This is a genomic window from Weizmannia acidilactici (genome assembly GCF_008974185.1).
In the GTDB taxonomy this organism is placed as follows: Bacteria; Bacillota; Bacilli; order Bacillales; family Bacillaceae_C; genus Weizmannia; species Weizmannia acidilactici.
On record NZ_BKZP01000013.1, the window covers coordinates 1 to 57,671 of the forward strand.

Consider the following 57,671-nt stretch of genomic DNA (forward strand, 5'->3'; position numbering starts at 1 on the left):
AGCATATTGGCGAATTTCTAAAAGTCCAATATTACACAAAACCCTTGGTAACTCCTATATGAAAAGTATTGTGACAAGCGTCATTTATTTGGTTGAACCGCCGTATACGGAACCGTACGTACGGTGGTGTGAGAGGACGGGGGCTAGTCACCTCCTCCTACTCGATTCTAGCGCAAGCCAGAATATGAACAAAATAAAGGGCAAGTGTATCTTATTTTTTTAATATCAGGTATAATAATGAGGTACTAAAACTCTTGGGAGGCGATTTGATTGCGTCGTGAAGACCTGATTGCGCCACAAATTTACAATATAGCGGAAGAAGTTGAAAAATACGCCCAAGGCCCCCGCAAGGTTGCGCTCATTTGGGAAGATAAAGAAGGAAAGCATAGAGAAGTCACTTACCAGGAATTAATGAAAAACGCAAATAGAACCGGGAACGTTTTTCTGAAAAGCGGGTTGAAGAAAGGCGATATCATTCTCGTCATGGTGCCGAGAATTGTGGAGGCGTACGAAGTGTATCTCGCCGCGTTAAAATGCGGGATTGTTATTTTGCCAAGTTCGGAAATGCTCAGGACAAAGGATCTTGATTACCGCGTTCAGGCGGGCGATGTGAAAGGCGTTGTATCCCATTATTCCTGCGCCGGGCAGTTCAAAAACGTCCGCGGGATTGAAGCATTGAAAAAATTTGTGATTGGAAAGCCTGAACCGGGATGGACATTTTTGGATGAAGCGAAAGAAACCGCGTCCGATCAACTGGAAACGGCTAAAACGTCCAAAGATGATATGGCATTTTTGTCCTATACATCCGGAACGACCGGCAATCCAAAGGGTGTCGTCCATTCCCACGGCTGGGGTTATTCGCATTTGCGTACAGCCGCACCGAATTGGCTCGGAATCAGGGAAGATGACAGAGTTTGGGCAACAGCCGCACCGGGATGGCAGAAATGGGTCTGGAGCCCGTTCCTTTCCGTGCTCGGTTCAGGGGCGGCAGGCTTTGTATATAACGGCCGTTTTGACCCCGAAAAATATTTGTCGCTCCTCGATGAATACAAAATTAATGTGCTTTGCTGCACACCGACGGAATACCGCTTGATGGCAAAAGTGGATGATTTGTCGCATTACCATCTGGAACATTTGCGGAGCGCCGTATCCGCAGGGGAACCGTTAAACCGTGAAGTGATCGAAGTATTTAAAAAACATTTTGGGATAAAAATCCGGGATGGCTACGGGCAGACAGAGAATACGCTGCTCATCGGAATTTCCATTGATATGGATTTGCGCCCGGGCTCGATGGGAAAACCTTTTCCGGGAAACCAGGTAGAGATCATTAACGAGGACGGCGAGCCGTGCAAGCCGGGGGAAGTCGGGGATATTGCCGTACATAAAGATACCCCTGCGCTTTTTAAATATTATTACAAAGAACCGGAACGCACGGCCCAGCAGTACCGCGGCGACTACTATATTACGGGCGACAGGGCGAGAAAGGACGAAGACGGCTATTATTGGTTCGAAGGCAGGCGGGATGACATCATCATCTCTTCCGGTTATACAATCGGGCCGTTTGAAGTCGAAGATGCGCTCGTAAAACATCCTTATGTCAAAGAGTGTGCGGTTGTTGCAAGCCCGCATGAAATCCGCGGAAATATCGTAAAAGCTTTTGTGGTGCTGAAAGAAGGGATCAGCGAGGACATGCCGGGTCTTGTAAAAGAATTGCAAAACCATGTGAAGCAGCTCACCGCGCCTTACAAATATCCGCGCGCCATTGAGTTTATTAAAGAACTGCCGAAAACGGCATCAGGGAAGATCCGCCGCGTCGAACTCAGGCGGCAGGAACTGGATAGGATGTAAACGAAAACCTCCGGGCATTTTTTCGAAAATCGGGAAAAATGCCCGAATTTTTGTTTAAAAGTACCCGCCCTTCAAGTAAAATAAAATTAAACCTATACAGGGCCGTTAAAACAAATGTGGAAGGATGAAGCCGTAACATGAATAAAAAAAGATGGGGAGCACTTGCGGTTGCAGGCGGGCTGTTTGTTGTTTCAGTTATCGTGAACTTTGCAAGCATGGCGGTCACAACCGATTTTTCAAATCTTTTTAAAGATGCCTTTACATCCAGTGACGTTTCGGAAAACGTGCTGCAGGATGGCGATGGGGCAAAGAAAATTGCCGTGTTAGATGTGAACGGCACGATCCAGGATACCGGCGCTTCGCCATCCCTGCTTGACAACGGAGAATACAACCACCAAGGCTTTCTTGAAGAACTAGACAAGGCGAAAAATGACAGCCAGATCAAAGGCATTATTTTACATATTAACTCGCCCGGCGGAGGGGTTGCCGAATCGGCAGAAATCCACCACCGCTTAATGCAAATTAAAAATGAAACGAAAAAGCCGATTTACGTTTCAATGGGCCCGACTTGCGCATCAGGGGCTTATTATATTTCGACACCCGCCGATAAAATTTTTGCCAGCCCGGAAACACTGACCGGGTCCCTCGGGGTGATTATGGAGAGCGTGAACTACGGGAATCTTGCCAAAAAGCTCGGCATTGATTTCCCGGTCATTAAGAGCGGGCAGTATAAAGACATCATGAGCCCTTACCGGGATATGACAAAAAACGAAAAAGAAATGCTCCAGAAGATGGTCAATAATTCTTATGAAGGCTTTGTGGATGTGATTTCAAAAGGCCGCGGCATTCCGAAGAGTGAGGTACGCAAAATTGCGGACGGGCGCGTCTATGACGGAAGGCAGGCGATGAAGCTGCATTTAATCGACCAATACGGATACTTGGATGACACGATTTCTGCCATGAAAAAAACTCTTCATATCAGCAATGCACAGGTGGTCGAATACGAAACGAGCGCCGGGCTGGATTCCTTGCTTTCAGCTTCCGCGCAAAAAATCCTCGGAAAAGAGGCCGAGGCAACAGGTCTTTTGCATCTGTTGTCCCAGTCGGACGCACCGCGGTTGATGTACTTATATTCTAGGGCTGAATAGGGGGAAGCATTGTGAATCCGAATGATCAAAATATAAATGGTTCCTTATTGCCAAATCCGGAAATTTCAACTCCCGTGCAGGGATGCCGTTACGCCGGGTTTTGGATGCGGATGTGGGCTTATTCTCTTGATCTCATCGTTATCCAAAGTATGAAATGGCTGATCATCCATCCCGTTTTCCGTATGTTAAAACTGGATCTAGGTGATTCCGGCATTTTTTCGCCGATATCGGTCACATCCGCAATCGTGTTTTACGGGTATTTCGTGTTGATGACGAAATGTTTCGGCCAGACTTTGGGAAAAATGGTATTCGGGCTGAAAGTCGTGACGTTGCCTCCATCCGGGAAGCTTTCCTGGGGCACCGTTTTGTTCCGGGAATGGATCGGCCGCTATATATGCGGGGTTGTTGCGGTTTTATACCTCATCGTGGCCTTTACGCCGAAAAAACAAGGGCTGCATGATATTTTTGCGGATACCGCCGTCATCCACGAACGGCAGCAAGAACCGCTGTACACGTACGCTGAACCTGCTTCTTGAAGCAGGTTTATTTTTTTTGCGCGTTGGCGATAATGGTTGGCTGAAAGGCTGATGATTGAAATGATATGGTTTTTATCCTTTTTGCCGGTCATTTTTTTATTGGTATTGGTTCTTTGTCTTTCATCCGTTGTCGTTATTGTCGATTACGGGCATAACCGGGATGACGACCATTTTTTCATCCAGTTCCGTTTATGGTATATCATCCGGCATACGATAAAAATTCCGGTGGTGAAAGTGGACCGCGAAAAGCCCGGTGTGGTGTACGAAAAAGAGACAAAGGAAAAAAAGAGCGGCGGGAAAATCACCCCCGATATCATTGAACAGCGCGTTGAAGAAATTAAAGCAATCACAGAGCGTGTCATCGGCTTAAAGACGATAGCCGGAAAATTTATACAGAGCATCCGGTTAAGCCGGTTTGAATGGTATACGGTGATCGGCCTTCACGATGCTGCATGGACGGGCATTGCAGCCGGAAGCATCTGGGCGGCAAAAGGGGGGATTTTAAGCTTGTTGACGAACCACCTGCTTGTGAAAACAGACCCCGTGATTTCCGTTACCCCCTCTTTCCAAAATCCGGATTCCGAGACGCATTTGAAGTGTATGTTTAAAATCCAAATCGGGAAAGCTATATTAGCCGGATATAAAGTTCTCAAATATTGGCGGGGAGGAAGAGCGGAAATCGGTGCCAAGCCGATTTCAAATCCAGAAAAAGACAAGCAAGCTTGAAATCCCCGCTAAAAAGAAGACAGGAGGAAACAACAATGGGTTCACATCCGATCGAAGGCCTTATGACGGCAGCAATGGAAAATTTAAAGGAAATGATTGATGTTAACACGATCATTGGGGATCCGGTGGAAACTCCGGATGGGAGCGTGATTTTGACCGTTTCGAGAGTCGGCTTTGGTTTTGCAGCCGGCGGCAGCCAATTTAACACGAAAGCGAGATCGGGCGGAAGCGGCGATTCACACTCGCCGGAACTTCCTTTCGGCGGGGGCAGCGGCGGCGGCGTATCGATTACCCCGATCGCATTTCTCGTTGTGAACGCACAAGGCGTTAAGATGCTGCATTTGGATCAAAACACGCATCTGATCGAGAAAATTATGGATGTTGCACCGGGTGTCGTCGAAAAAGTCCAGGGGATGCTGAAGCAAAACGGGCAAAAATCAAGCGGCCAAAACTCCCGGCAGCAGCCGCCGGCCAATCAGCAAAAACAGAATCTTGATTTTTAAAAACCCGCTGTTTTGGCGGGTTTTTAATTGGATATTTTTTCTTTCCTCCAGTATGATAAATATTGAACACTTTATTTCATAAAACGGGATCGGCACCGGCCGCTTCGGTAAAAGAAAAACAAAGGAGGGTTTTTCATGGCTTCAGTTACATTTAAAGGAAATCCGGTAACGTTGGAAGGAAATGGAGTCAAAGTCGGCGATAAAGCACCAAATTTTACCGTTTTGGAGAATGACCTTTCGGAGGTTACTCTGGAGGATACAAAGGGCGGCGTACGCATCTTCAGCGTTGTCCCGTCAATAGATACCGGCGTATGCGATGCGCAAACGCGCCGTTTTAACGAGGAAGCGGGGAAACTTGGAAAAGATGTAAAAGTTTACACGTTTTCCTGTGACCTGCCTTTCGCGCAAAAAAGATGGTGTGCGGCTTCCGGCTTAGAACATGTAAAAATATTGTCAGACCACCGCGACTTATCATTTGGGAAAGCTTACGGCGTCGTGATGAAAGAACTCCGCCTGCTTGCCCGCGCCGTTTTCGTCGTTGATTCCAATGATACGGTTACATATGTGGAATATGTAAGCGAAGGAACCAACCACCCGGATTACGAAAAAGCATTGCAGGCAGCCAAAGAAGCAAAGTAAATAGAAAAGCGGAGGCGCTCGCCCATCGGCCCCCTTTTTTAAAGGGGCTGTCCCAAAGTCGGTAAATTGACCAGAGGCGCCCCTTTTTTTATGTAAGGTATTATCTGAGAATGTTGATGATCGCAAAATTCACTCGCTTTCCGCACGTGTCGCGAGCCTCCTCGCTCGTCCCTCAAGCACACTGGGTCTCTTCTTGCTCGCTTTTCCCGCAGGAGTCCCGTGAATTTCGCGATCATCAACAAGTAATATACAGAGAAAATACATAAAAACCGCCTTATCCATTATAATGTGAGTGTCTGGCAAACATTGAATGTCCCCGATGAAAAATCGGGGATTTTACTTGGATAAATCAAATAAAAAGGAAGAGAATGAATGACAAAATCTCCAGTAGAAACATTATTCACAGCATTCAACGAATCTGCGCTCATTTTGCAGAATAGCCTTTCCGTTACATACTTGGAAGCTATTGCTATGACCGGCGAAAACTTATTCCGCGGTCGCATCACCCAAAACGGCCTCAGTGAACTTGATGAAAAACGCCTCAATAAAATATACAGGAATATCAATCTCGATGCTTTTTCGCGCGAACAAATCCGGAAATCCTACCAGCTCGCCATTTTAAAAGGCATGAAAGAAAATGTACAGACTAACCACCAAATGACGCCAGATACAATCGGCCTGCTCATGAGCTACTTCATCGCCAAGTTTACAGAGGGCAGGGATGCTTTTTCCATCCTGGATCCTGCTGTCGGCACCGGCAACCTGCTGACAACGATTTTAAACCAGCTGGAGCAGAAAAAAATTACCGCCTACGGCGTGGATATTGACGATGTCCTGATCAGGCTGGCCTATACAGGGGCGAACTTGCTGCATCACGAAATCGAACTGTTTACGCAAGATGCGCTTTCCCATTTGTTCATCGATCCGGTCGATGTTGTTGTGTGTGATTTGCCGGTCGGGTACTATCCGAATGATGCCGGCGCGGCGCAGTATAAGCTGGAGGCCGATGAAGGGCATTCTTACGCACATCATCTGTTTATCGAGCAGAGCCTGAGGACGGCACGCCCGGGCGGATATTTATTTTTCCTGATTCCGAACCATTTGTTTGAATCAAAAGAAGCGCCGAAACTCCATCAATTTTTAAAGGAAGAAGCAGATATTCAGGCGGTATTGCAGTTGCCGCTGTCCGCTTTTAAGCATGAACAGGCTGCCAAAAGCATCTTTGTCATCCGGAAAAAAGCCGATGGTGTAAAAGCGCCAGAGCAGGTGCTGCTCGCCTCGTTGCCGTCTTTTTCCAACCAGCAGGCCCTCCGGCAGGTAATGGCAAAAATCGACGCCTGGTGCAAAGAAAATATCCAAATCAACGAAAAGTAACATTACTGACAGAAAATTGGGGATGGAAGGCAAAATCTGGCTTCCTTGGGCTCCAATTTTTCTGTTTTTATGGTGTGATATGATTTGTTATGTAGATTTGCAACATGAAAATAGTAAAATTTTCAATAGTATAAAATTTCAGTAAAAACAATCTGAAAAGTGGAACATTATAATGGGAACGCTTTCATTTTAAAATTAGGTTGAAAAAAGTCAAATTGAATGGCAAAATGGGAAATTGAAAAGGTATTTTAGTAAATTAATAGTGATTTCATCTGATGTTTGATTGAAGGGATGACAAGCTATGGCAAAAATTATGGCAATTAATGCGGGGAGTTCCTCTTTAAAATTCCAATTATTTGATATGCCAAATGAAAGCGTTATAACAAAAGGTTTGATTGAAAGAATCGGATTAAAAGATGCCCTCTTTTCGATTACGGTGGAGGGAGAGAGGCTAAAAGAAATTACGGATATTCCGAACCACGAAGTTGCGGTGCAGTTTTTGTTGAAAAAACTAACGGAAACCGGGATCATTCATTCCTTGGATGAAATAGAAGGGGTCGGCCACCGCGTTGTCCACGGCGGCGAAATATTCAGCGACTCTGCAGTTATTGATGAGCATGTGCTCCAACAGATAGAAGATTTGGCCGAACTGGCCCCGCTCCATAACCGGGCCAATGCGACGGGGATTCGGGCGTTCCGCGCAGTGCTGCCGGATGTCGTTCAAGTTGCTGTCTTTGATACCGCTTTCCACCAAACCATGCCAGAAAGTTCCTTTTTATACAGCCTGCCATATGAATATTACGAAAAATACCGTATCCGCAAATACGGCTTCCACGGCACTTCCCATAAATATGTTTCAATGCGTGCGTCCGAGCTGCTCGGAAGACCGATTGAACAGCTGCGCTTGATCTCCTGCCATTTAGGCAACGGGGCGAGCATCGCAGCCATTCAGGGCGGAAAATCGATCGACACATCAATGGGCTTTACCCCTTTGGCTGGTGTGACGATGGGGACGCGTTCCGGAAATATCGACCCTGCACTGATCCCCTTTATTATGGAAAAGACAGGAAAAAATGCTGAAGAAGTGCTGGAAGTCTTAAATAAAGAATCCGGGCTGCTCGGGATTTCTGGCGTTTCAAGCGATTTGCGCGATATCCAGGTGGCGGCGGAACTTGAAAGGAACCAAAGGGCGGAATTGGCGCTCGATATTTTTGCGAACCGGATCCATAAATATATTGGTTCTTATGCCGCAAAAATGGCCGGTGTTGACGCGATTATTTTCACGGCCGGCATTGGGGAAAACAGTGATTCGATCCGCGCGAGAATCTTGACCGGGCTGGAATTTATGGGCATTTATTGGGATCCGACCCTGAATCAGATCCGCGGAACGGAGGCCTTTATCAATTATCCGCACTCACCTGTAAAAGTGCTTGTCATCCCGACGAATGAAGAATTGATGATTGCGCGCGATGTTGTCCGCCTGTCTTCATGATCCGAAGCATGCTACGATCGGTCGGGGGTTAACAAACCAATGGTGCAGCTTATCTTGCCGGGTGAGCTGCTTTTTTGCTTGTATTTCTTTTTGCTCTACTCATGTTTTTCATTTTGTGATCGGCCTGCCGCAAATTCCGTTTTTTCTGCGTTGTGGTATAATTGGATTATATGGAAATTGGAAGCGGGTGCATCATATGGCGTCAGAATGGTCGGAAAGGGAAAAAACGGTATACCGGGAAATTGAAGCGTGGGCAGAAAACTTGGCTGCTGCGGAGGAACGTGGCCGGAAACGGAAAGAGAAATTCGATACGGCTTACGAAAAACTGCCGGATGAAATGCTGGAAAAAGTGCACGGAATGTTGGATGCTGTTTTGTTTCAAATATCCTCGTTTGCCGACGGGAACTTGCCGTACGGGCAGGAAATCGAAAAGATGTTGTCCGCGGCACGCTTGTTTGACAATTCTGTCTCATGCGTGGCGGATATGCAAAAACTGTCGATTGACCAGCTCGACTATATTGCGGAGCGCCAGCAATCAAGATACCACCTGTTATCCTTTGTGCAGGGAGGCTTAAGCGGCACGGGAAAACCGTTGTTAGCAGCAGGGGATGTACTTTTTTTGCTTGTGGCGAACTTGCGGGCAGTCCAGCTCACTGCTGCAACTTACGGTTATGAGGCAAAAACGCCTTTTGAGCTGCTTGCGGCGCTTAAAATTATTTTCATGGCAGCTGCCCCGGAAATGGTGAGATACGCCGTCTGGAAAGAACTGATGGACGAATTGGATGGACGGGAGCAGGATTTCTTTACGGAAAGCGGAAAAATTTTCCACCGTTATTTATGGCCGGGGACAATCGGGCATGCCGGCAAACTCGCATTGTTTACGCTCTTGCGCCCAAAAAAGCGGGGCAAAATAAACTGGGCCGGTGCCACTATCGGTGCGGTATCAAACTATTATTTTTCCAAAAAAGTTGGCGAGTGTGCCAGGAAATATTACCAGTACCGGTTTTTAAAAGATAAACATGAAAAAACCAGCCCCGCATAGAGGCTGGTTTTTGACTTTAATTTTCTTCTGCTTCTTTGGAAGTCCTGACAACAAGCACATCGCAAGGGGAAGTGCGGACGATATGTTCGGAAACGCTTCCGATTAAAAGCCTTTCTACCGCGTTCAAACCAGTTGCGCCGCACACGATCAAATCTGCGTGAATCCTCGGTGCGACATTTTTCGTAATGGCAATTTTTGGAGAACCCAGCTGGATGATGGTCTGTACTTTCACGCCTTTTTCCTGGGCACGGTCTTTGTAGTTGTTCAGCAGCTCGTCCCCAAATTTTTCATTTTGTTCATAAAGGGTTGAATCAATCGGTGTCAGGGTAGCCAGCGCCCGATTATCGACAATATGGACGACAGACAATTCCGCATTGTTCCGTTTGGCAATTTCAATCGCTTTCATAAATGCCCAGTCGGCTTCTTTGGAACCATCCACTGCTACTAAAATATTACGGTACACCATGGTCATCTTCATTCATCTCCTTTATATTACTGCCTAATCTCTCTATCTTTATTTTACTAGAAATTGCTGGATTTGTGTGTGGAAAAATTTCAAACAATAACAGCTTGTAAACAAATTTTTTTGACAAAGCGAAAGGGGGAAAAATGGCGAACCGTGGCAGATCAGTTCAAAAGCGGGATGAAGTGGAGGGTGTTGTACGGAAAATCATGGAAGCGTACAAAAGCGGGCCAGCAGAAGAAAGAAAGAACAGAGCAGTTCCAAAAACAGTTTTGAAATATAATGAATATTGAATGTTTACCGCCCGGCCTGAGCCGTGGCGGCGGGATACAGAAAAATTGCAAAAAAATATGGGAAAAACGGAGAAATTTTGTTACACTATAGATGTTTAAGAAAATTTCTAGTAGTTCGATATATTTTCTTACAATAACAAAAGGAGGGAAAGTTACTGCTGTTTTTATTTATAACACACGAATAAAAGGAGGATTTTTTTCATGCGGATTGGTGTGCCAAAAGAAATTAAAAACAATGAAAGCCGTGTAGCGATGACCCCTGCCGGTGTGGTAACTTTAACAAAAGCGGGGCATGAAGTGTTTATCGAAAAAAATGCAGGCCTCGCTTCGGGATTCAGCGACGAAGAATATGTGAAAGCCGGCGCGCATATTGTGGAGACCGCAGAAGATGCCTGGTCGTTTGATATGGTCATGAAGGTGAAAGAACCGGTGGAAAGCGAGTACCGGTATTTCCGTGAAGGCCTGATCCTATTTACATATCTGCATCTTGCCGCAGCGCCGGGGCTGACGGAAGAACTAACGAAAAACAAAGTGATTGGCATTGCTTATGAGACTGTGCAGCTTCCAAACGGTTCGCTTCCTTTGCTGACGCCGATGAGCGAAGTCGCAGGCAGAATGGCACCGCAGATTGGTGCGCAATTCCTTGAAAAAAATAATGGCGGGAAAGGGATTTTGCTTTCCGGCGTCCCTGGTGTGAGAAGGGGAAAGATTGCCATTATCGGCGGCGGGGTTGCCGGGACAAATGCGGCAAAAGTGGCGGTCGGCCTAGGTGCGGGTGTAACGGTTGTGGAATTAAATCCGGACCGCCTGCGCCAGCTTGACGATATTTTCGGCAGTGAAATTACGACGCTGATGTCCAATCCGTACAATATTGCGGAAGCGGTAAAAGAAGCTGACCTCGTCATCGGTTCTGTCCTTATTCCGGGCGCGAAAACGCCTAAACTGGTGACGGAAGAGATGGTCAAATCGATGCAGCCCGGTTCGGTTATTGTGGATATTGCCGTCGACCAGGGCGGCAGCTTTGAAACAACCGATCATGCGACAACACATGACGACCCTGTTTATATCAAACATGATGTTGTCCATTATGCGGTGGCCAACATCCCGGGCGCGGTTGCCCGTACATCTACCATCGCACTCACCAATGTGACTGTTCCGTATGCGGTCGAAATTGCAAATAAAGGGTATAAGGCTGCGGTTTTGGAAAATGAAGCGCTGTTAAAAGGCGTCAATACGCTGGAAGGGCAGGTCACTTATAAAGCGGTGGCCTACTCGCTCAACTTGCCGTATGTGGAAGTGAAATCCATCTTAAAATAAGGTATCATGCCCGGCTTCCGTTGATGTATGCCAATTGCTGCATTCAGCTGGCGGAGCTTGAACCATTGAAAAAAGCACAAGCGGCGAGGTGCCCGCTTGTGCTTTTTCCCTTTATACATATTGCAGCATTTTCGGATATTTTGTCAGTACTTCGGCGCCGTTTTCCGTGATGCAAACATCATCTTCAATACGCACGCCGGCAACACCCGGTACATAAATCCCCGGTTCGATCGTGAATACCATGCCTTCCTGCAGCACGAGTTCATTTGTAATGGTTACGGACGGGTATTCGTGGATGCTGATGCCGAGCCCGTGCCCGAGCCGGTGTGTAAAATATTCGCCGTAGCCGGCATCATGAATAATGCTGCGCGCAATCTGGTCGAGTTCTTTTGCTTTCACGCCCGGTTTTGCCGCTTTTACTGCCGCTTCTTCTGCTTTTAACACCGTTTCGTAAATACGGATTTGCTCTTCGTTAAGTTCCCCGAAAGCAACGGTCCGCGTAATATCGGAGCAATAGCCTTTATGGACAACACCGAGGTCAAAAAGGATCAAGTTTCCTTTTTCAATTTTGTTCAAACCGGGCACGCCATGCGGGGAGGCTGCCTTAGCGCCCGCCAATACGGTGGTGGCAAAGCTCATTTCGGAAATGCCTTTTTGCTTCATCGCATATTCAATGGCCGCCACGATTTCAAGTTCGGTTTTTCCTTCTTTGATCTCATGGATACCTGTTTCTACGGCCAAATCGGCAAAAGCGGCTGCTTCCCTCAAAATCTGCCGCTCTTTTTTATCTTTGATGAGGCGCATTGTCCGCAGCTTTTCTTCTGCTGCAACAAATGTTGCACCGCTGAACCTCTGCTTGAGCGCTTCGTACCGTTCCACATTCAAATGCTCTTTTTCAATTGCAAACGTATGTACATCCTTGATCCGCCCGTGCACTTTTTTGGCAAACAAATCCCACGGGTTATCTGTATCCCGGATGTCAAGAATGTCATATTCCCAGCCGGCGTTTTTGGCATCATTTTTTTCCATCGCAGGACAGACAAGAAACGGTTCTTTTTCCCGGAAAACGGCAACGCCGAGCAGCCGTTCATGCGGATCGCTGCGGAAGCCGCTTAAGTAAAAGACATTATCGGTTGAAGTAATGAAGGCGGCATCGATATTTTCCACATTCAGCCATTCCATCAGTTGTGTTAAACGCTGATTCATTTTGTTCATCTCCTCCGTAAGACTATTACCAGCATAGCAAAAAACTGGATAGGATGCTATACACGGATGCTTCAGGCAGGATTTACGGCTTCAAAAAAGAATATAATGGAAGTGGACAAACTTTAAAAGGAGTGGAGACACATGAAAGTTTCTTTTCACGGCCATTCTATTGTAAAAGTGGAAGCGGGCGGGAAAACGATTTTGTTTGACCCGTTTATTACCGGCAACAGCCAAACCGATTTGAAAGTGGAAGAAGAGAGTCCGGATGTCATCATTTTGACCCACGGGCACGGCGACCATATCGGCGACACCGAGGCACTTGCCAAGAAAAAGAATGCGCTCGTCATCGCCAATAATGAAATTGCCCGTTATTTAGGATGGAAAGGGTTGAACACGCATCCGCTCCATATCGGCGGATCGTACCAATTTGATTTTGGAAGGGTGAAACTGACGCAGGCTTTCCACGGCTCGGCGGTTGAGGATGACGACAAGAAGGAAATGATATATCTCGGGATGCCGACAGGGGTGCTTTTGATGGCGGAAGGCAAAACGATTTACCATGCCGGGGATACCGGCCTGTTCTCCGATATGAAGTTAATCGGTGAAAGGCACCCGATCGACATTGCTTTTCTTCCGATTGGCGACAATTTCACGATGGGGCCAGAAGATGCGGCGGTTGCGGCTAAATTTTTGCAGGCGAAAACAGTCGTGCCGATCCATTACAACACGTTCCCGCTCATTCAGCAGGATCCGCAGAAATTCATTGATTTGCTCGACGGCCAAAACGGTAAAATTATGAAAGCCGGGGATGCGATCGAGTTATAATTTTCAAAAAGCTTTCCATTGCACAATCATCCTGTGCAGGGAGAGCTTTTTTGTTGCGGTGCATATTGCTTGCTGAAAATTTATTTCATTTATATAATGTCTTTGTGTTTTTCGCCGATCATACTTATCATCCGTTCGGCTTAAATATTTGGACATCAGGAGGAAATATAAATGGCGGATGTTTTATTCATCAAAGCAAATGACCGCAGCGCGGACCAATCTGTAACAGTAAAAATGTATGAAACATTTTTAAAGACATATAAAGAAGCCAATCCAAATGATCAAATCACGGAACTAGACTTATTTAAGGAAGAACTCCCGTATTACGGAAATACTGCAATTATGGGCCTTTTTAAACAGGGCCAGGGACTTGCACAGACTCCGGAAGAAAAGAAAATGGCGGAACTTGTCGGCCGTTATTTGGATCAGTTTTTAGCGGCCGATAAGGTCGTTATGGCTTTTCCAATGTGGAACTTCACCGTGCCGGCGCCGATGATTACTTATATTTCTTATTTGGCGCAAGCAGGCAAAACATTTAAGTATACAGCTGAAGGCCCGGTTGGTTTAGTAGGGGATAAAAAGATCGCGCTTCTTAGTGCGCGCGGCGGCATCTATTCTGTTGCACCGGCCAGCAGCGCTGAAATGGCAATGAATTATGTTAAAAATATACTGAATTGGTGGGGAATCCAAAATCCGGTAGAAATCATTATCGAAGGGCATAATCAATTTCCTGAGAAATCCGCCCAAATTATCGCGGACGGTTTAGAGGCGACAACAAAAGCAGCTGCACAGTTTTAACTGGCAGCCGGGCATTTTTTCGGCGGTTTGCGGGCGCTGAAGCTGCGGCGGTTAACCGTTGAAGGCAATGCCCGGCTTTTTTGTTGTGAAGGAAAAGTACTGCATTGCGATTCAACCCTTTTTCCATCTATAATAGAAATATATACGTATAATCTGCCTAAAAAGATACATAAGGATTTACGATAAAGCGGGACAAATACGAAAAGAAAGAGGGTGAAGCGTTTGGCAACGAAGCATGAACAGATCCTGCAGTACATCAATCAGCTTCCGATCGGGGAAAAAATATCGGTCCGCCAGATTGCCAAAGCTTTAAATGTGAGCGAAGGGACCGCATACCGCGCGATTAAAGATGCCGAAATCAAAGGGTATGTCAGCACGATTGAACGGGTCGGCACCATCCGGATTGAACAGAAGAAAAAAGAAAACATAGAAAAACTCACATTCTCGGAAGTGGTGAATATCATTGACGGACAAGTGCTGGGCGGAAGATCCGGGCTGCATAAAACCCTCACAAAATTCGTGATCGGTGCAATGGAGCTTGAAGCGATGTCAAAGTACACGGAAGCAGGCAGTTTATTAATTGTCGGGAACCGTGTGGACGCGCATGAACTGGCTTTAAGAACGGGAGCCGCCGTCCTGATTACCGGCGGATTCGATACGGAAGAATATGTGAAGAAAATTGCAGACGAAAAAGCCCTGCCGATTATTTCGACAAGTTATGATACGTTTACGGTTGCGACGATGATCAACCGGGCTGTGTATGATCAGCTGATTAAAAAGGAAATTATTTTAGTCGAAGATATTTTAACGCCCATTGAAAGAACGGCTTATTTATATACGACAGACACCGTCCAGGACTGGTACCGGAAAAAGAGGGAAACGGAGCATTCGCGGTTTCCCGTGGTCGACCGCAATTTAAAAGTTGTCGGCATCATCACAGCGAAGGATATTATGGAAACCGACAACAGCTTAAGCATTGAAAAAGTCATGACGAAAAACCCGATTACGGTCGGCGAAAAAACGAGCGTTACATCGGTTGCACATATGATGATTTGGGAAGGAATTGAAATTTTGCCGGTTGTGGATGATTTTAACCGGCTGAAAGGGATCGTCAGCCGTCAGGATGTGTTAAAAGAACTGCAAATGACACAAAGGCAGCCGCAGGTCGGGGAAACCATCGACAATATTGTGACAACGCAGCTGGATGCCTCTTCCTCCAAAACGGAAGATCCGGACAATTACCAGTTTGAAGTGACGCCGCAAATGACGAACCCGTTGGGGACGATTTCATACGGCGTTTTCACCACGCTCGTCTACGAAGTGGCCAATCGGTTTTTACGCTCGCGAAAAAAAGGCGATATCATCATTGAAAGTTTGACCATCTATTTTATCAAACCGGTCCAACTGGAAAGCACCATCCAGGTTGTCCCGAAAATTTTGGACTCCGGCCGGAAATTTGCCAAAATCGATGTTGAAGTCTTCAGCCGCGGCAGCCTTGTCGGCAAAGCTCTGCTCATGTGCCAGCTCATTGAAAGGTAATAAGAAAGCGTAGGGCGCTCGCTTATTGGAGTAAGAACTTCCGAGCCCCCGAACTGAGATAAAGGAAACACGGCGAGGGAGCGGGAAATTCACTAGCCGATAGCGCCATGAGCTGGGCTAAAGAAAAGCGTAGGGCGGCCTTCATCCGGCCTCCGCTCATTGCGCGGAACGGATCCCATTTTTTTCTTTTTCCATATACGGCCCGTAAAAGCGCAATCTTTTATAGCCGCCGGAAACATTAAAGAGCCCGAGCGCCATAAAAACAGAAGCAATGACGTATGTGATGCCGGTATGATACAAAAAGAGCTCGTTTAAGCCGAACAGGAAGATAAAGGATCCGAGCGCCATATTGGCTTTTGCGGAAACATACTTTTTTTCAATTGTCAAAGGGGTGCGCACATATTTTATTTTAAAATAAATGTAGAAACAAAGGGACGCAAAAATCAGGGCAGCAAGCAGCGGCATGAATCCACCTCCGAAAAAATACTGTCAGTATTTTTCTTCTATTTTATAAAATTGAAAAAGAGAATTCCATACAAAACTGTCAGGAAATGAGGAAGAAGATGAAATCAGAAATTTTATACACCATCCAGCAGTATGAAACGATCATTGTTCACCGCCATGTGCGCCCGGATCCGGATGCTTACGGATCCCAGGGGGGCCTTGCGGAAATATTGAAAGCATCTTTTCCAGATAAAAAGATTTATCTGGCCGGGGACAATGAACCAGGCCTTGCCTATTTAAACAGGATGGACAATATCCCTGACGAAACATACCGGGGGGCGCTCGTGATTGTCTGCGATACTGCAAACCGGGAGCGGATCAGCGATCAACGTTACAATCTCGGGGAAAAATTGATCAAAATCGACCATCACCCGAACCATGATGCATATGGCGACCTCCAGTGGGTGGATGAAGAAGCATCGTCGGTCAGCGAAATGATTTACGAGTTTTATTTGTCCGGAAAAGAGAAGGGGCTACGCATGACGGATGCAGCGGCAAGGCTCATTTTTGCCGGTATTGTGGGCGATACCGGAAGATTTTTATACCCGAGCGCGACCGAAAAAACATTTGATTACGCTGGGGAGCTGATCCGTTATAATTTTGACCGGACGGCGCTTTTCAACCAGATGTATGAGGTCGAGCCGGATGTCATCAAGCTTCAGGGGTATATCTACCAAAATCTTGAGATCCTCGAACATGGCGCGGCAGTCGTGGTGCTGAAAAAAGATTTGATCCAAAAATTCGGGGTGCCGCCGCGGGATGCTTCTCAGCTGGTCAGCACACTTGGGGACATAAAAGGACTGAAGGCGTGGTGCTTCTTTATTGAAGAAGACGACCAAATCCGGCTCCGGTTCCGTTCCAAGGGCCCTGTGATCAATGAGCTAGCCCGCAAGTATAACGGCGGCGGCCATCCGCTTGCGGCGGGTGCAACCGTATATTCGTGGGATGTGGTCGAAGCCGTGAAGCAGGATTTGATCCAACTGTGCAAAGAAGGCTAGAAAAGAAGGCAGATACGGTGGAATGCTGTTCTGCCTTTCCTTTTAATCCGCCAGCTCTAAATGAAGATGGACCCGGATCGTGGAGTAAAAAAGGATGTCCTGCACTTTGAACGTATAGCGGCGGTGGTTGATCTTAATCGTTTTATTTTCAAGCATCCGAATGATTAATTCTTTGTTCAAATAGGCGGTTTTTAAATTCTTGGCAATCAGCGGGCTCAAATCATGCTTAATATCTTCTTCCGCTTCAAAAATGCTTTGCGAATCTTGGATGTCGTATTTTTCATAGTTGCTGATTTTCACATCGATGCTTTGGATGGTCAGGAGCTTTTCATTTTTTTGGTTAAGCTTTTTATAATCTTCCTGCCAGATCGCTTTTTCCTGCTGCAGATCCCGGATCGTTTTTTCCTGCCGCTCAATGATCTGTGCCTGCCTTTCCTGCATTACACCGAACATATAAAGAAAAATCAGCCAGCTGATGCAGCCGCCGACAATAAACCCGGCCATAAAACGCTGCCAGCTCGGTTTCCGGTACAAAGGCGGAATTCTCATAGCACATTCTCCTGGGTAATCCATGATATAATGAGGGCTGCCGTTTTGGCGCCGCCCATGGCCGACAGGATCAGTAATAACTGCTTGAACAGCACCATTGTTTCGCTTTCCAAAAATCCTTTTTCAAAACTGTAGACGGTATCGAACGTCCCGCCGATTGCGGCAATGATCGCCCAAATCCGCAGGCCCCTTGCGATTTTCGAGATTTCCGTCAAAAGCGGCTCGCCCGTAATGAATGAAGCCAGTCCCCCGATCAACGTCCCGCCGAGCATGACCCCGAATGCGATAAAATAACTGTTAAAAAATGCGGGAAAAAATCCTTCGCTCAACCGAACCATCCCCATTTGTTCTTCATTACTAACATATATATGGGACAACATGCGCACTTATGTAAGCGAACATACCTTCTTTTTTGTCTGCCGTAAAACATGTATAATAAAAAACATACATAGGTGCGGAAAAATGATTTGAAAAGGCGGTGGAAAAATGGGTTTTGTCCATTTGCAGGTTTCAACGGCATTCAGCCTGCTGGAAAGCACTGTCTCCATCCCGAAATGGGCTGCATATGCCAAACAGCTTCAGTATGATACGCTGGCCATTACAGACCGGAACACGATGTACGGGGTTTTTTCTTTTTACAAGATGTGCCGGGAAAACGACATAAAGCCCATTATCGGCTTAACGGCAGATGTGATGGGCAGCTTTGAGCAGGATAAAGCGTACCCGCTTGTTTTGCTTGCGAAAAATAATATAGGCTACCAAAATCTATTAAAAATATCAAGCGTGATCCAAACCAGGCCCGAGCCCGGCATTTTAACGAAATGGCTCCGTTCTTACAGTGAAGGTTTATTTGCCCTCACGCCCGGTTTGGAAGGGGAGATTGAGCAGGCATTCCTGCGCGGCGATGCGGATCGGGCGGAAGAAATCGCCCTCCGATACCGGGAACTTTTTGGGCCGGATTTCTATCTTTCTCTGCAAAATCACGGGACAGAGCAAGAGCAAATGGTGCTCCGCGAAATGCACAAGCTTTCCAAAAAGCTGAACGTGCCGGAAGTTGTCACTTCAAACGTCAAGTATTTGAAAAAAGAAGATGCATTCGGACATGAATGCCTGCTCGCAATCAAAGCGGGGATGAAGCTGTCCGATGAGAACCGGCCGCGGCTTTCAAGCCATGAATACGACTTTAAGCCGCGGGACGAAATGGAGAGGCTTTTTTCGGGCTATCCGGAGGCGCTGGAAAATACTGAAAAAATCGCGCACGCATGTCATGTTGAAATCAAAACGGGGCAGCGGCTGCTGCCGAAATTCCCCGTTGAAAACGGGAAGACGGCAGATGAATTTTTGGAAGCCATGTGCCGGAAAGGGCTTTTGGAGCGTGTGCCGGATCCGTCAAGCGAATATTTTGGGCGCCTCGAATATGAATTAAAAATCATTAAAGAAATGCAGTTCAGCGATTATTTCCTTATTGTCTGGGATTTTATGAAATACGCAAGGGAGCACCATATTTTGACAGGCCCGGGGCGGGGTTCCGCAGCCGGCTCTTTGGTCGCATACGTCCTCAAAATTACCGATGTCGACCCGATCCGCTACGGGCTTTTGTTTGAGCGGTTTTTAAATCCGGAACGGGTTTCGATGCCGGATATCGATTCCGATTTTCCGGATCACCGGCGTGATGAGATGATCCGTTATGTGGCGGGAAAATACGGCAGGCAACATGTCGCACAGATCATCACCTTCGGCACATTTGCCGCGAAAGCAGCAGCCCGCGATGTTGCCCGGATTTTCGGTTTGGAAGCAAAAGAGCTGGAACAGTTGTCACGCCTTATCCCGTCCCAGCCCGGCATGACGCTGCAAAAGGCGTATGAAGTGTCCACCCCGCTCCGGGAATGGATCGGGCAGTCGGAACGGAACCGGAAGCTTTTCCAAACGGCGCTGCTGATCGAGGGACTCCCGCGCCACGTTTCGACCCACGCGGCAGGCGTCATTATCAGCAGGGAGCCGCTTGCCAACGTGATCCCGGTCCAAGAAGGACATGACGGCATTTTTTTAACACAGTATCCGATGAATCACCTCGAAGAAATTGGGCTGTTGAAAATGGATTTTCTCGGTTTAAGGAATTTGACCATCCTGGAACATATCCTTTCAGGCATTGAAAAAGGGACAGGCAAAAAAATCCATCTGCAGGATCTGCAGCTTGATGATGCGGAAACGTTCCGGCTTTTAAGCTCCGGGAATACTACGGGCGTTTTCCAGCTCGAGTCGGACGGCATGCGGAAAGTATTGCAAAAACTGAAGCCAACCGAATTTGAAGATATCGTCGCCGTCAATGCCCTCTACAGGCCGGGTCCGATGGAAAACATCACGGTTTATATTGAACGGAAGCACGGTTTAAAGCCGGTTGAATACCCGCATGATGATCTGAAGCCGATTTTGGAAAAAACGTACGGCGTCATTGTTTACCAGGAACAAATCATGCAGATTGCCTCCAGGATGGCTGGATTCACGCTCGGAGAAGCAGATTTGCTGCGGCGGGCGGTCAGCAAGAAGAAAAAAGATGTTTTGGATGAAGAAAGGCTGCATTTTATAAATGGAGCCCGGAAAAAAGGATATGAGGAAAAAACGGCGAATACTATTTATGATTTTATCGTCCGCTTCGCCAATTACGGTTTTAACCGCAGCCATGCCGTTGCCTACAGCATGATCGCTTACCAGCTCGCTTACTTAAAAGCGCATTATCCGCTTTATTTTATGGCGAGTTTGCTTTCAAGCGTGATCGGAAACGAGGACAAAATCGCCCAGTATATCCGGGAAGCGCAGCTGATGGGCATCCGGATTTTGCCGCCGTCCATCCAGCACAGCCGTTATCCGTTTTCGGTTGAAAAAGGCGCCATCCGTTACAGTTTAGCCGCGATTAAAGGGATCGGATATGCATCGATCAAAGAACTGATTCGGGAACGGAAACACCGCCCGTTTAAAAGTTTATTTGACCTCGTCCTGCGTGTAAGAGGATTGAACAGGAAAATTTTAGAGGCTTTTACGTTATCGGGAGCCCTGGATGAATTTGGAAAAGACAGGGCCGTGCTGCTCGCCAGCATTGACATCGCCCTTGAACACGCGGAAATCATGAAGCCGCAGGAAGAGCAGGAGGATTTGTTCCTTGATGATGAAATGTTCCGGATTGAACCGAACTATGTGGAGACAGAGCCGATTTCCTTGATGGATAAACTTGCATTTGAAAAACAGTATTTGGGTTTGTATTTGTCCGGGCATCCGGCTAAACAGTACCGCCCGGAATGGGAAAAAGCAAATGTCCTCCCTGTCGGGGATCTCCGGGTCGGCATGCGGAAAATCCTGGCCGGCGCGTATATTGCTGATATCAGGACGATCCGTACGAAAACCGGCGGCCTCATGGCTTTTCTTCACATGAATGATGAAACGGGTGATATCGAGTGCGTCGTATTTCCGGATGTATTTAAAAAATACAGCCCGTTATGCCAAAAAGACGTGATTGTCGTTGTTGAAGGCAATGTTGAAACCAGAAAAGGAAAAATTCAAGTCATTGCCCAAAAGCTTTATGAGGCCGGAAAATTCCATGGGGAAAATACGCAAACCTTATACATGAAAATCCCCGCACTTCCGAATAAAAATACAATGCTCATGCAGGTAAAACGGGTGCTTGGCGCTTTTCCGGGGCATTCCCCTGTCATCCTTTATTACGAGGGCGAACACAGGACCATCCGGCTGCCGGAAAAAAACTGGGTCCGGCCTGATCAAGCATGCCTGGCAAAACTGGAACAGCTGCTCGGCGAAGGGAATGTCATTTTGAAATAAGTTTTTCTCAAAAGAATAAATATGTTATATTGTTTAATAGGCTTGTTAAAAAGAAAAGCACATAATGTTCCATTGTGCAGTTTAGAATGGGGAGTGAGGTTCATGTCATTGCGCGAAGAAGCATTACATATGCACCGCGAACATAAAGGGAAACTCGAATCCAAATCGAAGGTCACTGTCAAAAATGCAAAAGACTTAAGTTTAGCCTATTCGCCCGGTGTAGCTGAGCCTTGTAAGATGATATACGACAAGCCGGAAACAGTGTATGAATATACGATGAAAGGCAATATGGTCGCGGTCGTCACGGACGGCACCGCTGTCCTCGGGCTTGGCAATATCGGGCCGGAAGCCGCACTCCCGGTAATGGAAGGAAAATCAATTTTGTTTAAAAGCTTTGCCGGCGTGGATGCCTTCCCGATTTGCTTGAACACGACGGAGATTGACGAAATTGTCGGGACCGTTAAACGGTTGGAACCGGTTTTCGGCGGCGTCAATTTGGAAGATATTGCCGCTCCGAACTGCTTTGTCATTGAAGAAAAACTAAAGAAAGAAATGAATATACCTGTATTCCACGATGATCAGCATGGTACGGCGATCGTAACGGCTGCCGGGCTTGTGAACGCTTTGAAGCTTGTCGGTAAGCAAATGTCTGAAATTAAAGTTGTGGCGAGCGGCGCGGGCGCTGCAGGCATTGCCATTATTAAGCTGCTTTACCACTTCGGCGTCCGGGATATCATTATGTGCGATTCAAAAGGCGCGATTTACGAAGGGCGGCCGTACGGCATGAATAAGGTAAAATCCGAGGTGGCCAAATATACGAACCACAATAAACAGAAGGGCACACTGGCAGATGTGATCAAAGATGCGGATGTCTTTATCGGCGTTTCGGTTGAGGGGGCCCTTACGAAAGAAATGGTCCAATCGATGAAGCAGGATCCGATTATTTTTGCGATGGCGAACCCGAACCCGGAAATTATGCCGGAAGACGCTAAAGCGGCAGGAGCAAAAGTCATTGGCACGGGCCGCTCCGATTTTCCGAACCAGGTCAACAATGTGCTTGCCTTCCCGGGCATTTTCAGAGGCGCTTTGGATGTGCGCGCCACCCATATCAATGAAAAAATGAAACAAGCTGCCGTTCATGCGATTGCCGGATTAATAGAAGAGCATGAGCTGAATGCGGATTATGTCATTCCGCGCCCGTTTGATCCGCGTGTTGCCCCGGCTGTTGCTGCTGCCGTCGCCAAAGCGGCTATGGAAACCGGCGTTGCCCGCATCCAGGTGGATCCGGAAGAAATCCGCAAAAAAACGATGCAGCTCTCCGAAATTGGGAAATAAAGGGAAATGCGGATGCGGGAAAGCCGCCTTTTTGCCGGTGCACAAGAAATACAAAATGCCGGCCCATCCGGCATTACAGCCACCGGCGGCCCGGCATTTGCCGGTGCCATTTAAAGGAGGGGTAATATTTGCTGAAAGATTTTTTTTCAAAACCGAAAAAGAGGAAATATGCGACGATCCCATCAGATAAAACAAGGCAGGATGTTCCTGAGGGGATCATGTCGAAATGCCCGAAGTGCGGAAAAATTATGTATACAAAAGAACTGCAGAAAAATTTAAAAGTATGCCTTTACTGCGGTTACCACTATCAAATGACCGCTTACGAAAGAGTGGAAAGCCTGATTGATGAAGGGACGTTTGAAGAGTTTGACCGCGTCCTTGTGTCCAAAAACCCGCTCGAGTTTCCGGGTTATCTAGAAAAATTGGAAAAAGACCGCGCAAAAACGAATTTAAATGAAGCAGTTCTGACAGGAAAAGGGAATATTTTAGAACGGCCGATTGTCCTCGCTGTTATGGATTCGCATTTCCGTATGGGGAGCATGGGCTCTGTTGTCGGCGAAAAAATCACGCGCGCCATTGAAGAAGCGGACAGGCTCCATCTTCCGTTTATTATTTTTACCGCTTCGGGAGGCGCTCGGATGCAGGAAGGGATTTACTCTTTAATGCAGATGGCGAAAACAAGCGCAGCCCTGCAGCGGTTCAGCAGCCACGGAGGTTTGGCCGTGACGGTTATGACCCATCCGACTACAGGAGGTGTGACCGCAAGTTTTGCCTCGCTGGGCGATGTGAATTTGGCGGAGCCCGGGGCGTTAATCGGTTTTGCCGGCCGCCGCATTATTGAACAAACGATCCGCGAAGAACTTCCTAAAGATTTCCAAACGGCAGAATTCCTTCTCAAGCACGGCCAGCTTGACGCGGTTGTCGCGCGCCAAGACTTAAAAGAAACATTGGCAAGGATTCTGGATATCCATCAACCAATAGATGCAGGTGAATTACAATGGTAAATGAACTTGAATTTGAAAAACCGGTGATTGAGCTGAAACGCAAGATTGCCGAGCTGAGGGAATTTACAAAGCAGTCGGATGTCGACTTGTCGAGTGAAATTGAAAAATTGGAATCCAGGCTTGCCAGACTGGAACAGGAAATTTACGAAAACATGGAGCCGTGGGACCGCATCCAGATTGCACGCTTCCCGGAGCGGCCGACTACATTGGACTATATTCAATATCTTTTTACCGATTTTATTGAGCTCCACGGCGACCGTGTTTACGGGGACGATGAAGCAATCGTCGGCGGGATTGCAAAATTTAAGGGGCTTCCTGTTACCGTGATCGGCCAGCAGCGTGGAAAAGACACGAAAGAAAATATCCGCCGTAATTTCGGGATGCCGCATCCGGAAGGGTACAGGAAAGCGCTGCGGCTCATGAAACAAGCCGACAAATTTAAACGCCCGATTATCAGCTTCATTGATACAAAAGGGGCGTATCCGGGCAAAGCGGCGGAAGAACGCGGGATTGCCGAATCGATTGCACGCAACCTTTTTGAGATGTCCGGGCTGTCGGTACCGATCATTTGCTTTATTATCGGAGAAGGGGCAAGTGGCGGTGCGCTCGGCATCGGCGTCGGTGACCATATCCATGTCCTGGAAAACTCATGGTTCTCGGTCATTTCCCCGGAATCTGCCGCTGCGCTGTTGTGGAAAGACGCTTCGCAGGCAAAACGGGCAGTGGCCACAATGAAAATGACTGCCCCGGAACTGAAAGAACTGGGCATTATCGATGAACTGGTCCCGGAAGTAAAAGGCGGGGCACATAAAGACCCGAGGGTACAGGCGGATTTAATGGCACAGGTGCTTGAGGCGTCGCTGAGGCAATTGCTGGCGCTGTCTCCGGAAGAACTTGTGGAAAAAAGGTACGAAAAATACCGCAAAATGGGTGTGTTTTCCACTTTGGAACAGTTTGCCCGCACACAGTTGTAAAAAACAAGGCAACCGGTGCTGAAAAAACGGTTGCCTTGTTTTTTCAACATTGGTGGGATACATGCTGGAAAAGCAGAACGGAACCTGAAACATGTGTGGAATGGGGAAAATATTGCGTTGGCCGGAAGGGAGACGGGTTTTTTAAACCAGCCTATTTTCCAGGTTTATTGCCGTTATAATTAGGAAAAATCAACTATACAGCGGCTTTTAAACGTTTTATTATAGAAAAATCAAAAGTATGCTCCGATTGGTAACGCATTCATTATATGATGACACATATTGTTCAAGAACTCACATTTTAAAAATTTTTACTTTTTGATTATTGATTGAGAACATGTTTTTAAAGTGGTATTTTAGATATATTCAGGGGCGGACTTGGCGATACTAAAGTACTGAACTGATCCAATCCATTCAATACCTGTCTGCCATTAGATTACATCATTAGAGGTGAAAAGAATGAAGCGAATTGGAGTTTTAACAAGCGGCGGCGACGCACCGGGCATGAATGCAGCTGTGCGCGCAATCGTCCGTAAAGGGATTTACCATGGCTTGGAAGTTTACGGAATTAACCAAGGCTACAACGGATTAATTCATGGAAATATTCAAAAACTTGAAGCGGGATCCGTAGGGGATATTATCCAGCGCGGCGGCACGATTCTGCAGTCTGCAAGAAGCGAAGAGTTTAAAACGCCGGAAGGACAGCAAAAAGGCATCGAACAGCTGAAGAAACACGGCATTGAAGCTTTGGTTGTCATCGGCGGGGACGGATCCTACCAAGGTGCAAAAAAACTGACGGAGCAAGGTTTTAATTGCATCGGCGTACCTGGAACGATCGACAATGATATTCCTGGCACCGACTTTACGATCGGGTTTGATACGGCGCTGAACACTGTATTGGATGCAATCGATAAAATCCGCGATACCGCATCTTCCCACGAACGCACTTTTATCATCGAAGTCATGGGAAGAAACGCTGGGGATATTGCGCTTTGGTCCGGTTTGGCCGGGGGCGCCGAATCGATCATCGTCCCTGAAGAAAACTTTGAAATGAAAGACGTTGTGGAACGCCTGCAGCAGGGCACAAAACGCGGTAAACGCCACAGCATCATCATTGTTGCAGAAGGCGTGATGAGCGGAAACCAATTTGCGGAAGAGTTGAAAAAAGCCGGCGTAACAGGTGATACCCGCGTGTCTGTTTTAGGCCATATCCAGCGCGGTGGATCACCGACTGCATTTGACCGCGTACTTGCGAGCCGCCTCGGTGCAAGGGCTGTAGAGCTGCTTTTGGAAGGAAAAGGCGGAAGGGCGGTCGGCATTCAAAACAACCAGCTTGTTGATCACGATATCCTTGAAATTCTTGGCCAGCCACACACCATTGACAAAAATATGTACCGCTTATCGAAAGAATTGTCCATTTGAGTTTTTTAGGAGGAAATACAATGAAAAAGACAAAAATCGTTTGTACGATTGGACCTGCGAGCGAAAGTGTTGAAATGCTTGAGAAATTAATGGAAAACGGCATGGATGTATGCCGCTTGAATTTCTCCCACGGGAGCCACGAAGAACACCTCGCAAGAATTAAAAATATCCGCCAGGCTGCAAAAAATAAAAATAAAACAATCGGTTTGCTGCTTGACACAAAGGGTCCGGAAATCCGCACGCATGATATGAAAGACGGCGGATTCGAATTAGTGGAAGGCATGACGCCGATTATTTCAATGACGGAGGTCCTGGGAACACCGGAAAAATTCTCGATTACATATGAAGGCCTGATCAATGATGTGCATGTCGGCTCTAAAATTTTACTTGATGACGGCCTGATCGAGCTTGAAGTCACCTCCATTGACAAAGAAAACGGGGAAATCCATACGAAAGTCATGAACCGCGGCGTTTTGAAAAACAAAAAAGGCGTGAACGTTCCGGGCGTTTCTGTCAACCTGCCAGGGATCACGGAAAAAGATGTCAGCGATATTTTGTTCGGGCTCGAACAGGGCATCGATTTTATTGCGGCTTCTTTTGTGCGCCGCCCGTCAGATGTTCTGGAAATCCGCCAATTGTTGGAAGAACATGACGCTTTGCATGTGAAGATTTTCCCTAAAATCGAAAACCAGGAAGGCGTGGACAATATCGATGAAATCCTGGCGGTGTCCGACGGTTTAATGGTTGCCCGCGGCGACCTTGGCGTTGAAATCCCGACTGAAGCGGTGCCTTTGGTGCAAAAAGAATTGATCAGAAAATGCAATATGCTCGGCAAACCGGTGATTACCGCAACACAAATGCTTGATTCGATGCAGCGAAACCCACGCCCGACACGCGCCGAAGCAAGCGATGTGGCAAACGCGATTTTTGACGGCACCGATGCAATTATGCTGTCCGGCGAAACAGCTGCCGGGAAATATCCTGCAGAAGCTGTTAAAACGATGTACAATATTGCGGTCCATGTTGAAAAAGCGATTAACCATCGCGATATTTTAAATAAACGCAGCAAGAGCACGGATCATAATATGACCGATGCTATCTGCCAGTCTGTAGCGCATACCGCTTTGAACCTGGATGTCAATGCAATTATCGCGCCGACAGAAAGCGGCTATACGGCGCGCATGATTTCGAAATACCGCCCGGCCGCCCCGATTATTGCGGTTACTTCCGATCCAAAGGTACAGCGCAGCTTAACGGTAGTATCCGGCGTTTATCCGCAATTGGGCACGCAGGCTAAAAATACCGATGAAATGCTTGAAATTGCTGTTGACGAAAGTTTGAAATCCGGCATTGTCCGTCACGGCGACCTTGTTGTCATCACGGCTGGCGTTCCTGTTGGCGGAAAAGGCACAACGAACTTGATGAAAGTCCACTTGATCGGCGATGTGCTGGCGAAGGGCCAGGGTATCGGCAGACAATCGGCGTTCGGAATGGCCGTTGTCGCAAACAATCCTGAAGAAGCAGCAGCGAAAGTGGAAGAAGGCTGCATTTTAATCACAAAAAGCACGGACAAGGAAATGATGCCGTCCATCGAAAAATGCACCGCTCTCATTACCGAAGAAGGCGGCCTGACGAGCCATGCCGCGGTTGTCGGCATCAATCTCGGCATACCGGTGATTGTCGGCCTCGAAAATGCAACCTCAATCTTTAAAGACGGCCAGGAAATTACGGTGGATGCGGCAACCGGTTCGGTTTACGACGGGCATGCAACCGTACTGTAAAGGTAAAGGCAACAAAAACCGCAGAGGCAGCACCTGTCCCTGCGGTTTTTTGTTGCCTACACGATTTTTTTGCCCATGATATAGTTCCAAATATCATGGAAAACGCGGGCGCGGATCAGCGTCGTCAGCAGCACAAGCGTGATAGGACCGAGGATCAGGCCGAGGAAGCCGACCATTTTATAGCCGACAAACAGCGCAATCAGCGTGGCGAGCGGATTCATTCCGATGCTGGATGACAAAATTTTCGGCTCCATGATCTGCCTTTGGACAACGACGACGATATAAAGGACCGAAAGCCCGATTGCAAGCGGAATGCTGCCGGTAATAAATTCGTAAATAATCCATGGCACAAATACGATTCCCGTCCCCAAATACGGCAAAATATCAACGATGCCGCAGACGAGGGCGATTGTAATCGCATAGTCGACCCGCAAAACCAGAAGTCCGATGAGCACAATCACGAGCGTCATGGAAATGAGCGTCAATTCGGCACGGATAAATCCGAACAGCGCATTCCTGAGGTCGGAAAAAACGGTGATCCCGCTTCTCCTTGCTTTTTTCGGCAGCAAAAGCTTCCCTTTTTCGGAGAAGCTGTTCCAGTCTTTGCTGATGAAAAACGTTGCCAGCAAAGCAAAAATGAGCACCGTTGCCGCATTTGGAATCCAGGAAACAAGCCCAGGCAGTTTTTTAAACAGCCCCGATAAAAAATCCCCTGCGGAAGAGGCGATTTTCTGGCCGGCAGTTTGGATGTTTTGCACTATCGTTTCCTGCTGGCCTGCGTCAAGATTTTTAAACAGTCCCGCCAATTGGTCGTACAAAGGCAGCACCTGGGCGGTCACAAGCGATTCGGTATAATTGACGAGCGTTTGGACATGCTTCGGCAGCACATCGGCCAAATAATTGGCTCCCGCCACAATTTCGGCGACAAGCAATGTAATGATGCCGACAAAGACACCGATAATAAAAATCAGGGATATAATAACGGCAAGGGTGCGCGGAAGCCTTGCCTTTCTTTCAAGGAAATTGACAAGCGGATTAATGAGCAGCGCAATAAAAAGCGCAATTAAAAACGGATAGGCGTACTTCACGGCCAGATACACGGCATAAATTCCGGCGAGAATGCACAAGGCAACAAAGAGGCCCCGAAACGCCCGGTGTATGTAGACAGAATTCAATCATGACCCTCCTACGAATGGTTTATGCTATTATTTTACACGGTGGCGACCGCAAAACAAAGGAAAAGAAGTTTTTTTCTGAAATACTTCCCTTCTCCATCTTTGCTCAATATTCAGAAAAATAATCGCTTATCTGCGGAATTTTTTAAAAAATATAGAAAGAAGGTTGAAATGATTTGTACCAGCCGTATTTATTTTTGCTGATGCTGCTTGCGATTGGTTTTGTTGCAAAAAACCAGTCTTTGATGATTTCCATTGCTGTTCTGCTTGTCTTAAAAGTTGCGGGGCTTGATGCCAAAATTTTTTCCGCGATCCAGTCAAAAGGGATCAACTGGGGCGTAACTATTATCACCATTGCCGTCCTGGCGCCGATCGCAGCCGGTCAGATCGGATTTAAAGATTTATATGAATCATTAAAATCTCCTTACGCCTGGATTGCGCTCGCATCTGGTGTTGTGGTGGCACTATTGGCAAAAAACGGCATTACCCTGCTGTCCAGTGACCCCCAGATTACGACGGCGCTCGTGCTCGGCACCATTCTCGCCGTTTCGCTGTTTAATGGGGTTGCTGTCGGCCCGCTGATCGGGGCGGGGATTGCGTATATGGCAATGAAAATCGTCGAATGGGTCTCAAACAGTTTTTAAGTGGAAGCCTGCAGGAGAAATCTGCGGGCTTTGACTTTCAGCGCGGTTATAAAAGTAGGCTATTTGTGGAATTCACCCGGATCCCCCCGCACGCCGCCTCTTACCGTAAGCACCGCTTTGTCCGCAGGAGCCTCGCAAATTCGGATACTGGATCATGTCAAAACAAAATGATTGTCACCCAAATAATGAAAGCGCTATACTAAAAGAGAAAATTCCTAGCTGTTTTTGTCTATTTTTTGTACAAATATGTAAGAAAATTGTTTATAATAATTCATGTAAGCGAGAACAAGAACGACAAAAAATAGACAAATATAAATATTATATTATAATAGGATATGTGATCGCTTGCATGGTGCCGGGGCACAATCGATTTTTTGTCGATTGTTTTTCGCAGAAACAACGTATAAACCAAATTCAACTTATTTACGTTAGAGATGGGGAAAACTACCGTAAGGAGAAGGAGAGATAACCATGACAGCAACACGAGGTCTAGAAGGGGTAGTCGCCAGTGAAACCTCAATCAGCTCGATCATCGATGACACGCTTACATATGTCGGCTATAGCATTGATGATTTAGCGGAAAATGCCAGTTTCGAAGAAGTGATCTATTTATTGTGGAATTTGAAACTTCCGACACAGGCCGAACTGGATGAATTGAAGCAACAGCTGGCGGAAAATATGGAGTTGCCGAAAGAAATACTTGAAAGCTTTAAAACCTATCCGATTGAAAAAGTCCATCCGATGGCCGCGCTCCGTACCGCTGTTTCTGCGCTGGCGCTTTATGACGAAGAAGCGGATGCGATGGACAAGGAAGCGAATATGCGGAAAGCTGTCCGCCTGCAGGCTAAGATTCCTGCTATTGTCGCGGCCTTTGCAAGGGTAAGGAAAGGCCTCGAACCGGTTGCACCGCGAAAAGATCTTGGCTTTGCCGAGAATTTCCTGTATATGTTAAAGGGGAAAGAACCGGATGATATTGAAGTGGAAGCATTCAACAAAGCGCTTGTGCTGCATGCGGACCATGAGCTGAACGCTTCGACTTTTACCGCGCGCGTTTGTGTTGCGACGCTTTCCGATGTGTATTCCGGTGTTACTGCTGCAATCGGCGCATTGAAAGGGCCGCTGCACGGCGGGGCAAACGAGCAGGTCATGAAGATGCTCACCGAAATCGGATCAATTGATAGAGTGGAAGATTACCTGCAGGAAAAATTCATGAATAAAGAAAAAATCATGGGATTCGGACACCGCGTATACAGAAAAGGTGACCCGCGCGCGAAGCACCTGAAAAAAATGTCGGAAAAACTGACAGAACTGACCGGGCAGCGCGAATATTACGATATGTCGGTAAAAATTGAACAAATCGTTACAACTGAAAAAGGCATTCCGGCAAATGTAGACTTTTACTCCGCATCTGTTTATCATTGTCTTGGAATTGACCACGATCTGTTCACACCGATTTTTGCGGTCAGCCGCGTATCCGGGTGGCTTGCCCATATTTTGGAACAATACTCCAATAACCGGATTATCCGCCCTCGTGCGGAATACGTCGGTCCCGGCATGCAAAAATACATCCCGATCGAAAACCGTTAACCGGATGGTTTGCGTCTGCTAAAAGCTTCTTAAGGGGATGGGGCTTTTTCTTACAAGTGCGGCTGTCTGAAAAAGGATGGGCCGTTCTCCAGCTGGTACTTCCGGGAGGGGCCGGCCCATCCGTGCACGAAAATAAAGATTAACAGAAATATACCTGATATGGAACTGGAGGAGATTTCTATATGGCACAAGGAGAAAAGATCACCGTTGAAAACGGCGTTTTAAAAACACCGAACAACCCGATTATCCCGTTCATCGAAGGCGACGGGACCGGCCCGGACATTTGGGCGGCTGCACAGCGCGTGCTGGACGCTGCCGTTGAAAAAGCATATAAAGGCGAAAAGAAAATTGTATGGAAAGAAGTATATGCAGGAGAAAAAGCTTTCAACAAAACGGGCGAATGGCTGCCTGCTGAAACGCTTGATACGATCCGCGAATATTTAATTGCGATTAAGGGCCCGTTAACGACTCCTGTCGGCGGCGGCATTCGCTCTTTAAATGTTGCGCTGCGCCAGGAACTCGATTTGTTTGTCTGCCTCCGCCCGGTACGCTATTTTGATGGCGTCCCGTCTCCGGTAAAACGCCCGCAGGATACCGATATGGTCATTTTCCGGGAAAACACGGAAGACATATACGCAGGGATCGAATACAAGGAAGGCACGCCTGAAGTGAAGAAAGTCATCGAATTTTTGCGAAATGAGATGGGCGTAAATAAAATCCGCTTTCCTGAAACATCCGGAATCGGGATCAAACCGGTTTCAAAAGAAGGTACGGAACGTCTCGTGCGCGCCGCAATTAATTATGCCATTAAAGAAGGCCGGAAATCCGTTACGCTTGTACATAAAGGCAATATCATGAAATATACGGAAGGCGCGTTTAAAAATTGGGGCTACGAACTGGCGGAAAGGGAATTCGGCGATAAAGTATTTACATGGGCCGAATACGACCGCATTAAAGAAGAAAAAGGGGTTGAAGCCGCGAACCAGGCACAGAAAGAAGCGGAAGCAAACGGAAAAATCATTATCAAAGACGCGATCGCCGATATTTTCCTGCAGCAGATTTTAACGCGTCCACGTGAATTTGATGTCGTTGCTACGATGAACTTAAACGGCGACTATATTTCCGACGCGCTTGCTGCACAGGTCGGCGGCATCGGCATTGCGCCGGGGGCAAACATCAACTACGAAACCGGCCATGCGATTTTTGAAGCGACCCACGGCACTGCGCCGAAATATGCGGGACTGGATAAAGTCAACCCTTCATCCGTCATCTTGTCGGGCGTATTGATGCTTGAACATTTGGGCTGGAATGAAGCGGCAAAACGAATTATCCAATCAATGGAAAAAACGATTGCTTCCAAAGTGGTCACTTACGACTTTGCCCGCCTAATGGAAGGGGCAAAAGAAGTTAAATGCTCTGAATTCGGGGATGAGTTGATCAAAAACATGGCGGAATAACACCGTCCAAAATGAAAAGCGCGGGATGAAGAATTCACTGAATGCATGCAATAGACTGCTCTTTGAATAGCCAGTTTACATTAAAACAAGGGGGGGCCATCTTGATGAAGAGGAAAAAAATTTCGGTCATTGGCGGGGGATTTACGGGGGCCACAACCGCATTTTTGCTCGCCCAAAAAGAACTCGGGGATGTGGTGCTCGTCGACATTCCGCAAATGGAAAATCCGACGAAAGGGAAAGCTTTGGATATGCTCGAAGCTTCACCGGTACAGGGATTTGACGCAAATATTACCGGCACATCCAATTATGAGGACACAAAAGATTCCGAGGTTGTTGTCATCACTGCAGGTGTCGCGCGCAAACCAGGGATGAGCCGCGAAGACCTTGTGCAAACGAACCAAAAAATCATGAAAAGCGTGACGAAAGAAGTCGTGAAATACTCGCCAAATTCAATGATCATCGTTTTGACAAACCCGGTTGACGCCATGACTTACACGGTTTTCAAAGAATCCGGCTTCCCGAAAAACCGTGTCATCGGCCAATCCGGCGTACTGGACACGGCGAGATTCCGAACATTTGTGGCGCAGGAATTGAACTTGTCCGTAAAAGATGTCACCGGTTTTGTGCTCGGCGGCCACGGCGACGATATGGTTCCGCTTGTCCGCTATTCGTATGCAGGCGGCATCCCGCTTGAAAAATTGATTCCGAAAGACCGGCTTGAGAGAATAGTGGAACGTACGCGCAAAGGCGGTGGCGAAATCGTCAATCTCCTCGGCAACGGCAGCGCCTACTATGCGCCGGCGGCATCCTTGGCAGAAATGGTTGAAGCGATTGTGAAAGACCAGCGCCGCGTCCTGCCGGCGATTGCTTATCTCGAAGGCGAATACGGCTATAACGGTATTTACCTTGGTGTGCCGGTGATTTTGGGGGGCAACGGCATTGAAAAAATTATCGAACTCGATTTGACCGAGGAAGAAAAAGCTGCCCTTGATAAATCCGCCGGCTCTGTAAAGAACGTCATGGCTGTTTTGGACTAATCAAAAAAGAATGAAGCCTAAATGGGCCTGTACTGGTCCGTTTAGGCTTTTTTGCATTTTACGCCTTAACAAGTGCAGCTGTTTTTCGTTTTCATGGAAACATGCTAAAATGGGATAAGGAGTATGAACGTATATTCTCCACTTTTTTGGGAGGTTTTTGTTTTGAAAAAATTGATTTTAATTGACGGAAACAGCATCGCCTACAGGGCATTTTTTGCTTTGCCACTTTTAAATAACGACAAAGGGATACATACAAATGCGGTGTACGGCTTTACAATGATGCTTTCTAAAATTTTGGAAGAAGAAAAGCCGACGCATATTTTGGTGGCGTTCGATGCCGGTAAAACGACATTCCGTCATGAAACATACAGCGAATACAAAGGGACCCGCCAAAAAACCCCGCCGGAGCTTTCCGAACAGTTTCCGCTCATCCGCGAATTGCTCGATGCATTTGGGATCGAACGGTACGAATTGGAAAATTATGAAGCGGATGACATTATCGGCACGATGTCGAAATTGGCGGAAGAAGAAGGGTTTGAAGTGACAGTTATTTCCGGGGACAAAGATTTGACCCAGCTTGCCTCCCCGAAAACGACAGTCATGATAACGCGCAAAGGCATTACCGATATGGAAGCCTATACGCCGAAACATCTGCAGGAAAAATACGGGCTTGCGCCGAAACAAATCATCGACATGAAAGGGTTGATGGGCGATACTTCCGATAATATCCCGGGCGTGCCGGGCATCGGGGAGAAAACCGCGGTCAAGCTGTTAAAACAGTTTCCGACGGTGGAAGAGCTGTTAAGCCATATCGATGAAGTGTCCGGCAAAAAATTACAGGAAAAACTTGAAGCCTATAAAGACCAGGCACTCATGAGCAAGCAGCTCGCCACGATCAACCGAAACATTCCCCTCACGATTTCGATCGGCCAGGCGGAATACAAGCATGCGGATATGGAGAAATTACGGCGTTTATATCAAGAATTAGGGTTTAAGTCGATGCTCGAAAAAATGGGTGAAGACGACCAGCCGGGAGAAAAAGCCGCGCTAGAATCCATATCTTTTTCCATTGCCGAAGACATCACAGACGGCCTTTTTGCCGATATTTCCTCTTTCTATGTGGAAATTTTGGATGAGAATTACCATACCGGCGAGATCATTGGTTTCGGGCTGAAAAACAAAAACGGGCTCTTTTTCCTGCGCGCAGAAGATGCTCTGCATTCCACCGCTTTTAAACAATGGGTGGAAGATGACGAAAAAATCAAGCATGTATATGATGCAAAACGCTCGATTGTCGCTTTGCGGCGTTACGGCATGGAACTGAGGGGCATCGATTTTGATCTTTTGCTCGTTTCCTACCTGCTGAACCCATCCGATACGGTGGAGGATTTCGCTTCCGTTGCAAAAACGCACGGCTACGAAAATGTTGAAACGGATGAAGCGGTGTACGGAAAGGGGGCAAAACGGAGGCTGCCGGAAGAAAATGTGTATGCCGAACATATTGCCCGCAAAGCGGAAGCGATCGCAGCCCTTGAAACCCCGTGCACGGATGCGCTGAAAGAAAATGAGCAGCTTGAGCTGTTTGAACAATTGGAGCTGCCCCTTTCGCTTATTCTGGCGGATATGGAATACACCGGGGTAAAAGTCGACACGAACCGTTTAAAAGAGATGGGCGAAGAATTTAAAAGCAAACTCCATGAGATTGAGCAGAGAATATACGAAATGGCCGGCACAACGTTCAATATCAATTCGCCGAAGCAGCTCGGCATCATCCTTTTTGAAAAATTGGGGCTTCCGGTCATTAAAAAAACGAAAACGGGCTACTCCACATCGGCGGATGTGCTGGAAAAACTGGAACCTGCTCACGATATTGTGAAGGAAATCCTCCATTATCGCCAGCTCGGAAAACTGCAGTCCACTTATATTGAAGGGCTGTTAAAAGTCGTGCATGAAGACGGGAAAGTGCATACGCGGTTTAACCAGGCACTGACGCAGACAGGACGCCTCAGCTCCACCGACCCGAACTTGCAAAACATCCCGATCCGCCTGGAAGAGGGTCGGAAAATCCGGCAGGCGTTTGTGCCGTCCGAAGAAGGATGGGTCATCTTCTCGTCCGACTATTCGCAGGTTGAGCTGCGTGTGCTGGCCCATATTTCAGGCGATGAAAAGCTGATCGAAGCGTTCCAGGAAGATATGGACATTCACACGAAAACGGCGATGGAAGTTTTTCACGTCAAAGCGGAGGACGTAACGCCGAATATGCGCAGGCAGGCGAAAGCCGTCAATTTTGGGATCGTATACGGAATCAGCGACTATGGACTTTCGCAAAACCTTGGCATTACGCGGAAGGAAGCGGGCGAATTTATCAACCGGTATTTCAAAAGCTACCCGCGCGTCAAGGAATATATGGATGAAATTGTCACGGAAGCAAAACAAAAAGGCTATGTTTCAACGCTTTTGAAACGCCGGCGCTACATTCCGGAAATCACAAGCCGGAACTTCAACCTGCGCAGCTTTGCGGAAAGGACGGCGATGAACACGCCGATCCAGGGGAGCGCCGCGGATATCATTAAAAAAGCGATGATCGACATGGCGAAAAGGCTGAAAGAGGAAAACCTGAAAGCGCGGATGCTGCTGCAAGTCCATGACGAATTGATCTTTGAAGCGCCAGAGGAAGAAATTGAAGTGCTGAAAAAAATCGTGCCCGATGTGATGGTGCATGCCCTGGAGCTGTCGGTTCCCTTGAAAGTCGATTCCGCATACGGGCCGACGTGGTTTGACGCAAAATAAGATTTGGCAACAAAGAAAGGAAAGAGGAATCAAGTATGCCGGAATTGCCGGAAGTAGAAACAATACGAAAGACGCTGGAACAGCTTGTAACGGGCGAAACGATTAAAAAGGTAACCGTGCTTTGGCCGAAAATCATTAAAAGGCCGGAAATCCCGGAACAGTTTGCCGATGCCCTGAAAGGTGAGACGATCCGCTCGCTCGGACGGCGCGGCAAGTTCCTTATTTTTTACACGGATAAATATGCCCTTGTTTCCCATTTGCGAATGGAAGGGCGCTACCAAGTTTACGGCAAAAGCGAACCGGTGGAGAAGCATACCCATATCATTTTCACTTTTGCATCCGGAAAAGAATTAAGGTATAAAGATGTGCGCAAATTCGGGACAATGCATTTGTTTTTAAAAGGGGAGGAAATGGCGTCTCTTCCGCTTTCGCAGCTCGGGCCGGAGCCGTTTTCCGATGCGTTTGCCGAATCGTATTTGTACGGGAAATTAAAAAAAACCGAGCGGAATATTAAAGCGGTCCTGCTTGACCAGACAGTTGTGGCAGGGCTTGGGAATATTTATGTCGATGAGGCGCTGTTCCGTTCCGGCATTTATCCGGAACGGAAAGCAAAGTCGCTGACGAAAAAAGAAGTGCACCTGCTCCACCACGAAATCATCGAAACACTGCGTGAAGCCATTGATAAAGGCGGGAGCACCGTCCGTTCTTATGTTAACTCACAGGGACAGATCGGCATGTTCCAGCTGGAATTGTTTGTATACGGCCGGAAAGGGGAGCTCTGCAAAAAATGCGGCACCCCGATCGAAAAGATGGTTACAGCCGGCCGGGGCACCCATTTCTGTCCGAACTGCCAAAAGAAACGCAAATAATTTCATGAACATCGGCTAAGCCCCTTCCATACACTGATAGCAGCATGCGAAACGGGAGGGGCGAGGGCCATGGGGCTTCAGCTTTCAATATGGTTGTTGGCATTTGCCGTCAGTTTGGATAATTTCAGTACAGGTTTTACATACGGGCTGCGGAAAATGAAAATTCCGCTCAAATCTTTAATCATTATCGCGTTATGCTCGGGCACATCTTTATTTATATCAATGCTGTTCGGAAAAACATTACTGCATTTGATGCGGCCGGAAACGGCAAACCGGCTTGGCGGCGCCATTTTGATTTTAATCGGTTTATGGGTAATTATCCAATTTTTCCTGTCGAACGATGAAAAAGAAGATCCTGCGGAAAAGGTCGTTCTGAACCTTGAAATCCACTCTTTGGGCGTGGTTATCCATATTTTAAAAAAACCGACGAGCGCGGATTTCGACCGGTCCGGCATTATTACCGGAATTGAAGCGGTCATGCTCGGGATTGCCCTGTCGCTTGATGCGTTCGGGGCGGGGATCGGCGCGGCGATGATGGGATATTCCCCTTATTTGCTCAGCCTGCTCGTTGCCGGCATGAGTTTTGTGCTTGTGTCATCCGGCATCCGGCTTGGTAAACTTTTTTCCCATTTGCAGTGGATCCAAAAAGTCTCTTTTATTCCAGGCATCCTGCTCATTTTCATCGGAATTTGCAAATTTTAAAGTACATGATAAGTTGCGGGGGATGGACATGGCGAACATTATCGGATTAACAGGAGGGATTGCAAGCGGCAAAAGCACGGTTTCCAATATGTTGAAAGCAAAAGGTTTTACGGTGGTCGATGCCGACGTGGCCGCAAAAAAAGTGGTGGAACCCGGCAAACGGGCCTATGAACATATTATAAAAACATTCGGGAAAGGGATATTGCTTGAAGACCGTTCGATTGACCGGAAAAAACTGGGTGCGCTCATTTTCCAAAATGAAGATCTGCGGCTGAAACTAAATGGAATCGTCCATCCGGAAGTCCAGGCCTGGATGGCGCGGGAAAAAGACCGGGCGCTCGGGGAAGGGAAAAAGACGGTAATCATGGATATCCCGCTTCTGTTTGAAAGCCGGCTCACCTTTATGGTGGAGCGTACCATTTTGGTATACGTGGACGAAGAAACGCAGTTAAAAAGATTAATGGCCCGCAACGGGTTTTCAGAAGAAGAAGCGCTGATGCGGATACGCGCGCAAGTGCCGTTAAAGGAAAAAACGGCGCTTGCCGATGCCGTGATCGACAACAATGGCGGCCTCGTCGAAACAAAACGGCAGCTGGAAAAAATTATATTGAAATGGAATTTAGAACCATGATCTTTTGCATCATGGTTTTTTCTATGGAAAAATGGATGAAATAACGCTACACCACTTAAAAAATATGATATACTAATTAAAGAATAATGGTTTAAAAAGTATGTCACTTATTATTTGAAGGAGTTGTACACTGTGGAAACGAAAATCGCGATTAATGGTCTTGGCCGTATCGGCAGGATGGTTTTCAGAAAAGCCATGATGGACGATTCTTTAAATATCGTGGCAGTGAATGCCTGCTACCCTGCTGAAACTTTGGCACATTTAATCAAATATGACACCATCCACGGCGTATTCCAGGGCGAAGTCAAGGGAGTAGGGGATACGCTCATTGTGAACGGAAAACATGTCCAACTGTTGGCAGAACGCGATCCGGCCAAACTGCCGTGGGAAAAATTGGGCATTGATCTTGTCATCGAAGCGACCGGCAAGTTTAACGCGCGGGAAAAAGCTGCACTCCATTTGCAGGCGGGCGCCAAAAAAGTGCTGCTGACGGCACCGGGGAAAAACGAAGATGTCACCATTGTGTTAGGGGTAAATGAAAACGTTTTAGATATCGACCAGCATCACATTATTTCAAATGCTTCATGCACAACAAACTGCCTCGCACCGGTCGCAAAAGTGCTTGATAAACAATTCGGCATTGTGAACGGCCTGATGACGACAGTGCATTCTTATACAAATGACCAGAAAAACATCGACAATCCGCATAAAGACTTGCGTCGCGCCAGGGCCTGTGCCCAATCCATAATCCCGACGACAACAGGCGCCGCCAAAGCTTTGGGCCTTGTCCTGCCACAATTAAAAGGAAAACTGCACGGCATGGCGCTGCGTGTGCCTACCCCGAACGTGTCCCTCGTGGATCTCGTTGCCGATTTGAAAAAAGAAGTAACTGTGGAAGAGATAAATGATGCGTTCAAGGCGGCCGCGATAGGTTCACTTAACGGTATTTTGGATTATACGGAAGAGCCACTCGTTTCTGCGGATTATAATACCAATCCGCATTCCGCTATTGTTGACGGGCTTTCTACGATCGTGATGGAAGGGAACAAAGTAAAAGTTTTGGCTTGGTATGACAATGAATGGGGCTACTCTTGCCGCGTAGTCGAACTGGCGCAGCTAGTTGCCGAAAAAATGGAACAGGCGGAAAAAATGAATATCGCATAATGGAAAGCCGGTGCGGTGTCCAAACCATTGGCGGTTTGAATGCTGCAACCGGTTTTTTATATACAGGCCATCCACGAGGCACTAAGGGATAAGAAGGCCGAGCGAACCCCGCAGCGGGCAACGCGGGGAGCCCCGCGGAAAGAAGCGGCTTTCGCAATGAGAACACGGCATAAATCAAAAAAACAATGATTGCATTTACCGGGCAAAATCAGTATACTATTTTCCGTGAACTTCTGATGAATCACGCATGAAAATGAAGTTAGGCTTTTTCATTGCGACTACTTAAAGGGTTAGGACCTCTTAGGACTAACTTTCCCCCGTGGTAGTGGCAAGTAAGTGACTTGAGTATTTTAGGTCGCTAAATTCATGTAAAGGGGGAACGATCATGGAAACCATGGGTCGTCATGTTATTGAAGAATTGTGGGGCTGCGATGCAGACAAGCTGAATGATATGGATTATATTGAGCAATTGTTTGTCGACGCAGCATTGAAATCGGGCGCTGAAATCCGCGAGGTCGCATTCCACAAATTTGCGCCCCAGGGCGTAAGCGGGGTCGTCATTATTTCCGAATCGCATTTAACGATCCACAGCTTCCCGGAACACGGTTATGCAAGTATTGACGTCTATACTTGCGGCCATTTGGATCCAAAAGTGGCAGCCAATTATATTGCGGAAAAATTGGGGGCAACTTCGAGGGAAACAATCGAGCTTCCGCGCGGTATGGGTCCAGTGAAAATGGACGTTGCAAGCAAAGCCAATAAAGGATGATGTTCGACGGGGTGATTTTTCATCCCGTTTTTTAATGGCAATAAGTTGTCTATTCGGCTTCTTTTATATATGATGGAGGTAAGAATGTATAGGAACGGAGTGTTAATATGAAATGTCCGTCTTGCCATAGCAACAATACGCGTGTCATTGATTCCAGGCCAGTGGACGAAGGGCGTTCGATCAGGAGAAGGCGCGAATGCGAAGACTGTTCTTACCGTTTTACCACTTTTGAAAAAGTGGAAGAAACCCCGCTGATCGTCGTGAAAAAGGACGGCAACCGGGAAGAATTTAACCGCGAGAAAATTTTGCGCGGGTTGATCAAGGCGTGCGAAAAGCGTCCGGTATCCCTGGAACAGCTGGAGAAAATGTCAATGGACATTGAAAAAGAAATCCGCAGGCAAGGCTACACGGAAGTCAAATCAAGCCTGATCGGGGAAATGGTCATGGACAGACTGGCAGAAGTCGATGAAGTGGCTTATGTCCGCTTTGCGTCCGTTTACCGTCAATTTAAAGATTTAAACGTCTTTTTGGATGAACTGAAAGAACTGCTGAACAAGAATGCTTAAACGGAGTGCCCTTTATGAAACAGATTTGGAACGAAATTCAGCCGGCAGACCGTTACCAGGTAGCGTTAAACGGTCTGCTGCAGGACTATGATCAAAAGGTCATTTCGCTTTTATACCAGCCTTTGATCGGGCCGCAATGCTACAGTCTGTATATGACATTGTGGAATGAAGTGGAAATCAACCGTTTATGGTCCGAAGACTGGAACCATTACCATCTCATGAATTTTTTATCAATGAATCTGTCCGACATTTATGAAGCCCGGCTGAAGCTGGAGGGCATCGGGCTGTTGAAGACGTTTATCAAAACTAGCGGCGATATCCGCACGTTTATTTATGAACTACAGCCGCCCCTGTCGCCGGAACAGTTTTTCAACGACGGGCTGTTGAACGTCTTTTTGTACCGGCAATTGGGCAGGACGCATTTTCTGCGGCTGAAAAACTTTTTCTCAGACCGTGCCGTCGAACCTGGCGAATATCGGGAAATCACTCGCTCCTTCCAGGATGTGTATGCCGCAAAAATCGGCCCCGAAGTGCTGAATGACACCGAAGCGCAGGAACTGAGCCGGCTCGAAGAAAACCGCCGGTATATCGGGAAAAACTCTGCTTCAGCCATCAAAATCGAAAACACCCATTTCAATTTCGATATTTTGTATGCGGGTCTGCGCGATGCGGTCATCCCGCTGCGCGCCATTACGCCCGAAGTAAAAGAAGCGATTGTAAAGCTGTCGTTTTTATATGATATTAATGAATTGGAAATGAAACAAATATTATTGAGCGCTCTAACGCCTGAGCAGGAAATTCGGGTTGACGAGCTGCGGAAAACCGCGCGCGACTGGTACCAGATCGAGCACTCTGAAGAATTGCCGCGCCTCATTGACCGCCTGCAGCCGGAAATCTACAAGTCGGATGCCCGGGATGAAGGAAAGACGCAGGAAGAAAAATTAATCCATTACCTGGAGAATACGTCCCCGCGCCAGATGCTGATAGATTTTTCAGGCGGCAGCGAACCGTCAAAGGCGGACCTTACCGCCATTGAAGATGTTATGTTTGCCCAGCAGCTTCCACCGGGCGTCATGAATGTGCTCATCCAATATGTTTTATTCAAAACCGATATGAAACTGTCCAAGAGTTATTTGGAAAAAGTCGCATCCCACTGGGCCCGCAAAAAACTGAAGACAGTTAAGGAAGCGATGGAGCTGGCCATTAAAGAAGACCGCCAGTACAAGCAGTGGATGAACGACAAAGAAAACAGGGCCACAACACGAAGGAAGCCGATCCGAACAGAAAAATTGCCGGATTGGTTTGAACAGGAAACCATAAATAAAACCGCAGCGGTTGCGGAAGACGGGGAAACGCTGGAGGAAAAGAGAAAAAGGCTTGAAAAAATACGCGAACAATACAAGAAAGGGTGAAGGCTGTGGAAAACATTAATGAGACGTTAAAAAGGCTTTCATCCAATCCAGGTTTTCGGCAGCGGTATGAAGAAATGAAGCGGGAAATTATCTCCCACCCCGAAATCCGCACATTTTTGGACGAACACCGCGGCGAAGTCACCAGGTCGATGATTGAAAAAAGCTGGATGAAACTGTATGAATATATTTCGCAGGAAAAAAACTGCAGCCGCTGCAAAAGCCTTGACCAGTGCATAAATTTGATGGAAGGTTACGTTCCGGAGCTCGTTGTGCACAATGGCAATATTGAAATCCGCTATAAAAGATGTCAAAAGAAAATTTTGGAAGATGAACGAAATAAAACGCGCAAGCTGATCCAAAGCATGCATATGCCGAAAAGCATCCTTGAGGCGTCATTCGGCGATTTTTCGCTGGACCATCCTGGCCGCCTCGTTGCATATGATTTGGCCGTACGCTTTGTCCGCGAATACGAGCCTGGCAAAAAAATGAAAGGATTGTATTTATACGGCAAATTCGGCGTCGGGAAATCGTATTTGCTCGGGGCGATTGCAAACCAGCTGGCCGATATGAAGCAGGTTTCGTCTTTAATTGTGTATGTGCCGGAATTTTTCCGTGAAATGAAGGAATCGCTCGGTGACCATTCCACAGGGGAGAAACTCGAGATGGTCAAATCGGTGCCGGTATTGATGCTTGATGATATCGGGGCGGAAACAAACTCGAGTTGGACACGGGATGAGGTGCTCGGGCCGATTCTCCAATACAGGATGCAGGAAGATCTTCCGACATTTTTTACATCGAATTTTAACTATGAAGAGCTAATGTATCACCTGACTTACACACAGCGCGGGGAAGAGGAAAAATTAAAAGCGGCGCGCGTATTGGAACGTATCAAATACCTCGCCGTCCCTGTTAAAATGGAAGGGTTGAACCAAAGGGCATAACCCCTGTAAGAAAGAGCGGGGCCGGGCCCTTTCTTTTTTCCCTGCCTGCGTGCACAGCCTCTTCTATTTGTCCAATCCCTTTCATATACATAAGGTAAAACAGTGGAGAACGTTTTACCTTATGAGGGGGGCTTGGATTGGAATTCCTATTCAAAGACAAGGAAGATGCGCTGTGGGTAAAGGAATATTTTACAAGACGATGCGGCGGGGACGTGCAGATCCGGGAAGTGGCGCTGCCGGGGGAAAAAAACTACTCCCTTAAGGTTTCCGGCAGTGAACAGGAACTCAAACGGGCTGTCGTCGATTTTATTATACAGAAAAAGAGAAATGGGTGGATCCGCGGGCAATTAAAACATTTTTATTTTTTTCAGGCGGAAGAAGAACAAAACCGCATTCTCGAAATTGTTGTCGGCATGTTAAAAGGGGAGCGGCCGGAATTAACGGTTCTGGCAGGGGAAATTGATGAATGCCGGGAAATCGGGAAAGCAGTCGGGCCGCTGCTTGGCGGAGAAGGCACGCTGCCAATTGATTCTTTGCTGACATTCCGATTAAAGGCTTATTTCGATGCACTTGACAATTATGTCGGGATTGCCATCGATGAATATAAAATGGAACAGGAATACCAGATTTTTATTCAAAGCCTCCGGGATTATTTGAAACAAAAAGAGCCGAAAAAAGAAACGGTAAAGCTTTGCCTCGGAGAGCAGGCAAAATTTTACAATGAACAATTTCGGGAAATTACTAGGGAAGAGCTGGATGAAATGATTGACCGCAGGCTGCTTACCAACCATCCCGTTTATATTGATTCCGCCACGATTGCGCCGCTTTTGTCGATTTCGCCCGCAAAGATTGAAATCTACACGGATAACCCGGACCATGCGCTGATCCGGACGATTTGCAATATATTTGAAGAACGCGTGAACGTAAAAAGCCGGGCCCATTTCCTGCATGAACAGCATGCCGCCAACGAATAATTGTTTTCCATCCCTTGATTTTTTCGCCGCAAACTTCTATAATATCTTACATATTTGAAATGGAATGAAAAAGTCAATGTGATGATGGGGACAACAGTATTCTGTTACGGCCTTTCAGAGAGGAAAGCCTTTGGCTGCAAGCTTTCCGGCACGATTGAATGCTTACCGCCTCTGAACTTCAGCCGTGAACCAAACAGTAGCGGTTGGCGGAAATTTCCGTTATCAAAATGAAGCCGCGCTTTTTTAGCGTGGAAATGAGGGTGGAACCGCGTGTAACAAACTCGTCCCTTGATGAGGGGCGGGTTTTTATTTTTGTAAAGGAGTGGTACATATGGCAGATGTATTGAAAATGGCATTTCCTGACGGCGCAGTCAAGGAATTTCCAAATGGAACAACAACGGAAGATATTGCCGCTTCGATCAGCCCGGGGCTCAAGAAAAAGGCGCTTGCCGGAAAATTGAACGGAAAACTGATCGATTTGCGCACACCGATTAAAGAAGATGGTGCAATTGAAATCGTGACCCCGGAGCACGAGGATGCGCTTGAAATTCTCCGCCATAGTACGGCGCACTTAATGGCGCAGGCAGTACGACGTCTGTTCGGCAATGTGAAGCTCGGCGTCGGTCCGGTGATCGAAAACGGCTTTTTCTATGACATGGATTTGGATGTTTCGATCACGCCGGAAGACCTTCCAAAGATCGAAAAAGAAATGAAGAAAATTGTCGGGGAAAATCTCGAAGTTGTCCGCAAAGTTGTAACCCGGGAAGAAGCGAAAAAGCTTTTTGCAGACGATGAATATAAGCTTGAATTGATTGATGCGATTCCGGAAGATGAAACGGTCACGATTTACGAGCAAGGCGAATTTTTTGACCTGTGCCGCGGCGTCCATGTGCCGTCGACCGGAAAAATCAAGGAATTCAAACTGTTGAGCATTGCCGGCGCATACTGGCGCGGCGACAGCAACAACAAAATGATGCAACGCATATACGGCACGGCCTTCTTCAAGAAGGAAGACTTGGAAGCCCATTTGAAATTCCTGGAGGAAGCAAAAGAACGCGACCACAGGAAAATCGGGAAAGAGCTGGAACTTTTTACGACTTCACAAAAAGTCGGCCAAGGTTTGCCGCTCTGGCTGCCTAAAGGTGCAACGATCCGCCGCACGATTGAAAGGTATATTGTTGATAAAGAAGTAAAGCTGGGCTATGACCATGTATACACCCCGGTGCTCGGCAGCGTGGACCTGTATAAAACGAGCGGCCACTGGGACCACTACCAGGATGATATGTTCCCGGTCATGAAAATGGACAATGAAGAACTGGTGCTGCGCCCGATGAACTGCCCGCACCATATGATGGTGTATAAAAATACGATCCACAGCTACCGTGAACTACCGATCCGGATAGCGGAGCTTGGGCTGATGCACCGTTATGAAATGTCAGGTGCGCTCTCCGGCCTGCAACGCGTACGCGGCATGACGTTGAATGACGCCCATATTTTCGTGCGCCCGGACCAAATTAAAGAAGAATTCAAACGCGTCGTTGAGCTGATCCTTGCCGTTTATAAAGATTTCAACATTACCGATTATTCATTCCGCCTTTCGTACCGCGATCCGGAAAACACAGACAAGTACTATGACGATGATGAAATGTGGAATAAAGCCCAGTCAATGCTAAAAGAAACAATGGACGAATTCGGCTTTGACTACTATGAAGCGGAAGGCGAAGCCGCTTTCTACGGTCCGAAACTCGACGTACAGGTCCGTACCGCGCTCGGAAAAGACGAAACGCTGTCGACCGTGCAGCTCGACTTCCTGCTGCCGGAACGCTTCGATTTGACTTATGTCGGGGAAGACGGCAAACCGCACCGCCCGGTTGTTATCCACCGCGGCGTCGTGTCGACAATGGAACGTTTTGTCGCTTACCTGATCGAAGAGTACAAAGGCGCATTCCCGACATGGCTTGCGCCGGTGCAGATCCAGGTCATCCCGGTATCGCCGGACGCCCATTATGATTACGCGCGCAAAATTGCAGATGCGCTCAAAGCGGAAGGGATCCGCGTGGAACTCGATGCGCGTGATGAGAAATTGGGCTACCGGATCCGTGAAGCCCAGGTGCAAAAAATCCCGTATGCGCTCGTTGTCGGCGACCAGGAAGTAAACGAAAATGCCGTCAACGTCCGCAAGTATGGTGAGAAAAAATCGGAAACCGTTCCGTTTGAAAGCTTCCTTGCCAAAATCAAAGAAGAAGTAAAACGGTGATAACCAAAAAAATCAGGCCCGGAGACGGTCTGATTTTTTTGGTGTTTTGAAAAAAACTGTTGCAATCGCCGTGCAATTTTGATACGATATTTTCCGTTGAGCTAAGCCGCATCCAAGGCTGTCTGTACCATTTGACAGTACATGCATAACATGATATAGTATTGTGGTGGAATTGAATATAAGTTTGTGGAAAGAAGGAGCAGCCCGCTTCTCACCTGTTGACGCATTTTGTGCAGTTGCCAGGTTTGGATCAAGACGTTTATGGCTATGAATATGCTAAGCGCGGGTGCCTTTTCCTGCGCTTTTTTCGTATGCAGTGCGTTAAAGGGTATTTTCGCAAGCGATATATTCAATCGCGCTCGATCCGGAGCATGGGATTGGAAATAAACTTGGAGGTGGCTCATTATTAGCAAAGACATGATGGTTAACGAAGGCATTCGTGCCCGCGAAGTCCGTTTAATCGGCCAAAACGGAGAACAAATGGGGGTTAAATCCCGGAACGAAGCATTGGATATTGCTGCTCGCGCCAATCTAGACCTCGTGCTTGTTGCACCGAACGCAAAACCGCCTGTCGCCCGCATCATGGATTACGGCAAATACCGTTTTGAAATGCAGAAAAAAGACAGGGAAGCACGCAAAAAACAAAAAATCATCAACGTGAAAGAAGTTCGTTTGAGTCCGACCATCGAAGAACATGACTTTAATACGAAACTTCGCAATGCCATTAAGTTTTTAGAAAAAGGTGATAAGGTAAAAGCATCGATCCGTTTCAAAGGCCGCGCCATTACCCATAAAGAAATTGGTCAGCGCGTGTTGGACCGGTTTGCCGAGGCATGTGCGGAAGTAGGCACAATCGAGTCCAAACCGAAAATGGACGGACGCAGCATGTTCTTAGTACTTGCACCAAAAAACGAGAAGAAGTAATTGTTTGATATTTGAGGAGGACGACCAAATGCCAAAAATGAAAACTCACCGCGGCTCTGCAAAGCGTTTTAAGAAAACCGGCTCAGGCAGCCTGAAACGTTCCCACGCTTACAGAAGCCATTTGTTCGCAAATAAATTGACTAAACAAAAACGCCAGCTGCGTAAAGCGACGCTTGTATCCGCCAGCGACATGAAACGGATCCGCCAAATGCTGGACAATCAATAAGAAAACGAAGATTTAAATAGGAGGAAAATAATATGCCACGTGTAAAAGGCGGTACAGTAACCCGCAGACGACGCAAAAAAATCATTAAATTAGCAAAAGGTTATTATGGTTCGAAACACACTTTATATAAAGTTGCCAACCAGCAAGTGATGAAATCCTATATGTATGCGTATCGCGACCGTCGCCAGAAAAAACGCGATTTCCGCAAACTTTGGATTACACGTATCAATGCTGCTGCAAGAATCAACGGCCTTTCCTACAGCCGTTTAATGCACGGCTTGAAACTGGCCGGTATCGAAGTCAACCGCAAAATGCTTGCCGACCTTGCTGTTACCGACGAAAAAGCATTTGCTGAACTGGCAAACAAAGCAAAAGCAGCGTTGTAATGAAAAATGGGGCCTCCAATCCGGGTTGGGGGCTCTATTTTTTAAAATCAAAGATACCCTTATGCGTATTTAGGTACCAATCCATTGATATTTTGGGAAATTTCGTGGATATATTTAAAAATCCACGGATAAAACAGAAGCCGAAGTCGGGTTATTTGTTCTTCGTTGATCATTTTTAAGGGGAATACTTCGGTTTTTCCACAAAAAGGGGCAGGCGCCCCCAAAGTTGCCGCCTGCCATCTAAATTATAAATTTTCCGTCTGTTGTTTAATTTCTTCTTCGTTTAAAATGGCGTTTACCGCCTCCAAGTTGGCATGCTCATCAACGGATTCACCCGGCGGATATTCATTCAAGTCGGTTGCAATTGAAACTTCTGGGGTTGCCGGGATTTCCGGATGTTTTTTGCGAAATTTTTTCATGAAACCCCCCCTTTACGTTTAATGTGAGAAAAATTTTTCTTTTGTACATTTATAAACAGTAAAAGCTGGTCTTATTTTGTTATAATCATCATGGAGATATGCCTCCGCGTAATAAACAAAGCTTAAAAAGGAGCAGTGTCGGCATTGGACTATCATTTAAAAGTAAAATTATTGCATCAAGACGCGCAGTTGCCGCAAAGGGCCAATCTAGGCGATGCGGGGCTGGATTTGTTTTCCATTGAAGAAAAAGTCATTGCACCGGGAGAGGCGGAGCTGATCCGCACCGGCATCAGTATTGAACTTCCCCACGGAACAGAGGCCCAGGTCAGGCCTAGAAGCGGGTTGGCCTTAAAACATGCCGTCACGGTTTTAAACAGCCCGGGTACAATCGATGAAGGTTACAGAGGAGAAATTAAAGTGATTTTGATCAATCATGGAAAAAAGGCATTCAAAGTCGAAAAAAATATGAGGATTGCCCAGATGGTTATCGCACCGGTTGCTTCTGTGGTTGTCAGCCGGGTTGAAGCATTGACAGATTCGGAAAGGGGAGAAGGGGGATTTGGATCCTCGGGCCTTACCCGTTTCAATTAACAAAATTCATATCTTTCTAATTTAAAGCGCCGGCGGAGTATTTTAACGAAATTTTAATCTGGATAGGTTATAATGATGCCCTATTATAAAAATTAATTGTAGTTAATGGGGCATAATATGCAAGTGACTATTCATTTTATTAAAAATAAGATATTTGAGCTAAGTACAATCTTATGTTTTGTTTTGCCGCCGGCAGGCATATTTTTTATGCTGGTTTTAAGCTTGGCAGCACTGTACAGCCATATAAAAAATAAACGGCTGTTTCCTTTTTCTTTCATATCCTTATTCTTCCTCTGCCTTTTGGTTTCAACCGTCGGGGCAGCATTACAAATGGCAAAGCCGTTTCTTTTCATTGAAAGCTTGAGGGTTCTTTTATACTGGGGAATTTATCTTAAAGTTATGGACACCGGCACAAGTGATAAGTTCAGGTTTTTCCGGTGGATCGTCATTGGCTGCGGCATATATGACATTTTAATTGGGTGGGTTCCCAAGCTGTTATCCGGGGAACCGGTACTCGCATTTCTAACCGGGACAGAATTGTTAGGTTACAAAAACTACAACAGACTGATCGGCAGTACCTACAATCCGAATTTTACGATGTTTCTGCTGCTGTTGGGGATCGCTTTTCTTTTTGCCGAAATGCTTGAGAATGCGGGCAAGAAACGTTGGAAAAGTTTCATTTGGAAAGTATTGCCGCTTTTCATTTTAAGCAAAGGGGTATTTGACACTGGATCGAGGGCCGGCGTTGTGGCAATGATTTGCATATATCTCATCTTCTTTTTCAGGCTGAATAGAGGCGTTTTTATTGCTGGCCTTATTTTCATTACGGCAGGAGCAAGAAAACTCACAACATTTATTCCGAGAAATCAATCAATTGCCGGTTCATTTTGGGACAGGGAAAAAATTTGGCTCCATTCCTTTGAACTTTGGGAAAACCATTTTCTATTTGGAACAACGCCAATTGGTTTTGAGCAGGTGTATGCCAGCCTGTTCCATAAAGATATTTTTCATGCTCATGATATTTTCATCGGATTATTTGTAGAATACGGGGTGATTGGCGGGATTGCTTTTTTGGCCGTATTCTTGATGGCGGCCTGCAAATTAAGTATGTTATTTTTTGTTAAAAAAAATTATAGATATTTAAATATCTTTCTTCTCAGCCTGCCGATCATTGTCTTGACCGGGTTTTTGGACGAACCGGTTTTTTCTCCCCAAATCGGCCTGCTGGCAGTTGTGCTTTTGTCGTATTGGGAGTGGTATACAAAATCGATGCATGTCCCGTTGAACATAAATTTAATAAAAAAAATTACTGTCCAATCCAAGAATTAATCTGGACATTCATGAAACATCAGCTGCTTAAGAAAGCTGATGTTTTTTACACTTTCATCGATTTCCATTATAATGGACATTGAATATAAATGAACATGGGGGGATACCGATTAGCACAATTAGATGAGACGCTGTCCATGCTGAAAGAGTTGACCGATGCAAAGGGAATTGCCGGCAATGAAAGAGAAGTGCGCGCCGTTATCAAAAAATATATAGAGCCGTATTCCGATGAACTGGACACCGACGGGCTCGGGAGCCTGATTGCGAAAAAAACGGGCCGGGTGGATGGGCCGAAAATCATGATCGCCGGCCATATGGATGAAGTCGGCTTCATGGTTACAAAAATTGACGAGAAAGGGTTCCTCCGTTTCCAAACGGTCGGCGGCTGGTGGTCGCAGGTCATGCTTGCCCAGCGCGTAACCGTTGTGACGGATAAAGGCGATATTACAGGTGTGATCGGTTCGAAGCCGCCGCATATTTTACCGCCGGAAGCACGGAAAAAACCGTACGAAATCAAAGATATGTTTATTGACATCGGAGCGACAAGCTGCGAAGAAGCACTTGAATGGGGCGTCAAACCGGGCGACATGGTCGTGCCATATTTTGAATTCACCGTTATGAAAAATGAAAAGATGCTGCTCGCCAAGGCTTGGGATAACCGCATTGGATGCGCCGTTGTCATTGACGTGCTGAAAAATCTGCAAAAAGAAAACCATCCGAATGTCGTTTACGGAGTCACAAATGTCCAGGAAGAAGTCGGTCTTCGCGGCGCCAAAACGGCGGCGAACAAAGTCAAACCGGACATCGCCTTTGCACTCGATGTCGGCATTGCAGGCGATACGCCGGGAATCAGCGAAAAAGAAGCGCTCAGCAAAATGGGCAAAGGGCCGCAAATTGTTATTTACGATGCTTCAATGGTGTCCCATAAAGGCTTGCGTGATACCGTTGTGAAAGTTGCCGAAGAGTTAAATATCCCGTACCAATATGAATCAATTCCGGGTGGCGGCACGGATGCCGGTTCCATCCATCTGGTCGGCAGCGGGATTCCGTCCTTGGCCGTGACGATTGCGACGCGCTACATCCATTCGCATGCCGCCATGCTCCACCGGGATGATTACGAAAATACGGTAAAATTGATGACCGAAGTGATTAAACGTCTCGACCGCAAAATAGTAGATCAAATTATTTTTGGATGAAAGTTATAAGTCGGGCACTTTTTCTTGTCCGGTTTTTCTGTATGCGGCGTGGAAACAGGGAATCTCCCAAAAAAGCTTGTTTTTACAAGGTATTCCGCCCTTAAAATAATTTATTGGCGAAAAGCTGCCAAAATATCGGCGGTACAGCAAAAGATAGCGGCAGGGGATATTTGTCCCCCAAGTTTTTAGCTAAAATCATTGGAAGATTCCCTGCAAAAAGATATACAATTTGAGAAAGAGTATACATAAAAAGGGGGACGCGCCATGCCACTTACAATTGCTTACATCGGATTTGGCAAAAGCACAAACCGTTATCATTTGCCTTATGTTTTGATCCGGGACTCCATTCGGGTGAAATCCATTTATAATCGTGAACGGAAACCGGAACTTGAACAACAATACGAAGGAAGAGGAATCTTTTTTACTAACCAAATTGAAGACATACTGAATGACGGGGACATTCAAATGGTGTCCATTTGCACGCCTCCCGATTCCCACTACGAATATGCGAAACTTTGCCTGGAAGCCGGGAAACATATCCTTGTCGAAAAACCTTTTTGCACAACAAAAAAAGAAGCTGAGGAGATCACAGCACTGGCAAAAGAAAAAGGGCTGGTTGCGATGCCCTATCAAAACCGGCGATTTGACGGGGATTTTCTCGCCGTGAAAGAAGTGCTCCAAAGCGGAAAAATCGGCGGACTCGTCGAAATTGAATCGCATTTTGATTATTATAGGCCGGATGCGCCAAGTGCCCCCGGAAAGTATTATGAAGGGGCATTGTACGGCCTCGGTGTCCATACGATTGACCAGATGATTTCGTTGTTCGGGCGCCCGCACCATGCTGCCTATGATATCCGTTCGGTACGGAACACAGAAAATCCGGACGACCTGTATGAAGTCCAGCTTTTCTATGATAATTTTAAAGCTATTGTGAAAACGAGCCACCTTGTGCTCGACCCATATCCGAAATGGATTCTCCACGGCACGAAAGGGAGCTTTATCAAATATGGCATTGACCAGCAGGAAACATGCCTGAAAGCTGGGAAAATGCCGGGCAGCGAAAATTTTGGGGTGGATCCGGAAGAAGCATATGGTAAACTTACTTACATCGATGCGGAAGGAAACATCGTGGAAGAAACAGTGCCGACACCGCAAGGCGATTACGGCCGCATCTATGACCTAATGTATGAGAGTATAATCAACGGTGCCGAAAAACTTGTCCGCGATGAGGAATTACTAGCCAACATGGAAATTTTGGAAAGGGGCTTTGAACAGCCGAGCCCAAGCGTGATTAAATTGTGATATAAAAGGGGCTGTCCAAAAAGCCCCTTTAAGCAGAAATTTTATTTAAATGACCTTTATAAAGCTTCTAAGAACTGTTTCAGGAGTATTATTTTCCTCAAACGGTCGTGAGTAAGCTTCTCAAAACCATTTTATTAGGAAAGTTTTGCTCAAACGGTCGTGAGTAAGCTTCTCAAAACCATTTTATTAGGAAAGTTTTGCTCAAACGGTCTTGAGTAAACTTCCCAGAACCATTTTCACGGGAAAATTTTAGCCCACTAAGTTCAGTTTACCGACTTTTGGGACAGCACCCCGGGCTCCCCGGCTACGCCTGTTTCAGCCCATGCTCGAGCGTTTCCAGCATCATTTTCTTTTCGTTTGCATCCGCATTGTTCCAAATCACTTCAAACAGGACGCCAAGCCCCGGCAGCATTTTTTCTTCACCTCTTTGAATGGCATCCACAATCGTATCTTCCAGCTGTTTCTGTGTGTCCCCGCTTACGTTATGGATGACAGCTTTCCGCAAATCCAAATTCATCACAGGCACTCCTTTCATCCAAATTCAATGGTAGCATTTCACAAGCCCGCTGTTTTTATGTATACTATTTCAAGATATAACTTTGATATGAGGGAGCAGGTACGGTGAAATTCATTCAATCCTTGCAAAACCCGCAAGTGAAACATTGGAAAAAACTCAGCACGAAAAAAGAACGCGGAAAAACGTTTACCTATTTGCTGGAAGGATTCCATCCGGTCGAAGAAGCGCTGAAAGAAAAAGTTGTGCTTGAAATCATACTTGGAGAAGGCGTCACAATGCCGGATTCTTGGGATATCGAAGGGCTGCCCGTTACAACGGTGGCGCATGAAATCAGCAAAGCCCTTGCCAATACGGAAACAAGCCAAGGCATTTTTGCCGTGTGCCGGATGAAGAAACAGCCGTCCAAAATCATCGGCAAACGTTTCCTGCTCATTGATGCCGTCCAGGATCCCGGCAATATCGGCACGATGATCCGTACAGCCGACGCCGCCGGGTTTGATGCCGTAATTTTAGGGAAAGGCTCTGCTGAAGCGTACAGCCCGAAAGTTTTGCGCGCCGCACAAGGGAGCCATCTGCATGTCGACCTGTTAAAGGGCGATTTAAACATGTGGATCGAAAAACTGAAGGAAGCGGACGTTCCGGTTTACGGGACAGCGCTTGATAATGGCGTTTCTTACCGTGAAGTGGATCCTGGGGACTCGTTTGCCATCCTTGTCGGCAATGAAGGAAGTGGTGTAAATCCGGATTTGCTCGCCAAAACCGAACAAAACTTATACATCCCGATTTTCGGCAAAAGCGAATCGCTGAACGTCGCAGTTGCTGCCGGGATTTTGATGTACGATTTTGCAATGCGTGACTAAAATTCTAAAATCCGTTTGAAATCCCGGGCGCATCCCGCTATAATAAAAAATAACTGAAAAATGTCAAAAACAATGACAGGGAAAAGTAGCTTTATGCTCGCCATGCAGGGAAAAAATGCCGCAGACTGGAAGCATTTTTATGGGGAAATAAAGCGAAGTTCACCCCTCGAGTTGCCGCTTGGACCATTGCCTGTGCAATGTAAAGGCGGGACGGTGCAAAGCCGTTATCCCAATGAGTGAACATAATTTTATTATGTTAATTAGGGTGGTACCGCGATACATACAACCTCGTCCCTTTGCTTGGGGCGGGGTTTTTTAACGCCCGAAAACTAAAGGAGGTACAGCATAATGGAAGAAAGATTAAAAGAACTGCAAACTGAAGCCCTCGCCAAAATCGAAGAAGCGGCCGATTTAAAAACATTAAACGACATTCGCGTTGCCTATCTCGGCAAAAAAGGGCCGATTACGGAAGTCCTGCGCGGGATGGGCAAATTATCGGCGGAAAAGCGGCCGAAAATGGGTGCGCTCGCCAATGCGGTAAGGGTTGCGATCCAAACCGGGATTGAAAAGAAACAGGTCGCTTTGGAAGCGGAAGCCATCGAAAAGCAACTGGCATCCGAAAAAATTGATGTCACGCTGCCGGGTCGCCCGGTAAAAACAGGAAACCAACATCCGCTTACAAAAGTCATCGAGGAAATTGAAGACTTGTTCATCGGGATGGGATACAAAATTGCCGAAGGGCCGGAAGTGGAAACCGATTATTACAATTTCGAAGCGCTGAACTTGCCGAAAGGGCATCCGGCGCGTGATATGCAGGACACCTTTTATATTACCGGGGAAATTTTGCTCAGGACCCATACGTCGCCGAACCAGGCAAGGACGCTTGAGAAGCATCATGGCAAAGGCCCTGTTAAAATCATCTGCCCGGGGAAAGTGTACCGACGCGATAACGACGATGCGACACATTCTCACCAGTTTATGCAGATTGAAGGGCTTGTCGTGGATGAAAACATCACCATGGCTGATTTAAAAGGCACCCTTGAAGTTTTTGCGAAAAAAATGTTCGGTGAAGACCGCGAAATCCGTCTGCGTCCGAGCTTTTTCCCGTTCACCGAACCATCTGTTGAAATGGATATTTCGTGCAAAATGTGCGGAGGGCACGGCTGCCATGTATGCAAAGGCACCGGCTGGATTGAAATTTTAGGGGCCGGCATGGTACATCCGCGCGTGTTAACAATGTCCGGATTTGATGCCGATAAGTACACTGGTTTTGCGTTCGGCATGGGGCCGGAGCGGATTGCGATGCTAAAATACGGCATCGATGACATCCGCCATTTCTATACGAACGATATCCGTTTCTTACAGCAGTTTTCCGTACAAGAATAAGGGAGGAATAAGCGATGTTTGTTTCATATAAATGGCTGCAGGAATATGTGGATTTGGACGGCATTTCGCCGGCAGAACTGGCCGAAAAAATTACGAGAACCGGGATTGAAGTCGAAAGCGTTGAATTCAGGGGCGAAGGCATTAAAAATGTCGTCGTCGGGCATGTGCTCGAAAAAGAAAAACATCCGAATGCCGATAAATTAAATAAATGCCTTGTCGATATCGGGGAAGGCGAACCGGTACAGATTATTTGTGGCGCGCCGAATGTCGATAAAGGGCAGAAAGTAGCGGTTGCGAAACCGGGCGCCTGGCTGCCGGGCCATGTGAAAATCAAACGCTCGAAGCTGCGCGGCGAGGAATCGAACGGTATGATCTGCTCGCTGCAGGAACTCGGCGTCGAAAGTAAGCTCGTGCAAAAAGAATTTGCAAACGGGATTTATGTTTTTCCAAATGATGTGGAAGTCGGGCAGGATGCGGTGCCGCTTTTAGGTTTGGATGATACGATCATTGAACTCGGCCTGACCCCGAACCGGGCGGACTGCTTAAGCATGCTTGGTGTGGCATATGAAGTGGCCGCGATTCTCGGCAGAGACGTGAAGCTGCCGGAAACGGAAGTGCAGGAAGTTTCCGACAAGGCAACAGAAGCCATTTCGGTGCGCGTGGATGCGAAGGAAGCCGCGCCATTATATACCCTAAAAGTCATCCGCAATGTAAAAATCGGCCCGTCCCCGCTTTGGATGCAGGTGCGCCTCATGGCTGAAGGGATCCGCCCGCACAACAATGTGGTCGACATTACGAACTATATTTTGCTCGAATACGGCCAGCCGCTCCATGCGTTTGACTACGACAAGCTCGGCTCGAAAGAAATCGTTGTCCGCATGGCGCACGAAGGCGAAAAAATAGTGACGCTTGATGATCAGGAACGCACGTTAAAATCAAGCCATTTGGTGATCACAAACGGCACCGTACCTGTCGCCATGGCCGGTGTGATGGGTGGCGCCAATTCGGAAGTATCCGATAGCACGACAACCGTTCTGCTTGAATCGGCTTATTTTGATGCTCAAACGATCCGCACTGCTTCGAAAGACCACGGGCTGCGCAGCGAAGCCAGCAGCCGCTATGAAAAAGGGATTGACCCGAACCGCGTGTATCCGGCAGCTGAAAGGGCCGCGATGCTCATGGCCAAATATGCCGGCGGGGAAGTGCTCTCCGGAATAGTTGAAGCAAACCATTTTCGGGTAGAACCTGCTGTCGTGACGATTACGCTTGAAAAAATCAACCGTGTGCTCGGCACAAATATCACACAGGAAGAAGTACTCGATATTTTTAAACGCCTGCAGTTTGAAGCAAAATACGAAGTCGGCCGTTTCACGGTCGTTGTGCCGACCCGCCGCGGTGATATTACAATCGAAGAAG

Annotated in this window: 54 protein-coding genes and 3 other annotated features (1 of these 57 running past the window's edge); of the genes, 45 read left to right on the forward strand and 9 right to left on the reverse strand. The window is 47.0% G+C overall.

What is annotated here, in order from left to right:
• The first annotated feature begins 270 nt into the window (after window positions 1-270).
• From mbcS to BpJC4_RS07330, 9 genes are all read left to right on the forward strand, one after another.
• Window positions 271-1,848 (forward strand): acyl-CoA synthetase MbcS, encoded by a 1,578-nt coding sequence (mbcS, locus tag BpJC4_RS07290; protein WP_151681928.1) that lies wholly within the window; start codon window positions 271-273, stop codon window positions 1,846-1,848.
• 137 nt (window positions 1,849-1,985) lie between these two features.
• Complete coding sequence (gene sppA, locus BpJC4_RS07295; protein WP_151681927.1) at window positions 1,986-2,996, forward strand: signal peptide peptidase SppA; 1,011 nt, start codon at window positions 1,986-1,988, stop codon at window positions 2,994-2,996.
• Between the two features lie 11 nt (window positions 2,997-3,007).
• On the forward strand, window positions 3,008-3,532 hold the full coding sequence (locus BpJC4_RS07300) for an RDD family protein (RefSeq protein ID WP_151681926.1): 525 nt from the start codon (window positions 3,008-3,010) through the stop codon (window positions 3,530-3,532).
• Window positions 3,533-3,568: 36 nt separating this feature from the next.
• Complete coding sequence (locus BpJC4_RS07305) at window positions 3,569-4,258, forward strand: DUF2953 domain-containing protein (protein ID WP_253694019.1); 690 nt, start codon at window positions 3,569-3,571, stop codon at window positions 4,256-4,258.
• 35 nt (window positions 4,259-4,293) lie between these two features.
• On the forward strand, window positions 4,294-4,761 hold the full coding sequence (gene ytfJ / locus BpJC4_RS07310; RefSeq protein ID WP_151697719.1) for a GerW family sporulation protein: 468 nt from the start codon (window positions 4,294-4,296) through the stop codon (window positions 4,759-4,761).
• Window positions 4,762-4,896: 135 nt separating this feature from the next.
• Window positions 4,897-5,400: a thiol peroxidase gene (tpx, locus tag BpJC4_RS07315; RefSeq protein ID WP_151697720.1), complete on the forward strand. Its 504-nt coding sequence runs from the start codon at window positions 4,897-4,899 to the stop codon at window positions 5,398-5,400.
• 372 nt (window positions 5,401-5,772) lie between these two features.
• The gene (locus BpJC4_RS07320; RefSeq protein WP_151681923.1) at window positions 5,773-6,774 is read left to right on the forward strand and encodes a class I SAM-dependent methyltransferase; all 1,002 of its coding nucleotides are present in this window, start codon (window positions 5,773-5,775) and stop codon (window positions 6,772-6,774) included.
• Window positions 6,775-7,075: 301 nt separating this feature from the next.
• Window positions 7,076-8,266 carry an acetate kinase gene (locus tag BpJC4_RS07325; RefSeq protein WP_151681922.1) on the forward strand — a complete coding sequence of 397 codons (1,191 nt, stop codon included), beginning with the start codon at window positions 7,076-7,078 and terminating at the stop codon, window positions 8,264-8,266.
• A 196-nt stretch (window positions 8,267-8,462) separates the two neighbouring features.
• Complete coding sequence (locus BpJC4_RS07330) at window positions 8,463-9,308, forward strand: EcsC family protein (protein ID WP_151697721.1); 846 nt, start codon at window positions 8,463-8,465, stop codon at window positions 9,306-9,308.
• Window positions 9,309-9,324: 16 nt separating this feature from the next.
• Here the strand turns inward: BpJC4_RS07330 and BpJC4_RS07335 are convergent, their stop codons facing one another.
• Entirely contained in the window at window positions 9,325-9,780 is a 456-nt protein-coding gene (locus BpJC4_RS07335) for a universal stress protein (RefSeq protein WP_151681920.1), read from the reverse strand.
• Window positions 9,781-10,265: 485 nt separating this feature from the next.
• On the opposite strand from BpJC4_RS07335, the gene ald reads away from it, so the two are divergent.
• Window positions 10,266-11,381 carry an alanine dehydrogenase gene (gene ald, locus BpJC4_RS07340; protein WP_151680334.1) on the forward strand — a complete coding sequence of 372 codons (1,116 nt, stop codon included), beginning with the start codon at window positions 10,266-10,268 and terminating at the stop codon, window positions 11,379-11,381.
• 111 nt (window positions 11,382-11,492) lie between these two features.
• Here ald and BpJC4_RS07345 read toward each other — a convergent pair whose 3' ends face one another.
• Window positions 11,493-12,587: a M24 family metallopeptidase gene (locus tag BpJC4_RS07345; RefSeq protein WP_151697722.1), complete on the reverse strand. Its 1,095-nt coding sequence runs from the start codon at window positions 12,585-12,587 to the stop codon at window positions 11,493-11,495.
• A gap of 141 nt (window positions 12,588-12,728) precedes the next feature.
• Between BpJC4_RS07345 and BpJC4_RS07350 the strand changes: the two genes are divergently transcribed.
• The 3 genes from BpJC4_RS07350 to BpJC4_RS07360 all read left to right on the forward strand — a co-directional run bounded on the left by BpJC4_RS07350 (window position 12,729) and on the right by BpJC4_RS07360 (window position 15,749).
• Window positions 12,729-13,412: a metal-dependent hydrolase gene (locus tag BpJC4_RS07350; RefSeq protein WP_151680332.1), complete on the forward strand. Its 684-nt coding sequence runs from the start codon at window positions 12,729-12,731 to the stop codon at window positions 13,410-13,412.
• A gap of 171 nt (window positions 13,413-13,583) precedes the next feature.
• Window positions 13,584-14,210, forward strand: coding sequence for an FMN-dependent NADH-azoreductase (locus tag BpJC4_RS07355; RefSeq protein WP_151680331.1), 627 nt, complete (start codon window positions 13,584-13,586; stop codon window positions 14,208-14,210).
• 222 nt (window positions 14,211-14,432) lie between these two features.
• Window positions 14,433-15,749: a CBS domain-containing protein gene (locus BpJC4_RS07360; RefSeq protein ID WP_151680330.1), complete on the forward strand. Its 1,317-nt coding sequence runs from the start codon at window positions 14,433-14,435 to the stop codon at window positions 15,747-15,749.
• Window positions 15,750-15,905: 156 nt separating this feature from the next.
• On the opposite strand, the gene BpJC4_RS07365 is transcribed toward BpJC4_RS07360, so the two are convergent.
• Window positions 15,906-16,214 carry a YtpI family protein gene (locus BpJC4_RS07365; protein WP_151680329.1) on the reverse strand — a complete coding sequence of 103 codons (309 nt, stop codon included), beginning with the start codon at window positions 16,212-16,214 and terminating at the stop codon, window positions 15,906-15,908.
• A 98-nt stretch (window positions 16,215-16,312) separates the two neighbouring features.
• On the opposite strand from BpJC4_RS07365, the gene BpJC4_RS07370 reads away from it, so the two are divergent.
• Window positions 16,313-17,251, forward strand: coding sequence for a DHH family phosphoesterase (locus tag BpJC4_RS07370; RefSeq protein ID WP_151680328.1), 939 nt, complete (start codon window positions 16,313-16,315; stop codon window positions 17,249-17,251).
• Window positions 17,252-17,293: 42 nt separating this feature from the next.
• Here the strand turns inward: BpJC4_RS07370 and ytrI are convergent, their stop codons facing one another.
• Both ytrI and ytrH read right to left on the reverse strand, forming a co-directional pair.
• Window positions 17,294-17,800 carry a sporulation membrane protein YtrI gene (gene ytrI / locus BpJC4_RS07375; protein ID WP_151680327.1) on the reverse strand — a complete coding sequence of 169 codons (507 nt, stop codon included), beginning with the start codon at window positions 17,798-17,800 and terminating at the stop codon, window positions 17,294-17,296.
• On the reverse strand, window positions 17,797-18,129 hold the full coding sequence (gene ytrH, locus BpJC4_RS07380) for a sporulation membrane protein YtrH (RefSeq protein WP_151680326.1): 333 nt from the start codon (window positions 18,127-18,129) through the stop codon (window positions 17,797-17,799). Before ytrH ends, ytrI begins: the two co-directional genes overlap by 4 nt.
• A 157-nt stretch (window positions 18,130-18,286) precedes the next feature.
• Here ytrH and dnaE point away from each other — a divergent pair, with 157 nt between their 5' ends.
• From dnaE to pyk, 6 genes are all read left to right on the forward strand, one after another.
• Window positions 18,287-21,631: a DNA polymerase III subunit alpha gene (gene dnaE / locus BpJC4_RS07385; RefSeq protein ID WP_151697723.1), complete on the forward strand. Its 3,345-nt coding sequence runs from the start codon at window positions 18,287-18,289 to the stop codon at window positions 21,629-21,631.
• Window positions 21,632-21,733: 102 nt separating this feature from the next.
• On the forward strand, window positions 21,734-22,966 hold the full coding sequence (gene ystJ / locus BpJC4_RS07390; RefSeq protein ID WP_151680324.1) for an NADP-dependent malic enzyme: 1,233 nt from the start codon (window positions 21,734-21,736) through the stop codon (window positions 22,964-22,966).
• Between the two features lie 128 nt (window positions 22,967-23,094).
• The gene (gene accD, locus BpJC4_RS07395; RefSeq protein ID WP_151680323.1) at window positions 23,095-23,970 is read left to right on the forward strand and encodes an acetyl-CoA carboxylase, carboxyltransferase subunit beta; all 876 of its coding nucleotides are present in this window, start codon (window positions 23,095-23,097) and stop codon (window positions 23,968-23,970) included.
• A complete protein-coding gene (gene accA / locus BpJC4_RS07400) occupies window positions 23,964-24,944 on the forward strand; it encodes an acetyl-CoA carboxylase carboxyl transferase subunit alpha (protein WP_151680322.1) in 981 nt (326 codons plus the stop codon). Before accD ends, accA begins: the two co-directional genes overlap by 7 nt.
• Before the next feature lie 456 nt (window positions 24,945-25,400).
• The gene (gene pfkA / locus BpJC4_RS07405) at window positions 25,401-26,363 is read left to right on the forward strand and encodes a 6-phosphofructokinase (RefSeq protein ID WP_151680321.1); all 963 of its coding nucleotides are present in this window, start codon (window positions 25,401-25,403) and stop codon (window positions 26,361-26,363) included.
• Between the two features lie 20 nt (window positions 26,364-26,383).
• On the forward strand, window positions 26,384-28,144 hold the full coding sequence (gene pyk / locus BpJC4_RS07410; RefSeq protein WP_151680320.1) for a pyruvate kinase: 1,761 nt from the start codon (window positions 26,384-26,386) through the stop codon (window positions 28,142-28,144).
• A 56-nt stretch (window positions 28,145-28,200) separates the two neighbouring features.
• Here the strand turns inward: pyk and ytvI are convergent, their stop codons facing one another.
• Window positions 28,201-29,319 carry a sporulation integral membrane protein YtvI gene (ytvI, locus tag BpJC4_RS07415; protein ID WP_151680319.1) on the reverse strand — a complete coding sequence of 373 codons (1,119 nt, stop codon included), beginning with the start codon at window positions 29,317-29,319 and terminating at the stop codon, window positions 28,201-28,203.
• A 176-nt stretch (window positions 29,320-29,495) separates the two neighbouring features.
• Here ytvI and BpJC4_RS07420 point away from each other — a divergent pair, with 176 nt between their 5' ends.
• The 18 genes from BpJC4_RS07420 to rplT all read left to right on the forward strand — a co-directional run bounded on the left by BpJC4_RS07420 (window position 29,496) and on the right by rplT (window position 48,655).
• Window positions 29,496-29,963: a DUF441 domain-containing protein gene (locus BpJC4_RS07420; protein WP_371862170.1), complete on the forward strand. Its 468-nt coding sequence runs from the start codon at window positions 29,496-29,498 to the stop codon at window positions 29,961-29,963.
• A 471-nt stretch (window positions 29,964-30,434) separates the two neighbouring features.
• On the forward strand, window positions 30,435-31,550 hold the full coding sequence (citZ, locus tag BpJC4_RS07425; protein ID WP_151697724.1) for a citrate synthase: 1,116 nt from the start codon (window positions 30,435-30,437) through the stop codon (window positions 31,548-31,550).
• A 182-nt stretch (window positions 31,551-31,732) separates the two neighbouring features.
• Window positions 31,733-33,007 carry an NADP-dependent isocitrate dehydrogenase gene (gene icd / locus BpJC4_RS07430; RefSeq protein WP_151697725.1) on the forward strand — a complete coding sequence of 425 codons (1,275 nt, stop codon included), beginning with the start codon at window positions 31,733-31,735 and terminating at the stop codon, window positions 33,005-33,007.
• Window positions 33,008-33,105: 98 nt separating this feature from the next.
• Window positions 33,106-34,044, forward strand: a complete 939-nt coding sequence (gene mdh / locus BpJC4_RS07435; RefSeq protein ID WP_151680316.1) for a malate dehydrogenase — start codon at window positions 33,106-33,108, stop codon at window positions 34,042-34,044.
• A 123-nt stretch (window positions 34,045-34,167) separates the two neighbouring features.
• Window positions 34,168-36,834, forward strand: a complete 2,667-nt coding sequence (gene polA, locus BpJC4_RS07440) for a DNA polymerase I (RefSeq protein ID WP_151680315.1) — start codon at window positions 34,168-34,170, stop codon at window positions 36,832-36,834.
• A 35-nt stretch (window positions 36,835-36,869) separates the two neighbouring features.
• Window positions 36,870-37,703, forward strand: a complete 834-nt coding sequence (gene mutM / locus BpJC4_RS07445) for a DNA-formamidopyrimidine glycosylase (protein WP_151680314.1) — start codon at window positions 36,870-36,872, stop codon at window positions 37,701-37,703.
• Window positions 37,704-37,772: 69 nt separating this feature from the next.
• Window positions 37,773-38,405: a sporulation membrane protein YtaF gene (ytaF, locus tag BpJC4_RS07450; protein ID WP_151680313.1), complete on the forward strand. Its 633-nt coding sequence runs from the start codon at window positions 37,773-37,775 to the stop codon at window positions 38,403-38,405.
• A gap of 28 nt (window positions 38,406-38,433) precedes the next feature.
• Window positions 38,434-39,036 carry a dephospho-CoA kinase gene (gene coaE / locus BpJC4_RS07455; protein WP_151697726.1) on the forward strand — a complete coding sequence of 201 codons (603 nt, stop codon included), beginning with the start codon at window positions 38,434-38,436 and terminating at the stop codon, window positions 39,034-39,036.
• Window positions 39,037-39,168: 132 nt separating this feature from the next.
• Window positions 39,169-40,200 (forward strand): glyceraldehyde-3-phosphate dehydrogenase, encoded by a 1,032-nt coding sequence (locus BpJC4_RS07460; RefSeq protein WP_151680311.1) that lies wholly within the window; start codon window positions 39,169-39,171, stop codon window positions 40,198-40,200.
• A 385-nt stretch (window positions 40,201-40,585) separates the two neighbouring features.
• Complete coding sequence (gene speD, locus BpJC4_RS07465) at window positions 40,586-40,969, forward strand: adenosylmethionine decarboxylase (RefSeq protein ID WP_151680310.1); 384 nt, start codon at window positions 40,586-40,588, stop codon at window positions 40,967-40,969.
• Between the two features lie 107 nt (window positions 40,970-41,076).
• Window positions 41,077-41,535, forward strand: a complete 459-nt coding sequence (gene nrdR, locus BpJC4_RS07470; RefSeq protein WP_151680309.1) for a transcriptional regulator NrdR — start codon at window positions 41,077-41,079, stop codon at window positions 41,533-41,535.
• A gap of 14 nt (window positions 41,536-41,549) precedes the next feature.
• Window positions 41,550-42,947, forward strand: coding sequence for a replication initiation and membrane attachment family protein (locus tag BpJC4_RS07475; RefSeq protein WP_151697727.1), 1,398 nt, complete (start codon window positions 41,550-41,552; stop codon window positions 42,945-42,947).
• 5 nt (window positions 42,948-42,952) lie between these two features.
• Window positions 42,953-43,888, forward strand: a complete 936-nt coding sequence (gene dnaI / locus BpJC4_RS07480; RefSeq protein ID WP_503827295.1) for a primosomal protein DnaI — start codon at window positions 42,953-42,955, stop codon at window positions 43,886-43,888.
• A 137-nt stretch (window positions 43,889-44,025) separates the two neighbouring features.
• Window positions 44,026-44,862, forward strand: a complete 837-nt coding sequence (locus BpJC4_RS07485) for a putative sporulation protein YtxC (protein ID WP_151697729.1) — start codon at window positions 44,026-44,028, stop codon at window positions 44,860-44,862.
• A 72-nt stretch (window positions 44,863-44,934) separates the two neighbouring features.
• Window positions 44,935-45,154: a binding site (T-box leader), on the forward strand.
• Between the two features lie 39 nt (window positions 45,155-45,193).
• Window positions 45,194-47,119 carry a threonine--tRNA ligase gene (gene thrS, locus BpJC4_RS07490; RefSeq protein WP_151680305.1) on the forward strand — a complete coding sequence of 642 codons (1,926 nt, stop codon included), beginning with the start codon at window positions 45,194-45,196 and terminating at the stop codon, window positions 47,117-47,119.
• Window positions 47,120-47,304: 185 nt separating this feature from the next.
• Window positions 47,305-47,433: a sequence feature (ribosomal protein L20 leader region), on the forward strand.
• An 88-nt stretch (window positions 47,434-47,521) separates the two neighbouring features.
• Window positions 47,522-48,043, forward strand: a complete 522-nt coding sequence (gene infC / locus BpJC4_RS07495; protein WP_172967491.1) for a translation initiation factor IF-3 — start codon at window positions 47,522-47,524, stop codon at window positions 48,041-48,043.
• Window positions 48,044-48,071: 28 nt separating this feature from the next.
• Window positions 48,072-48,269, forward strand: coding sequence for a 50S ribosomal protein L35 (gene rpmI, locus BpJC4_RS07500; protein WP_151680303.1), 198 nt, complete (start codon window positions 48,072-48,074; stop codon window positions 48,267-48,269).
• Window positions 48,270-48,301: 32 nt separating this feature from the next.
• A complete protein-coding gene (rplT, locus tag BpJC4_RS07505) occupies window positions 48,302-48,655 on the forward strand; it encodes a 50S ribosomal protein L20 (protein ID WP_151680302.1) in 354 nt (117 codons plus the stop codon).
• Window positions 48,656-48,900: 245 nt separating this feature from the next.
• On the opposite strand, the gene BpJC4_RS16115 is transcribed toward rplT, so the two are convergent.
• Window positions 48,901-49,074: a hypothetical protein gene (locus BpJC4_RS16115; RefSeq protein ID WP_172967489.1), complete on the reverse strand. Its 174-nt coding sequence runs from the start codon at window positions 49,072-49,074 to the stop codon at window positions 48,901-48,903.
• A gap of 144 nt (window positions 49,075-49,218) precedes the next feature.
• On the opposite strand from BpJC4_RS16115, the gene dut reads away from it, so the two are divergent.
• Window positions 49,219-49,665: a dUTP diphosphatase gene (gene dut, locus BpJC4_RS07510; RefSeq protein ID WP_151680301.1), complete on the forward strand. Its 447-nt coding sequence runs from the start codon at window positions 49,219-49,221 to the stop codon at window positions 49,663-49,665.
• A 131-nt stretch (window positions 49,666-49,796) separates the two neighbouring features.
• Here dut and BpJC4_RS16545 read toward each other — a convergent pair whose 3' ends face one another.
• The gene (locus BpJC4_RS16545) at window positions 49,797-49,943 is read right to left on the reverse strand and encodes a hypothetical protein (protein WP_253693575.1); all 147 of its coding nucleotides are present in this window, start codon (window positions 49,941-49,943) and stop codon (window positions 49,797-49,799) included.
• Window positions 49,944-49,995: 52 nt separating this feature from the next.
• On the opposite strand from BpJC4_RS16545, the gene BpJC4_RS07515 reads away from it, so the two are divergent.
• From BpJC4_RS07515 to BpJC4_RS07525, 3 genes are all read left to right on the forward strand, one after another.
• Entirely contained in the window at window positions 49,996-50,994 is a 999-nt protein-coding gene (locus BpJC4_RS07515) for an O-antigen ligase family protein (RefSeq protein WP_253724303.1), read from the forward strand.
• Window positions 50,995-51,089: 95 nt separating this feature from the next.
• Window positions 51,090-52,190, forward strand: coding sequence for a M42 family metallopeptidase (locus tag BpJC4_RS07520; protein ID WP_151680300.1), 1,101 nt, complete (start codon window positions 51,090-51,092; stop codon window positions 52,188-52,190).
• Between the two features lie 264 nt (window positions 52,191-52,454).
• Window positions 52,455-53,492, forward strand: a complete 1,038-nt coding sequence (locus BpJC4_RS07525) for an oxidoreductase (RefSeq protein ID WP_151680299.1) — start codon at window positions 52,455-52,457, stop codon at window positions 53,490-53,492.
• A 304-nt stretch (window positions 53,493-53,796) separates the two neighbouring features.
• Here the strand turns inward: BpJC4_RS07525 and sspI are convergent, their stop codons facing one another.
• Window positions 53,797-54,009 carry a small acid-soluble spore protein SspI gene (gene sspI, locus BpJC4_RS07530; RefSeq protein ID WP_151680298.1) on the reverse strand — a complete coding sequence of 71 codons (213 nt, stop codon included), beginning with the start codon at window positions 54,007-54,009 and terminating at the stop codon, window positions 53,797-53,799.
• A 104-nt stretch (window positions 54,010-54,113) separates the two neighbouring features.
• Between sspI and BpJC4_RS07535 the strand changes: the two genes are divergently transcribed.
• The 3 genes from BpJC4_RS07535 to pheT form a co-directional block, all read left to right on the forward strand.
• Window positions 54,114-54,869, forward strand: a complete 756-nt coding sequence (locus tag BpJC4_RS07535) for a TrmH family RNA methyltransferase (RefSeq protein WP_151697730.1) — start codon at window positions 54,114-54,116, stop codon at window positions 54,867-54,869.
• A gap of 63 nt (window positions 54,870-54,932) precedes the next feature.
• Window positions 54,933-55,168: a binding site (T-box leader), on the forward strand.
• 49 nt (window positions 55,169-55,217) lie between these two features.
• Window positions 55,218-56,255, forward strand: a complete 1,038-nt coding sequence (pheS, locus tag BpJC4_RS07540; protein WP_151680296.1) for a phenylalanine--tRNA ligase subunit alpha — start codon at window positions 55,218-55,220, stop codon at window positions 56,253-56,255.
• Between the two features lie 14 nt (window positions 56,256-56,269).
• A protein-coding gene (gene pheT / locus BpJC4_RS07545) for a phenylalanine--tRNA ligase subunit beta (RefSeq protein ID WP_151680295.1) crosses the window boundary here: on the forward strand, window positions 56,270-57,671 show its 5' portion. It continues 1,013 nt past the right edge of the window; 1,402 of the gene's 2,415 nt are visible here — the first part of the coding sequence; its start codon is at window positions 56,270-56,272; its stop codon lies beyond the right edge, outside the window.

What these genes read in the sequence shown, in the direction of transcription:
- sppA (WP_151681927.1), top strand. Translation starts at nt 1,986, where the DNA reads ATGAATAAAAAAAGATGGGGAGCACTTGCGGTTGCAGGCGGGCTGTTT.
- ytfJ (WP_151697719.1), top strand. Translation starts at nt 4,294, where the DNA reads ATGGGTTCACATCCGATCGAAGGCCTTATGACGGCAGCAATGGAAAAT.
- tpx (WP_151697720.1), top strand. Translation starts at nt 4,897, where the DNA reads ATGGCTTCAGTTACATTTAAAGGAAATCCGGTAACGTTGGAAGGAAAT.
- BpJC4_RS07320 (WP_151681923.1), top strand. Translation starts at nt 5,773, where the DNA reads ATGACAAAATCTCCAGTAGAAACATTATTCACAGCATTCAACGAATCT.
- BpJC4_RS07325 (WP_151681922.1), top strand. Translation starts at nt 7,076, where the DNA reads ATGGCAAAAATTATGGCAATTAATGCGGGGAGTTCCTCTTTAAAATTC.
- BpJC4_RS07330 (WP_151697721.1), top strand. Translation starts at nt 8,463, where the DNA reads ATGGCGTCAGAATGGTCGGAAAGGGAAAAAACGGTATACCGGGAAATT.
- BpJC4_RS07335 (WP_151681920.1), bottom strand. Translation starts at nt 9,780, where the DNA reads ATGACCATGGTGTACCGTAATATTTTAGTAGCAGTGGATGGTTCCAAA.
- ald (WP_151680334.1), top strand. Translation starts at nt 10,266, where the DNA reads ATGCGGATTGGTGTGCCAAAAGAAATTAAAAACAATGAAAGCCGTGTA.
- BpJC4_RS07345 (WP_151697722.1), bottom strand. Translation starts at nt 12,587, where the DNA reads ATGAATCAGCGTTTAACACAACTGATGGAATGGCTGAATGTGGAAAAT.
- BpJC4_RS07350 (WP_151680332.1), top strand. Translation starts at nt 12,729, where the DNA reads ATGAAAGTTTCTTTTCACGGCCATTCTATTGTAAAAGTGGAAGCGGGC.
- BpJC4_RS07355 (WP_151680331.1), top strand. Translation starts at nt 13,584, where the DNA reads ATGGCGGATGTTTTATTCATCAAAGCAAATGACCGCAGCGCGGACCAA.
- BpJC4_RS07365 (WP_151680329.1), bottom strand. Translation starts at nt 16,214, where the DNA reads ATGCCGCTGCTTGCTGCCCTGATTTTTGCGTCCCTTTGTTTCTACATT.
- BpJC4_RS07370 (WP_151680328.1), top strand. Translation starts at nt 16,313, where the DNA reads ATGAAATCAGAAATTTTATACACCATCCAGCAGTATGAAACGATCATT.
- ytrI (WP_151680327.1), bottom strand. Translation starts at nt 17,800, where the DNA reads ATGAGAATTCCGCCTTTGTACCGGAAACCGAGCTGGCAGCGTTTTATG.
- dnaE (WP_151697723.1), top strand. Translation starts at nt 18,287, where the DNA reads ATGGGTTTTGTCCATTTGCAGGTTTCAACGGCATTCAGCCTGCTGGAA.
- ystJ (WP_151680324.1), top strand. Translation starts at nt 21,734, where the DNA reads ATGTCATTGCGCGAAGAAGCATTACATATGCACCGCGAACATAAAGGG.
- accA (WP_151680322.1), top strand. Translation starts at nt 23,964, where the DNA reads ATGGTAAATGAACTTGAATTTGAAAAACCGGTGATTGAGCTGAAACGC.
- pfkA (WP_151680321.1), top strand. Translation starts at nt 25,401, where the DNA reads ATGAAGCGAATTGGAGTTTTAACAAGCGGCGGCGACGCACCGGGCATG.
- pyk (WP_151680320.1), top strand. Translation starts at nt 26,384, where the DNA reads ATGAAAAAGACAAAAATCGTTTGTACGATTGGACCTGCGAGCGAAAGT.
- citZ (WP_151697724.1), top strand. Translation starts at nt 30,435, where the DNA reads ATGACAGCAACACGAGGTCTAGAAGGGGTAGTCGCCAGTGAAACCTCA.
- icd (WP_151697725.1), top strand. Translation starts at nt 31,733, where the DNA reads ATGGCACAAGGAGAAAAGATCACCGTTGAAAACGGCGTTTTAAAAACA.
- polA (WP_151680315.1), top strand. Translation starts at nt 34,168, where the DNA reads ATGAACGTATATTCTCCACTTTTTTGGGAGGTTTTTGTTTTGAAAAAA.
- mutM (WP_151680314.1), top strand. Translation starts at nt 36,870, where the DNA reads ATGCCGGAATTGCCGGAAGTAGAAACAATACGAAAGACGCTGGAACAG.
- ytaF (WP_151680313.1), top strand. Translation starts at nt 37,773, where the DNA reads ATGGGGCTTCAGCTTTCAATATGGTTGTTGGCATTTGCCGTCAGTTTG.
- coaE (WP_151697726.1), top strand. Translation starts at nt 38,434, where the DNA reads ATGGCGAACATTATCGGATTAACAGGAGGGATTGCAAGCGGCAAAAGC.
- speD (WP_151680310.1), top strand. Translation starts at nt 40,586, where the DNA reads ATGGAAACCATGGGTCGTCATGTTATTGAAGAATTGTGGGGCTGCGAT.
- nrdR (WP_151680309.1), top strand. Translation starts at nt 41,077, where the DNA reads ATGAAATGTCCGTCTTGCCATAGCAACAATACGCGTGTCATTGATTCC.
- BpJC4_RS07475 (WP_151697727.1), top strand. Translation starts at nt 41,550, where the DNA reads ATGAAACAGATTTGGAACGAAATTCAGCCGGCAGACCGTTACCAGGTA.
- thrS (WP_151680305.1), top strand. Translation starts at nt 45,194, where the DNA reads ATGGCAGATGTATTGAAAATGGCATTTCCTGACGGCGCAGTCAAGGAA.
- rpmI (WP_151680303.1), top strand. Translation starts at nt 48,072, where the DNA reads ATGCCAAAAATGAAAACTCACCGCGGCTCTGCAAAGCGTTTTAAGAAA.
- rplT (WP_151680302.1), top strand. Translation starts at nt 48,302, where the DNA reads ATGCCACGTGTAAAAGGCGGTACAGTAACCCGCAGACGACGCAAAAAA.
- BpJC4_RS16115 (WP_172967489.1), bottom strand. Translation starts at nt 49,074, where the DNA reads ATGAAAAAATTTCGCAAAAAACATCCGGAAATCCCGGCAACCCCAGAA.
- BpJC4_RS16545 (WP_253693575.1), bottom strand. Translation starts at nt 49,943, where the DNA reads ATGAAAGAAAAAGGAAACAGCCGTTTATTTTTTATATGGCTGTACAGT.
- BpJC4_RS07515 (WP_253724303.1), top strand. Translation starts at nt 49,996, where the DNA reads ATGGCAAAGCCGTTTCTTTTCATTGAAAGCTTGAGGGTTCTTTTATAC.
- BpJC4_RS07520 (WP_151680300.1), top strand. Translation starts at nt 51,090, where the DNA reads ATGGGGGGATACCGATTAGCACAATTAGATGAGACGCTGTCCATGCTG.
- BpJC4_RS07525 (WP_151680299.1), top strand. Translation starts at nt 52,455, where the DNA reads ATGCCACTTACAATTGCTTACATCGGATTTGGCAAAAGCACAAACCGT.
- sspI (WP_151680298.1), bottom strand. Translation starts at nt 54,009, where the DNA reads ATGAATTTGGATTTGCGGAAAGCTGTCATCCATAACGTAAGCGGGGAC.
- pheS (WP_151680296.1), top strand. Translation starts at nt 55,218, where the DNA reads ATGGAAGAAAGATTAAAAGAACTGCAAACTGAAGCCCTCGCCAAAATC.